Source organism: Vibrio sp. CB1-14 (assembly GCF_040412085.2).
Lineage (GTDB): Bacteria > Pseudomonadota > Gammaproteobacteria > Enterobacterales > Vibrionaceae > Vibrio > Vibrio chaetopteri.
This window is the reverse complement of record NZ_CP115921.1, coordinates 1,210,671-1,268,341: the sequence shown is the minus strand read 5'-3', so window position 1 is coordinate 1,268,341 and position 57,671 is coordinate 1,210,671. Positions and strand designations below refer to the sequence as shown.

Sequence of the window (57,671 nt, the reverse complement as noted above, 5' to 3'; positions counted from 1 at the left end):
GGTTTTCGCCCCGACACCAAAGAAGGCACCGATATCGTTGTAGAGCCTTAGCAGTGGGATCAATGACATCTGCAATGGCACCACGAGTAGGCCAACGACCAGCGCGATCAATAGATTGCGCCCCGGCATCTTCATCCACGACAAAGCGTAGGCCGCATAAGCCGCAATAAGGATCGGTATGATGGTGGCAGGAATGGTGACCGTCAGTGAATTAATAAACGAACGCCCTATCCCTTCTGCCGTTAATACCTCACGGTAGTTGTCTAAGCCAAACTTTGGCGGGACAACCGCAGTGTAGAAAATTCGTTTGCCACGTTTGCCAGTAAATGGCTCAGGCGAAGTCATCTTGTAGTGACCGTCTTCGCTAACCGTCAGTTTTCCGCCTTTCCGCATTTCTGCGACTTCGCTTGGTAAAAACTTAGTCGGCTCTCGAGATGAAAAACCAAATGCCATGATCTCTGTCTGTGTGTCGTTTACCAATAACTGCCCCGAAAGCACATAAACGTCACCTAACTTTACTTGCGTATCCGGGTTATCCGTACGAGCTACAAGGTTTTGCTTTGATGCCGTTAGAGAAGTCCACCAGCCTGATAAAGCTAACTGGTCTTTATCTCTAAAGGACGAAATAAGTAGACCCGCTGTTGGTAGCGTCCAGAGAATGACTATCAACAATACAGACAAATGCACCAGAATCGTTAACGGAGAGCGACGAAGTCGGCTGATACTAAACTTAGCGTTTTGTGGCTCTGACGATGAAGGAGTTGCAACTTTGGTCGTCATTATCGATCCTCCATCTGCGCACTGGCTTGACGCATGTTCCAAACCATAACTGGAATCACCGCGACCATGATGATAACGGCAATAGCCGCTCCACGCCCAAAGTCACCGCCGCCTCTAAACATCCAGTCAAACATCATGTTTGCAAGCACCTGAGTACTCCACTGACCATTTGTCATTGCTAGCACAATATCGAAAACCTTAAGTACCAAGATGGTGATCGTCGTCCATACCACGGCAATGGTTCCCCATATTTGCGGGATCAAAATCTTAAAGAAGATCTGCACACCATTTGCACCATCAAGAATGGCGGCTTCCACGGTTTCCTCCGGCACGCCGCGAAGTGCTGCGGCAAGGATTACCATTGCAAAGCCAGTTTGAATCCAAATCAGGATCACCATTAAAAAAAAGTTGTTCCAAAAAGGAATGGTTATCCAGGCCTGTGCCGTCCCACCAAACGCTTCGACAACGGCGTTTAGAATGCCAATCTGCTCTGAGCCTGGCGCACGATAGTCATAGACAAACTTCCAAATGATCGACGCACCAATAAAGGAGATTGCCATCGGCATGAAGACCAGACTCTTAGCAATGTTTCCCCAGCTCACCCTGTCAGTCAGAGCTGCTATAACTAATCCGAAAAACGTCGATGCGGCGGGTACCACAAGTAACCATAATAAGTTATTGAACAGAGACTCTCTAAACTCAGGATCCTTAAACAGCCAGGTGTAATTGCTCACACCAACGAATTTATCCCCGTTTCGGTCATGCAGCGATAGATACAAAGACTCAAAAACCGGGTAGATGAGGTAAAGCACTAAGAAGGCCAATGCTGGACCTAAGAACAACCACGGACGAATCGCCGCAGCCCGCCTCAGGTTCTTGGCCATGGTTTGGTTGGAGACATGTCTGGTTGGAAAAATAAGGGTAAGCAAGAAATTGCTGCCAACAAAATAGACAACGCAGCTCGCGACGCCCAACACCATGATAAATAGAGAGGAATAAAGCTGTTCCATCACTACCTCGCTCAATAAATGCCTAACAAAGGTGTGAAATGTGAACATCGATAGACGCTAAAAACGGCGTCTATCGACATCACGTTAAAGGGCCTTATTACTTAAGTGCATCCCATGTTTTCTGGATATCGCTAGCCACATCTTCGGCTGACTTACCGCCGCTGTAGTCAACCATTCCTGTCCAGAATGCACCTGCACCAATCTTACCAGGCATCAAATCAGAACCATCGAAGCGGAACGTCGTCGCATCGAGTAATATCTTGCCTTGCTTCTTGAGCGTGTCGTTACCATAAGCATCGATATTGACACCTTTATGCGGCGTTAAGAAACCCGATTGTGCCATCCAAATTTCGTGGGCTATTGGGGACTGTAGGAAAGACATAAACGCTCTCGCCGCTTTTGAGTCTTTAGTGATGCTCCACATGGTGCCCGCACCCAATACCGGTTTACCTAGATCTTTTGACTCATAAGCAGGGAAGTAGAAGAAATCAACATCGGCTCCCAGTTCCGTGCCTTCAGGGAAGAAGCTTGGAATGAATGATGCTTGACGATGCAGATAACACTTAGCGGGCGAAGTAAATAGGCCTTTTGGCGAGTCACGGAAATCCGTCGCCGCGACAGCGCGTGCACCACCATCTACAAACTTGTCGTTGCGAGCAAACCAACCAAATTCTTCAATCGCACCAACCACTTTCGGATCATTAAATTTAAGCTCGTTTGTTGTCCACTTATCATAATCAGATGGCGATTGAGTACGAAGCATCATATCTTCTACCCAGTCCGTCGCAGGCCAGCCCGTTGCACCGCCCGAACCGAGACCGACACACCAAGGTGTTTCGCCATCTTCCACGATTTGCTCGGTCAACGCTTTCAGCTCTTCCATCGTTTGTGGCACTTCGTAGCCCACATCTTCAAAGTTCTCTGGTACATACCAAACCAACGACTTCAAATCGACCTTATAGAAAAATCCATACAAGTGATCTTTACCATTTTTATCTGCAAACGTTCCTAGATCGACCCAAGATGAGCCAGCAGCATAGTTGTCGTTTACCCATTCACCCATCTTTGGATCCAGCGGAGTAAGAAAACCTTTTGAGGCTAAATCCGCTGCCAGCCCAGGTTGTGGGAAGATGGCTATGTTAGGGGCGCTCCCCGCTTGAACGTCAATGGCAATTTGCTGCTCAAAGGAATCTGAACCAGAGTAGTTCACTTTGGCACCCGTTGCGGCTTCAAAGTAAGCAATGACGCTTTCAACAAGCTCTTTGTCTTCAGTCAGCCAAGGATCAAAAATGGTGACGGTTTCACCTTTTAGATCCATGTTTTTCAGCGCTTCGTAGCTCTGCCAATTGAAACGGGCATCTTCGCCTGGTGCGAATTTGAGGTCAGCCGCAAAAGCGGCAGAGGTAGAAATGGTCACAGCGATTGCACTAGCAAGTAGGGAGGTTTTCATCAGCAAGACTCCATGTATTGGGATACTTTTTATTTGTCTTTATGTCCTTGGCTTTTCGGATTACTGCACATACAACTAAACAACTTAATCGGTTAAGCCAGTACTAACTACCTTAAAACCTTATTGACATTTCGACCACTTTCTAACCAGTTCTTGCGCCATCGATCATGTTTTATGAACTCAAGCTTTCAATAGGATGACGAAGATCAAACTATTTAGCGCGCCTAAAACACCCACACTTCCAATCCTTCTTAATCGTTTTAGAATTAGTAGAAATCATCCTTCACTATTGGTTAAAATCTTCGCCAAAAACAGAAGTTATTACCATAAATAAAAGATAAGTAGGGATTACTATGCAGCGCAAGAAGCCCACTCTCAAAACGGTAGCAGCGCATCTGGGTGTCTCAACGGCAACGGTCTCAAATGCCTTCAATCGTCCTAGTCAACTTTCCAAGGGGCTGAGAGAAAACATCCTGCTAGAGTGTGAAAAGCTTGGCTACACTGGCCCAAGCAGCACAGCACGTAGCCTGCGCACGGGAAAAACGGGCGTGATTGGCGTGTTGCTGGCGGATAACTTGGCGTACAACTTCACTGACCATGTGGCAACCGAGTTTTTGGCTGGCGTATCAAAAACGTTGGACGAAGCGCATGTCAATATGTTGCTGCTTCCTCCTAGCAAAGAGAACTATCAAAACACCCAAGTTGAGACGATTCCCGATAGCTTTATCGTCTATGGCAAGCCCGTAGATACCAGCATTGTTGATCTCATACTGAGGCAGCATAAGCCTGTCGTCGCAGTCGATTTTTCAATACCGGATACTCCGTCTATCAATATCGACAACCATAAGGCGAGTTACGATATTGCTAAACACGCCATTCACAACCCCAGCGACAATGTGTTGATTTTGGGGCTCAGGCTAGAACCGTCGACATCTCTTTCACTGGCGAACCTTGACAACCTTTACTCCAGCGAAGAATCGGTTTCACGCTGCCGCTTTGAAGGTTACAAACAAGCGTTAGAAGAAAACCACATTGCACTGTCGAATGAAAATATTTGGCAAATCCACGATCTAGAAGAAACCAGTCTAAAGACCATGCTACGAGGCACGCTAACAGCGCCAAAAAAAGTCGATGTTCTGCTTTGCATGAGTGACAAAATCGCCCTTGCCGCGCTCGCAGTATCACAAGAGCTTAATCTATCGATTCGAATTGTTGGCTTCGATGGCATTCCACAAGCCGCCGAATCCGGGCTAACTACTGTTCAACAACCTATTGCTAAAAAAGGCCAAATCGCTGCGCAGATGGCGCTTGGTCAACTACCCTACGAATCTATTCAGCTGGATACGGAGCTTATCATTCGCAGCAGCAGTTAGAATTTACTTCACTTGCTAAGGAGAACACTTCCATGAGTACGGAACAACTGGAGCAACGTTGGTGGCATGACGCCGTGGTTTATCAAATTTATCCGAGAAGTTTCAATGACGTCAATGGCGACGGTATCGGAGATATTCCTGGCATAATCGAAAAGCTAGATTATATCCAAGGACTAGGCGCCAATGTGATTTGGCTGAGTCCTGTTTACAAATCGCCCATGGATGACAACGGCTACGACATTTCTGGTTATCGAGAGATTGCCCCAGAGTTTGGAACCATGGCCGATATGGAAGTGCTTTTAAAAGAGGCTGATAGACGAGGCATTAAGATTGTCATGGATTTAGTCGTCAATCACACCTCTGATGAACACCCTTGGTTCATTGAATCCAAAAGCAGCAAAGACAATCCAAAACGCGATTGGTACATCTGGAAAGATCCTAAAGAGGATGGCAGTGAGCCCAACAATTGGGAGTCCTTCTTCAAACCTAAAGCATGGACTCTGGATGAAGCAACGGGTCAATATTACCTGCACCTGTTTAGTAACAAACAGCCAGACTTAAACTGGGCAAACCCAGAGGTCAGAGAAGCTATCTACGACATGATGCACTTCTGGCTTAAAAAGGGCTTGGGTGGCTTTCGAATGGACGTCATCAACATGATTGGCAAGCCATCTGATTTTCCAGATGCCACTATTTTTGACTCCGGTGTTGCCGGTTGGGAGCATTGGTCAAACAACCTATTGGCTCACCAATACCTTAGAGAAATGCATGAGAAGGTATTGAAACACTACGACGTGCTAACCGTTGGTGAAACGCCATTTACCACCACACTTGATGGCCGCTACTATTCACATCCCGCTCGTAATGAAATCAGCATGATCTTTCAGTTCGAACACGTGAGCATTGACCGTGAAGAGCATAACGCGGTTAAGAAAGACTTTGATTTGGTTCAGTACAAAGAGATCATGTCTCGCTGGCAAGAAGACTTGTATCAGAAAGGTTGGAATAGCCTCTACTGGAGCAATCACGACCAGCCTAGAACCGTGTCGCGCTATGGTTCAGACTCGCCTGAATACCGAGTGATCAGTGCCAAAATGCTCGGCACCGTTCTACATATGATGAGTGGTACTCCGTATATCTATCAGGGTGAAGAGATCGGAATGACAAACAAACACTTCAACAACATTGAAGAGTTTAACGACTTAATGGCGAAATTTCATTACCAAAAAATGTTGCAGCGCGGCATCTCCGATGAGGACGCTATCGCCTTTCTGAACGATTTTTCTCGCGACCATGCTCGAGTACCCGTTCAATGGGATAACAGCGAGCATGCTGGCTTCACCACCGGTACACCTTGGCTGCCCGTGAACCAGAACTACGCCGATATCAATGCTGAGCAAGCCATAAACGATGAATCGTCGATATATCATCATTACCGCCAACTGATCGCCCTGCGTAAAAGTGACGAGTTTGGCAAAGTGATTGTGTACGGCGACCACACTTTGCTCGACCCTCAAGATAGTGAAGTGTACGCCTACATTCGCTCAATCGATGGCAAATCGCTACTCACTATCGCGAACTTCAGCTCTCAAACCGTTCAGAGAACCTACCCATACAGTGTGAAGCAAATAGTGATCAACAATTACCCTGGTTCACTGAGCTCGATTCACAATATAGAACTCAAACCGTATCAAGCGCTTGTGATTGAGATTTAATCAATACACATCAGATAGTTGATTAAGCGAACCGCCAATGGTTCGCTTTTTTCATCAGTGCTAGCTCACCTTTTTAAATCACAAATTACGCCAACACCACAACAATATGTATTGCCCATCATAATTACCAGCAAAAAAACCTCTTCCAATAGCCATATTAAAAACCATCCTCTCAATAGACTTCCCACCAATTTCATACACTTTCCTCTGTTAATCACAAAAGAGGAAGTAACATGTCTGATTTTTATATCATTGATACACAGTACGATCACTTAACATCCACTATCGATAATAAGGACGCCTTATTACGTGAAGTCCACAATTATATTGAGACTACTGGTGATCGGGAAATATTTGAGTGCATTATCAATAAGAGAAGCGAGCAGATTGTAAATTCTCAGCTATCTTCTTGTTCTAGTGGTAATTTAGATAGCCAGTATCAATCTGAAAGCATGGCAATTTTGATAAATAACACTGAGCTATTTGGTGTGCCAAATTTCTATCGTTATATAGAGCAGCAGTCCCAGTCACTGTTTGGAGGGCTGTTGCCCTTTTGGGCCGAGTATCAACGCTTCGTACTCATGCTAGACGCTGACGCAGTTGAGAAAGCTATGCCTAGGATTAAGGAAACTATACCTTGTGAAGAATTACCTAGTGAAGAATTGAAAATCTTGGCCAAGGTTGAATTGGAAAATGGATTTCACGCTGAGCTTGTGCAGAACATCGAAGCAGATTGCAGGAAATTTCTGACGTACTTCTCCGACCAACCTCTAAGGCTCTCAAACGCCAATGCACTGATGAACTTGGAAACTTTCGTGAAGCAACAGCACTGGTATGAAATGCTATTCGAACTGGATTTATCCGCTCAAGGTGAACATTTTATCCTTTATCAATGCGATGAGCATGGCAGAAAGACCTTACTTTCGTCTGCGAAGATTCAGCGCTGGAACATAAAAGACGATTGGTTAGCGTTTGCACCATTTTTCCAATCGGATAGTTGGAAGGTCTCATTGAGTGATAGAAATATCAGAACGTTAGAGGCTTCTGGAATGTTTGATGGCTCTTTATCCAACCGCCTCAAGCTTTCAACACCGCAACATCTCGATCAGTCGTTTTCACAAAGCTTGGCACTTGGTGATGATTGCTGTGAGCTAATTAGGATGGCTGTAAGTGGTTCCACAAGTCGTTTGAATACAATTCTATACCTATCTATTAAACACATCGCTCTGTTCATGAAACTGGTAGGCATGAAAGGTGTGTATGTCATCACGGAACAGCCTGCTCTGTTGTACTTCTTTCAATCAGTCAACTTATATAGTGATGATCCAGATTGTTACGTTCCAATGACGTATCAGCAAATAACCCCGACAAAACCTTACACATATAAAGGATTAATTTTAAGTGTTCCAATGGTTAAAGCTATTGGAGAATGCAATTATAAGCAGTACTATAAGCAAGTGTTGTCAGCAAGGAAGAAGAGCACGACTCATTTTGCATCATGCCTGAAATTCTAAAATTAGCTTGCTCTGATACACCAGGACTTATCATGTTTATGATCGGTACTGGTGTATTGGTCTGGGCGATTTACATGTCATACAAGATGGTGAAGAACCAGTTTAAGGTAGATCAATCGATCTACCTTCCTTACTGTCTTTATGCATTTTTCATCGCATGTTGGATTTATACCAATGCTTATTTCCAATCGGATTTAATCACTTATTATGATCCTGATGTCGCCCTAGCAATGGCTATAGGGGCAAATATTTTCTGTGCTCTTGCTATTTTGTCGGCATATTGGTTTTCTTGTAAGCTTATCTCTAAAGCTAAAAATAGAAATATCTCTAGATTACAATCCATTATATTAATAGGATTGTCAGTTCATTCTCTGATCGTTAACTTAGTTCCTGACATGACGGTCATCGATGTTGAAGTGTATTCATCTGGTAAATTCCTAATTCTCTTTGGTGAGTACAACAAAATATTTTTCCTCACCGCTCCGTTTATCATCGCACTAACCTTTCTCAACTTTGTTCGCGCATGGAAAAGTGATCTCAGGCTAACACAGCTCAAGTCCGGCTATATGATGGCTGGTGTGATTGTCTTTATGGCATCCACCTTAGTTGTAATGATCGTCATTCCTTATTTCTTAAATGACTTTTCACTGGTATGGGTAGCGCCCACGCTATCGGTGCTTGAGCTGATGATAATCGGCTATGCTCTGCTATTTAACCGCTTTTACAGCGGGCGGTATATTGCTCTAGTAGGCATCAGCTCACTGACCAATATCGCTCTGTTCATCATTCCCGCCGTGCTTCTCGCATCCACCGGTAGCTATCAAAACATTACTTTACTTGGGTGGGTTGTCTTTACTGGCCTTTTCTATCAAAAATCTCTCAAAAAGGTCTATTGGTTCTTCAATCGTTTGTTGTACGGAAGCGCTGGTAACAGCATCGATCAGATCTGCAGTCTTGATTCAGAGTTTCGATTTTCATGTACTGAAGCGATAGAGCGACTCAACCACATATTAGGTGTCTCGAACGGTTATGTGCGCCAAACCATCGCCGAGAAAGATGCTCAGGTATTGGAATTTCTGCAAAAAGGCGAGCGCATTCTCGTGAAAGATGAGCTTATCTATATCCTCAATCATCATATTGACGCTAAAGAGAGCATGGGCGATATCATCGACTATATGGTCGCCAACAAGATATCACTTATCGTGCCTATTTTTGATAATAGAAAGCGAATATCCCACCTATACCTTGCCAACCAGTCAGAGCAGCATCCGCTAATCACCGCGGATCAAGTGGTTGGGCTGCTCTTACTGTTTAAAGAGGCCAGTCGTTGGATCATCGCCGAAGATAAAGTGCGAAAAAGCCAAATTCTGGCGGGCTCCATTGCCCATGAAATACGTAATCCGTTTAGCAAGCTCAAATATCAATTCGAGCAAATTGACACCAAAGTCTTGGGTAATGATCCCACAGATTTAGGCAACCACAACTCAGAAGAAATCAAACAGCTGCACCAAGCGTTGCATGAGAGTAAGCGTGCCGTTCAATCTGGCACACGGTTTATCGATGCTATGTTGTCGGAGTTAAGAGGTGAATCGCTCAAAACCGATCGCTTCTCATCCCATTCTGCTGGCGAGTTAACGTTGGCTGCTATCAATGACTTCAGCTTTAACAAACCTGAGGATCGTCAACGGGTCAATGTGAATATTGAAGACTTCGCATTCTGGGGTGACGATACCCTATTCAGCTTTGTTATTTACAACCTACTTAAAAATGCCACTTATTACTTTGAGCAATATTCACACAGTAAAATAGACATCGGTTTTCAGCGACGAGAGAACATCAATACGTTGTCATTTACCGATTTTAGCCCCGGCATCGCGGAGACCCACCTCGATCAAATCTTCGATGACTTGTTTACTCAAGGCAAAGGAACCGGCACCGGACTTGGACTTTCGTATTGTAAACGCGTCATGGCAGCGTTTGGTGGTGATATCCAATGTCGGTCGCAGCTAGGCAAATTCACAACGTTTGAGCTTACTTTTCCTGTCATCGATGAATCCGCATACGAAGCCAGACTGCATACTCAGCTAAAATCCATCTTAACAAACAAAAAGGCGTTGGTGATCGCCCCGCACACCTCACAGGCATGGCTACGACAATGTCTCGATGACGAGTTTGCACTTTCGGTTCATTATGTTTCTGCGCAGCAACAAGCACTGGGCTACTTGGCCAATACTGACGTTGATTTTGTGCTGGTTGCCGACCTCGAGCCTTCAGCGGCCAGTGAAACTGCAAATGCCATCCATGACGCCAATCAGCAAGGTACTATCCCGACACTTTTCTGTACCACTCGTACAGAAGAAGAATTGAGCTATGTTGATGCATTTCAAGCAACATTGCTGACGTTCAGTAAGTACAGCTTTTGGAGCACTTTCGTTAAAGCCGAACAAGCTGGCGCGTTGAAGAAAAAAGAATCCCTCATGGGTAAGAAAGTATTGGTTGTCGACGATACCCACGTTAATCGTCTACTGGTACAAAGTTATCTAGTGACAGAGGGGGTAAAAGTTGAGCAAGCGGCCTCCGGCATTGAAGCCATTGAAAAGGCGAAAAAGACAAAGTTCGACCTCATTTTCATGGATATCCGCATGCCCAACATGAATGGCTTTGAAGCATGCAAAGAAATTCGAAAATTCACTGCATCAACGCCAATTGTGTCACTATCAGGCGAATGCGGATCGGATGCTCGCCAGTCCATTGCGACGCTTATGGATGACTATATCCATAAGCCAGCGGATAAAGCCAAGCTCGTCGACATGCTGCAAAAGTGGTGCAATGGCAACAGCACCACACCGCATAGGGTAAAGCAGCTAGAAGCGTAATTTGGCAAGTGTCTTTATCACTCTAACCTTGTCTAGCTTTCTTGCTTCCAAGTGGATAACAGCGCAATATGCCTCGGTTCAATACCGCAGCAACCACCAATAATAGTCGCCCCTAATTCATGCCAACGTTTGGCAAAATCGAGATACTCTTCAGGAGAAAAGTGACGAACGGTTTGTATCGCTTCGTTGGCTTGATGTCCCGATTTAATCGGCGTAAAACTGTTGGCAAACACGCCAATTTCCAAGCTCTTGTTGTTACGCTTGGTGATGCTATTCACGACTTCAATCGCCTGGGCAATCACTTCTGGGATAGAGCAGTTGAAGAATAGCCCTTTCCCACCAGCCTCTAATAATTGCTCGACGGCCTCTTCCACTGTTTCTCCGGAACGAAGCAATGCAGGCTGGTCTAATTCATCTTGCAAGGTAAAGCAAAGGTAGGCGGTTTTTTGAGTTGCGTTAAACAGCTCTAGATACATTTTCGCTTCTGCAACACTGGCAACGGTTTCAGCTAGCCACAAATCAACATACTCATCTTGCGCTTGCATCAGCTCGGAAGTGATCGCTTTCGCTCGCTCATATTGAAACAGCTCTGGTCGATAGGAGCCAAATACCGGCGGCAGCGATCCTGCAACAAGCACGTTGTGCGTCGATTCAGAAACCGCTTCACGAGCCAGTTTTGCGGCTTTATTGGCAAGCGCTGCACCTTGCTGAGCGTATCCCTCATCGCCAAGGTGAAACGGCACGCAAGCGTAGCTATTCACTGTAATGATCTCGGAGCCCGCATCGATAAAAGCATGATGCGCCAGTTTAACCAACTGTGGCGACTCAATCAGCGCTTGGGCACTCCACAAAGGCTGAGAAAACGGCGCACCGATACGCTCTAGCTCTCGCCCCATACCACCATCTAAAATAGTTACTGCTTTCATATCTACCTACTGCTGTTAAAAGCGTGACTAAGAGACGCTATTAAACCACAAACGAGCCAAACATGAATGGGGGTTACACATAGTTATTTTCATCCGCTTATTTCAGGCTCCTCGACATACAAAAAGTGCATCAAGGCTTTCACCTGATGCACCTTGGTTAGGACTCTAGCTTATCGGTCTAATTAAGAGCAGACGATGCTACAAATGCAGTCTCAACGTAATTTGTTCAATTTCATCTCGCCATTGCTGCTGTAACGCTGGTTTCTGATGTTTTGGCTTACGTTGTACATCGGCCTCTAACAAGCTTTCGAGCTGAAATAGTTTATCCAGCAACCAATCTTCATCGATGATTTTTGAAGCTGCACAAAGAGTACTAGAATCTGAAGAACTCAATTGAGTTGAGTTGTCACTGGTACTCTCTGTTTCACCACTGTCAATCTCGTCATACAACCTCTGTAAGTCATGCCACTGTGTCAACGCCCCGTCTTTAATCAACCAATAGCGATTACAGCTTTTTTCAATCAGTTCCCTGTCATGGGTCACCAAAAGTACTGCACCATCGAATGTTCCAAGCGTTGAGGCCAACTCCTCTTTACCATCCAAATCCAAGTGGTTGGTCGGCTCATCAAGCATTAGGAGGTGGTAATTTGCCAGCGACAAACCAAGCATCAAGAGTCGGGAGCGCTCCCCTCCACTGAGCTCGTTTACACGTTGAGAATGACGGTTGAATGCAAAACCCGCACTAATCAGTGCCATTTTTCGCCGCTCTTCATTCTCATCGGTAAACACATCAAGTGCGTCGATTAAAGTCTCGTTGTCACTTAGCTGTTTAAGGCTCTGATCATAAAAGCCTAATCGACAGCGAGAGTGAAACTGAACACTGTCAGAAAGACTCATAGCTTGCGAGTATGTTTGCCAAAGCATCTTGAGCATCGAAGATTTACCGCTACCGTTGCAGCCAATAATGGCAATACGATCGCCACTTTTGACACTTTGCTCGTCCACGGAAAATAAAGTCTGTGCGTCATTCGTCGGTCTAACCGCCAAATTTGAGAGACCAAGTAAGCGATTCGCTTTCATCGCTTCTCCGTTTAGCATTAACCTCCAAGGCGTGCCTTCTGTTAGTTCCGTTTGCGCATCTTTGAGCTTTTCAGCTCGCTTTTCCATATGTTTGGCTTTTCTGGCAAGATCTTCATTGTCGTAAACCCGCCCCCAAACTGACAGTCGCTTAGCACTTTTCTCGATCCGATCAATTTCCTTTTGCTCTGCCTGATTTCGCAGCTTGGCCGTTTCATCGTCGGCTGCGAGTTCCACCAGCGCAGCGGAACACGGCAGTTGAAAGTAATGTAGAGATTTGTCTCTTAAAATCCAGGTGCAGTTCGTAACCTTATCCAGCAGGCGCTTATCGTGAGACACAAGAACAAAACTGCCCTTCCAGTTAATTAAGAACCGCTCAAGCCAAAGCAGTGTTGGCAAATCCAAGTGGTTACTCGGCTCATCAAGAAGCAACAAGTCCGGCTTATTAATGAGTGCTCTTGCTAACAGCAAGCGAGTATGTTGACCGCCGCTCAATGTGCCCGCCGTTAGCGTCCATTGCGCTGCCGTAAACCCCATATCGGACAAAATAAGTTCCGCGCGCCACAGCTCTTGTTGGCGATCATCCTTTGGTAGTTTGGCAACGACAGCATCAAGCATGGTAACGTGTTCAAGCTCATGTGGAAGATGCTGCTCTACCTGTTCCATGAGGCAATGATTCGCTAGCGTAACTTCCCCTGAACGCGGTTCTTTGTTTCCACAAAGCAGTTGAAGTAAGGTACTTTTTCCGCAACCGTTGTGGCCGACAAGGCCAATACGATCACCTTGCTTTAGGGTGAAAGAGATTGCTTCAAACAGCGGTGTTGAAGATGTATGAAAATGAATGGATTGTGCAGATAGTAATGTATTCATGGCTTACTCAAGTTTTTCAAGGCGCAAAGCACCTATTGTCAAAATGGGCTGACAATAACTCTGTAAGCTAGAGAGAAGAGATTCTCGTTAGTCTGTATAAATTGCGTCCTCGCTCAAGCTCAGTTATCGCAGCACGATACTGGTAAAACTTGAGCGAGCTTGAAAAGCAAAAACGTATGCAAAATATAATGCACACTGGTTCATGGGTTACCTCCTTGTCTTTTCGGTTGAATTTAGGTTGTCTATTTTATCAACTAAAGCAATGAAGTCTAGCGGATTATCTGACACGTTTTATAGATTAAATTAGGCAATTAACTGATTTTAAAGGCAGAAACTTTAATCCTCATCCAAAACAGGCTATACCTATACCCATATCGCATTCAGATACCAACTTCACAGCGGAAGACTCAATGACAGTCAAAGAAATACTTCAGATAAAAAACGTACGTTACTTTTTGATGTTTCGCAGCAGCTATTTTGCACGCTTCTACTACCCGGTTTTTACTCTACTTTATCTGGACTACGGCCTAACCCTCTCTCAATTTGCCATGCTTAATGTGGTTTGGGCAGCGACCATCGTCATTTCTGAAGTTCCTTCTGGCGCGTTCGCAGATACTTTGGGTCGCAAAAAACTCGTGGTGCTGTCATCGATCGTCATGTTTGTAGAGATCGCCATGATTGCCTTTGTTCCCACCGGGAACGCTAACTTGGTCTTCGCGGTATTTTTGGTCAATCGGGTGTTAAGTGGGTTAGCTATGTCGCTAGCCAGCGGCGCCGATGAAGCGCTCGCCTACGACACGCTAAAAGAACAGGGCAAGGAAGAAATTTGGCCGCAGGTTCTTCAAATACAGCTGCGCATCGCATCCAGTGTTGGCATCGTTGTCACCTTAGTTGGCGCTGCTATGTACGATGTGAACGTGATGGGTAGTATCGCTGAATGGTTTGGTCTCGCAAGACCAGAAAGCACCCAAGACATCATGCGTATTCCAGTCTACGCCACCTTACTCGTTGCGCTCGTTGCCATCTATGCCGCCACTAGCATGCAGGAAGAGCGTAAAGTCGCGCCACATGCCGATGGAAAAGTCGCATCGACGATGGCCAGCCTAAGGCTAACAATGGATACGGCTAAATGGGTAATATCAACACCTTACGTGATGTTCATCTTGCTCTATTACAGCTTATTTGAGCACACCTCACGCATGTTTTTGACCATGAACAGTCAATACTACCGCGCCATTGAGATCCCGATCATCTATATCGGTTTTATTGGCGCTGGCATTAGCCTATTCCAAATCTTATTGGCTGGACAAAGTCGCAGACTGGCCGAGCGCGTGGAACCTAAGTCCTTCATTACGCTAATGGGGCTTGCCGCCATGGCAACCTATTTCTGGATAAGTCGTGGCTGGCCAATTTATGGCGTGATTCCGGCTCTGTTATTGGTGTTCATTACCATGACGGTAAATATCTTCATTAGCTATCATCTCAATAGAAAGACCGAATCACACAACAGAGCCACCGCACTCAGCTTCAAAGGCTTAATGTTCAACCTTGGATACGGCATGATTGGTATGCTCTATGCGTACTACTACAAGATGGTTTCTCAACGTTATAGCGATCAAGAAATCGCGCAACACCTCGACTTTTTAGCGTCACTGTCATCGTTTTTCTATTACTTTACCGCGTTGTTTATCGGGCTCAGCGTGTTCTTTTACTTCAGCAACAAAAAGCGTCCCGTGTTCAACCAGTCATAAATGAGGTGTTCATGCAGTCTTTGTCTCTCAATCAAGCTCAAAAATTAGCGCTGCTGTCACAAGGCCTTCCTTCTCAGCCGGTTTCTGGAACAGCCTATCAGCAGTCAGTGCAAGCGATGAGAGGCTTGGGGTATGTTCAGATTGATACTATTTCGGTGGTGCAGCGTGCCCATCACCATACACTTTGGAGTCGAAACCACCGCTATTCACCCGATCATCTTGATCGCATGGTGCGAGATAAAGTGGCTTATGAATATTGGTCTCACGCGGCTTCATACCTCGATATGCAAAACTATCGCTTCTCTTTACCTCAAAAACATGCGCTCAAGTCGGGTAAGCAAAACCATTGGTTTAAGAAGAATCCCAAGCTGATGGCAGAAGTACTGAGTAAAATCACCATTGATGGCCCTTTGATGGCTAAAGACTTTGCTCAAGATGCGGTTAACGTCAATACCATAAAGAAGCAAGGCTGGGAAAATAAACCCACAAAGCAAGCTCTGGAAACACTGTACATGCAAGGTGATCTGATGATCACCGAGCGTCGAAAGTTTCACAAAGTGTATGATTTGACCGAGAGAGTCCTCGTAAATGGGGTAGATACACGGATGCCCACCGATGATGAATACGCTCAATTTTTGGTATTAAACACACTTAAAATCCATGGTATCGCCACCATATTGGAGATGAGTTATTTACGAAAAGGGACCAAACCGTTAGTAAAAAAAGCGCTGCTAGAACTAGAAGAGATGGGCAAAATCAAGCAAGTGACCGTCAACGGTGAAGCCTATTTTGTGCTTCCCGAATCCCTTGAACTGCTCGACAAGCGATTAAACCGTCGTCAAGCGAAGCTGCTTTCACCCTTCGATAGCTTCATCATCCAGCGCGATAGACTGCGGAAGTTTTTTAACTTCGATTACTTGCTCGAGTGTTACGTTCCGGCAGCCAAAAGACAGTTTGGCTATTTTGTGCTGCCGATTTTATGGGACGGTCGATTAGTCGCTCGAGTGGATTGCAAGACTCATCGAAATCGTGCTCATCTTCAAGTGTCCAAACTCTATATCGAGCCACAAGTATCGCGACATGATGAGTTCAAACATGCCCTAGCAAAAGAGCTGTCTTCCTTTGCCTCATTCAATCACTGCGATAGCTACAACATCGATAAGACGATCATTACTTAAGACCTTTTGGCTTGTTAAACATTCTTAGGTAACGTCGAGTAAGGCACAATTACGACTTTGGGGCATCGTCACCTTGGCAATGACTATTGACCAGCTGAGATTGCTCAGCTTTGATGCGCTTTACAATTCGTTCGTCGCGCGCTTCTATCTCTGTCAGATTCAGTTGTGAAATATCGGCGACTGCCTCATGCTTCATTGCCGTCATATCATGATGCAAATCCTCGCTCCATTCCTGTTTATCAAGCGTGTTAGCGGCGGCAAAAGCCGAAGACGTGATAGCGATTACACCAAGAGTAGATACGAGTAAGCTTTTCATAATATGCCCCTTTGGGATTGGTTATTGGTAAATGTGCAGACTACCTTACTTGCCCATTCCCTGTTGCACATGTGGTGCCAACTTTTAGATTAATAAAAATCAATAAGTTAAAGCATTGAGATTTTTAACACCTTCTCTGACATGGCGAATTTGACACAGAGAGTGTGAAATTCACCATCTACAATTTAGACATTTTGTGACCGGACCTTAGGTTATCGTTTACCTATAAGATAAGTATGAAAATACCGCCTAAAATAGACATCAAATAGCTTCTGAGTACACAGTTAAAACCTATGGAACTACCCATTACCCTCGCATCATCAAACGAACTTTCACCAATTGGGGTCTATCACCTAAAGCGACTCTGGTCATCAACGTTCGCTAAGCGGTACCAACAAACCCAGTCTTTCCCTCAAGATGTACACCTTGATCGATTAGTCTTAGATGCTCTTGGCATTGGGCTGAATCAAGCTTATCAGTTTCTATACGCTCAAAAGCCCTCACTCGATGAATTTGAAGATTGGGTTGTCGCAACGGCAGGCAAACCAAGCAAAAGTCGCATTGAGCGACTTAACGCCGATATAGCAGGTTCAGCATACAGTAGAGAGACTCACGATTGGCTGAGTGCGATTGACAACGCTCCACCTGTATTGTCACAGCAAGATCTCGCATTTTGGCAGAGAAATGGCTATGTAATTATCAGAAACGCTGTGGATTTGAATGCCTGCCAAGAGGCTGAGAAGGTGATTTACAAAGCGGTTGGCGCAAAGTCTGATGACCACTGTTCTTGGTATCAAAAGACAGCATCCGGGATCATGGTAGAACTGATACAAAGCGAAGCGCTAGAAGCCAATCGCCGTTCTTTGCGAATTCATAAAGCCTTCTCTCAGCTCTGGGATACGCCCGCTCTTTGGGTGACAGCAGATCGATGCGGATTCCATGCCCCGCAGCGAGAAAGTCACCCATTTCCGGGGCCAGATCTACACTGGGATGTCGACTTTGATCAGCCACTCGATTTCGCGACACAGGGAATACTCTACCTCACCGATACCCCACCAGAACAAGGTGCCCTGACCCTAATTCCGGGGTTTCATCATAAACTGTCAAACTGGTTACAAAGCTTGCCCACAGATACCGATCCTAACCAACAAGACCTACACGCTTTAGGTTCAGTCCCAATTGGCGCCAACGCTGGAGATATGATTATCTGGCACCATCATCTCCCTCACGGCAGCCGTCCCAATTTAGGAGTGCGCCCAAGAATCGTTCAATACATCAATATGTACCCAGGACGAAGGCATCTTGCTTGATTCAAAGGTTAACCCTTAACTTTCTCAGAGACGCCAAAAAACCGCTCTGGCGCTTTCTCTTCGCCGTTTTCAATCACAAACTCAAGTTCATCAGCCAGTTGCGATTTGAGTGCACGCAGCTTGGTGAGGTCGTCATTGGCAAGTGATGGATTCCCCATTTGCACATGAAGTACACCTCGGTACATGTATGGCTCAGGGAGCGACGGTGCGATAGAAATCGCTTTGTTGTAATGAAATAGCGCAGTGTTGTAATGATCTGCCCCCTGTTTACGTAGGGTATAAGCGAGGTTGTTGTGTGCTTGCGCCCAGTTTTTATCTCGTTTGAGGGCAGCTCGAAACTTTTTCTCAGCATCGAGAAATTGTTTGTCTTTCATAAGTTCCACGCCTTGATTGTAAGTGCGCTCGGCTTTGTTCAACGAGTTATAACTAGAGCTGGAACCCGCGGACCACGCTCCAAACGAAGACAAAGCGAACACAAATAGTAAAGTTGGTAGACGCATGATGTTCTCCTTTTCAGTCACTTGCTCTGTTATCTACGCAATAAGAGCCATTCTGTTCACCCACAGCCTGCTTTATCATTGCTGTGAGACCAACAAGAACCCCCCTTTGCTTAACATGCACCAAAACCGATCTTGTTATCAATCTGATACGAATGGTTTTTATCTCTAACAACAACACTTCCAAAGGAGAAAAATCTCGACAAATATAGTAATGCCAACAAGTTTCAACCTATCATTCTGAAACCATAAAAATCCACCAGTAGATAGTTGCACGCTTTGTGACCTACTACTCTCATCCTTGAGTCTCATCCCCTTCTCTTCAATCAAAAGGATGAGCTGCTTAGATATTGCGCACATTAAATTGGTGATGCCCTAACCAAAAATAAAAAAGGACAACCCATGACATCAATAAAATCTGCTCTGTCTATGGCAGTGATGAGTGCACTTATGTTTGGCTGTGCGTCAGATCCAGCGACTTCTTCAGCGAATGAGACGGCAACCGCAACAACGGCGGCAGTAGCTGCAGCTCCAGCAGGTGTTGACACAGCCATGATGGCTGCCTGTGACAACCCGACAGTTTCGGAAGCAGGCCCTGTACGTAAAAAGCTTTATGTCGTTGGCACCTTTCCTGGTGCAAGCTGGAAACACATCGACGCTCGCGCATTTGAACACAAAGGCGATGGCCTATATCAAGCCGTAGTCGAAGAGCAACCAGGTAAATACTCAATGCAGTATGCAGCAGCTGACTGGAAACCGCAGTTCACCGCAGACGGTCGAGTCCTTAACGTTGGCGAAACGAAAGTACTGAAATGGGGTGGCTACGGGAAAGATACCAAGTCAACCATTGAAGCAACTGGCAAATACGTTTGGTCTGTGAAATTTGACGAAAAAGCGAACCCTATTGCTGTTAGTCTTAACCAATGCCAATAAATCTCTAGTGCTGAGCGAGCACTGCTCGCTTGGCATCCAGCCTTTGTTCTAAAACGTCGATCTCATCCCGCGAATACGTTTGCCAACTTAGCCCCTTCATCGCTATCATTAACCTTATCTGTTGCAACTGTTGCCCTCCTCAATGAAAAAGCACGAACAGCTGGTTCAAGATCTAATCAGCAAAATCTGCCAAGGCGTGATCACCCAAAAACTCCCTTCAGAAAGGGAGCTAGCCGACAAGTATCAGTTGTCGAGGTTCTCAATTAGAAAGGCACTAGCAAAACTCGAAGCGATTGGTGTGGTAAAGCCTAAAACAGGATCCGGTTATTACGTTAATACTGCTATTATTGGCACGCCATTAATTTATAACTCCATCACAGAAAACAGTTTTGAGCATATTTCTTATAAGAAAGTTCAGCTCAATAAACGTGTACCCACTCATCATGAGATGCAAGTATTTTCTATCGGAGAAGATGATTATCTTTGGCACATCAAACGCTTAAGGCTAGTGCAAGATAAAATCACCCAAATTGAAGAGACTATTTTACCCGTGCATTTATTCCCAAAGATGAACGATACCCTGGTGGAAAGCTCGCTGCAAAAGTTAGCGCTTTCGCTTGGGTTAGGAATAGACAGCTACCTGACTAGTTACAAGGCGGTTAGCGTATCATCAGAAGATGCAAAAATATTACAGTGCAAGCGTTCAACCTCTGCAATGAATATTACCAACCGAGGTTTTTTAACCTCTGGTGAAGCGTTTATTGTCAGCGACATTATCGATATTAACTACCAGTGCACTTATCACACCAAATTTAATAACGAAAGTTTACAGTACCGAGATCAAAACGACCGCTAAATTAGCGGTCGTTTTGATTTATTTCTTATTTGCCAACTATTAAGGCGTATGAATTGAACCGTCCGGCAGTCGGCTTTGTGTCCATTCATGAGCGCGATACTCCACCGGGAAGTCCGCTGCTGCCTCAACATCCATTTCCACGCCGATACCCGGCTTTTCGCTGGCATACAAGAAACCTTGTCGCGGCTCTGCTGCATTCGGGAATACGCGGCGAGTATTCTCTTTGTAATGCACGTGCTCTTGAATAGCGGCATTATGCAGATGCACATTCAGGTGCGTGTTCACCGCTGCGCCAATCGGTGTCATATCTGGTGGACAGTGCCACGCAATGCGCACGCCAAAGCTTTCACATAAGTGACCCAGCTTAAGTGCTGGTGTAATACCACCGATTTGCGAGACGTGACAACGGATGAAGTCAATCTGGCGATTAATGATCACCGACTTCCACTCTTCTGGATTATTGAACAGCTCACCAAGTGCCAGCGACACAGATGTTTGGCTGCGCAGGTTCGTCAACCATTCCGTTTGATTGGGTGGCAGAATATCTTCGATGAAGTACGGATAGTACTGCTCAACTTGCTTGGCAAACTGCAACGCTTGATTTGGAAACAGTCGTTCATGCACATCGTGAAGAATGTGGAACTGATTACCGTACTTCTCGCGAAGCTTTTTAAACATATCGATGGTGTTCGCCATGTACTGGTCTTGATCGTAATACGATCCTGCCGTTGGCTGTTCAGTCGTGTGCATGTTTTCTGGAACGCCACCATAGAATCCTAACTGACAGCGAATATGCTTGTAGCCTTGCTCCAAGAACTCTTCGACTTGCTGGTATAAACCTTCCATTGTGTCGCTGGTCGCGTGAGTGTAAACCTGAATAGCATCGCGAGATTTACCGCCAAACAATTGATGCAGAGGCATATTTGCAAGCTTAGCTTTAATATCCCAAAGTGCCATATCAACACCAGAGATTGCATTATTAATAACCGGGCCATTGCGCCAATATGAATTCACCATCATCATTTGCCACAGATCTTCAATATTATTTGCATTTCGACCAACAACTAAAGGCTTAATATATTCATCAACCATAGTTTTTACAGCAAGTGGACGCTGCTGAAAGGTTGCACAGCCATAGCCAGTAACGCCTGATTCTGTTTCAACGATAACAGTAATAAGATTATGTCTGTCCGGTTTCGTAATGATGCACTGGACATTTGTAATGATGTTTTCTTTCACGATATGGGCTCTTAGTATGAAATCTCATTCTATCTAACAGCGAAAAATAATGAAATTCAAGCGCTAATTTATGTCCAATTTTAACTGGTTCGTTATCGATGTGATTTTTTAAAGAAAAACGAACCAATCGCCAAAAATAGCTTAAAATTAGTAAATTCACGCATTTAATGTGATGAATCTCTCTGTTTTTTCGATTGGGACAAATCTTATCGCTGGATATGATAGCCCCATCGAATAACGGTAGAAGATAGGAAATCCTACTATGCAACTAACCGAAACGCTAAACGACGTGAACTCAAAAACTAATACCAATAGCGAGCAAAGCCGTTTCAACGACAGCCTACAGTCGCTTGTCGCTGCGCTGGGTGGGGATGACAATATCATCAACATCACGCACTGTATGACTCGCCTTCGCTTTAAGCTTGCCGATGAATCTCTAGCCAACAAGGACGTACTAGAAGCCATCCCAGGTGTCAAAGGTGTGGTGCTTGCTCAAGGTCAAACTCAAATCGTCATCGGTGTCGATGTCGAGAAGTGGTACAACGCTCTTTCCGGCGTAAGCACGACCACTGACGAGCCTATTTCAGAAGCAGAGAAAGGCAAACTGTTCCAAAATGCCATGCGAGTCGTCGCGGGTATCTTTGGCCCTGTCGTTCCAGCGATTGCAGGCGCAGGTATGTTGATGGGCCTGCTTTCAGGCCTTATTGCAACCAATGTAATTTCAGAGTCGTCGGACACGGTATTCTTCTTCCGCTCGATTTCAGTCGCGGTGTTCTTCTTCCTTCCTATGTTGGTGTCTTTCTCGGCCGCTAAAGTATTTAAAGTGAACGAGTACATTGCTCTTGCGGTTTCATCTGCGATGCTGGCTCCAAAGCTTGTTGATAAAGCGGCAATGTTAAAAGAAGTGGGCAGCGCTCCTGAGCTTACCGTATTGGGCTTCGTGCCTATCGAACTGCTCAACTATGGCGGTGCTATCGTGCCAGCAATCCTAGCGGTTTGGGTATTGTCTAAAGTGACACCGTTCGTTGACCGTTTTGTGCCATCTTCTGCGAAGCCTGTATTTACCCCCCTACTGGCCTTCACAGTGACGTCGACCATTGTACTGTCATTGGTTGCTCCAGCAGGTATGTGGCTAAGTAATGGCGCAGGTTGGGTAGTGAGCTCACTACTAGAGATTTCACCAACGCTTACTGGTTTTGTGTTCGGTATCACTCGTCCTATTACGATTGTGTTTGGTATCCACCACAGCATGACACCAATCAGCCTAAACAACTTTGCGTTGTACGGAAAAGATTTACTGATGCCAATTATGTGTCTAGGTAACCTAGCAATTGCTGGTGCAACCATGGCGGTATGGTACAAACAACGCAGCCGCGTTTCAAAGGAGCAATCTTCAGTAACAGTAGGTTCAGGTATCACCGCTATCCTTGGTATCACAGAGCCAGCGCTATTTGGCGTACTGACTAAGTACACAAAAGCTCTGTTTATGGCGAGCCTAGCAGCAGGTATCGTAGGTGCGATTTCAGTGACCATTGATACTCACCTAACCAGCTACATTCTGTCTTCTGTGTTCAGCCTTCCAGCGTACTTGGCGAGCGGTACTCAGAACTTCATTCAAGCAGTACTGGGCGTTGTCGGTGTATTTGCACTGGCCTTCACGCTAACCATGATGTTTGTGAACGTTGACGACAAATAAGCGAAGCGGCTAAATATCCAAAACACGATATAAAATAAAGGCTCATAACCACTAGGTTATGAGCCTTTTTCTGTTTACGGCTTTTGTTAGCGTCTAATACAAGACGTACATCCCCGGCATGCAGAGCGTGTTGCTGGATCGAGACGGCCTCGCTGGATTTTGCAATACGCGTTACGCAAAACTCGCCTCGCAGCGAACCAATCATCTGGTTTTTGCATTAACAGATAACCATTAAAGCGCTTGAGAAGTGGCAGACGATATTCATCGAGAAACTTGCGGTCATAGTCGACTTCAAAATAGTCGAAGACCTGCTCAAGAGCAGAGAAAGTGGCCAGTTTGTCTTGGATATCGGTAAAGCTCATTGCAGCCGAAAAGAGAAGTGAAGGTACGAAGAGTGTATTAGAGATAACAAGAAAGAGGAAGCCCGAGACGCCATTCCCATAAATAGGATGCCCCCTCGCCTCGAGCCTAATCTTGTTAATTTGCGTTAGATAGTCAATTACGCCTGGTATTCCGGGTAGTCTAAAAGACCAACCTCGTTGCCACCGAACAGAGTCTCTGGGTTGTGCGGTGCTAGCGGGTAACCGTGCTGAATACGACTCGGCAGATCTGGGTTTGCGATAAATGGACGACCGAAGCCTACCATGTCCGCAAGACCGCCAAGGATCGCTTGCTCAGCTTTCTCTTGGTTGTAGCGACCAGCATAAATAATGGTACCTTGGTACGCTTCACGCACTGCTGTTTTAAACTCAGCAGGTGTGTCTGGCGCATCATCCCAATCCACTTCAGCGATATGCATGTAAACCACATTGTGTTTGTCCAGTACGCGTGCAGCTGCAGTGTACGTCTCTACTGGTGTTTTATCGACTGTCCCGTTAAGTGAAGTAAATGGGGCTAGACGCACACCCACTTTGTCCGCACCAATCGCGTCAACAACTGCCGCAACCACTTCATCTAGGAAGCGAAGACGGTTTTCGATTGAACCACCATACTCATCATCACGGTTGTTCGCTTCTGAGTCGATAAACTGGTTAATGAGGTAACCGTTTGCACCGTGCAATTCGATTCCATCAAAGCCCGCTTCAACAGCGTTTAAAGCCGCTTGACGGTATTGACCAATCACTTCTTCAATATCTTGTTTGGTCATTGCACGTGGCTCTACAACGTCAACAAAACCTGGCTCATTGCTACCATTATCAACAAACACTTTCACGTTTTCTGCTTTGAGCGCAGACGATGAAATTGGCTGTTCACCACCGATGTTATCTGGGTGAGTAACACGGCCTACATGCCATAGCTGAGCGAAAATTGCGCCGTCTTTAGCGTGTACCGCATCTGTTACTTTTTTCCAGCCCGCAATCTGCTCTTGCGAGTAGATGCCTGGTGTCCAAGCATAACCTTGACCCATTGGAGAAATCTGAGTGCCTTCTGCAACAATAAGACCTGCTTGAGCGCGCTGTGCATAATACTCGGCCATCATGTCGTTGGCTACGTTGCCTGGCTGCGATGCACGAGAGCGAGTCATCGGCGGCATCACGATACGGTTTTTTAGAGTAAGCGAACCAAGTTGAATTGGTTGAAACATTGAATCTGTCATAATCATTTACCTCTATCTGTTCTCTATTATTTGCTCGATTGAATTAGCTCAATAGAGTAACCATCAGGATCTTTCACAAACGCGATGTGAGTTACGCCGCCTTTCATTGGACCCGGCGCGCGAGTGATGTTGCCACCAAGCTGTTCAATACGCTCACATGCTGCATAAATGTCCTCACAACCGATCGCAATATGTCCCCAAGCATTGCCTTGGTCGTACTGGTCTGTGTCCCAGTTATAAGTCAGCTCGATGGTAGAGCCTGCATCTTGACCCTCGTAGCCAACAAAAACGAGTGAATAGCGATACTCTTCATTCTCGAAACGGTCTAACACCTTCATACCAAGAACTTCTGAGTAGAATTTAATGGACTTATCTAAGTCCACTACGCGAATCATTGTGTGCAAAACTTTCATATTTACCCTCGCCTGAATCTTATGCGGACGCTCACCAGCATAGGAGCGTCGACGACATAAGCGAAATGGTGATTTCCAACTGGCGCTAGGTTACGACAAAAGGGAAAGTACGTGAAATTATCATATATTATGATTTTCATAACGTTTTGGAATGATAGAAAAGAAATGATGCAGACAGGCCACTAAAAAGCCGACTGTGAAGTAGGCTCTTGTCAGAAGACAGTAGAGTTTGTCACTTTTCCTCTGTCAGTTCACTTGGTAGACGTTGTGTGAACCGGCTATAGCAAACACGACTTTTCCCCTTTCTGTGTCAATAACCCAAATCCAAATCCGGTCATTCCTTCGAAGGCAGGAATCTACTGGCCGCGCCCACTGAATCATATCGTCAACTCCCCAAACTGAGTAACGAGGATAGCTTATTTTTGCCCCGTTTTGTGCTTCAAGCCATCTTCAAAATTGCCGTCATTCCCTTGAAAAAGGGAATCTCATTCAGCGCGTCGAAAAGCTAAATTACGTGACTTAGTCGAATTTTTTTAATTGGTTACACGTGGTTGGAGATCCTCACTTTCGTGAGGACGACGGCTATATGAGGTACGTTAGAAGCAAAACAAACTAGATTGTTTATGTCCAAAAGCGTTTCAAAAACTGCTCAATCTATTTTGTCATCTCTTATAGCGTTGCTGCTAGCAAAGCGCCTAAAAAGGGTCAGACTTTAATGTCCATACCGTTATTAGGAGCTTGAAAGAAGCTCCTTTCATAACAATCTATATTGCCCTCCGACGGCCCTATCGTTGACCAACAACCTTACTGTTTTTACGCTTGAACAATGAACATGTGGTAGCCAAACTCGTCAGCAAATTGAGTGCAGATCTCTACCTCATGCTTAATGTCTTTCCATGCTGCTTTTTCAGACATATCTGGTTCAAGCTCTTTGACACGTTCACCAAGCGGTCCATAGTAGTTCATCCAAGCTTCACGGCTCATCGGAAAGTGGTCAACAACGAGGTAACCCGCCTTTTTCATCTGCTCAAGACGAGTTTCTACCTGCTGGATATCTGGATATTCTTGATTCCAAAACTCAACAGACGCTTCACTTGGTGTCGGTGTCTTCCAAACCATGTCACTCAACATGATATATCCGTTGTCGGCTAAAAGAGGCTTCCATTGTGTTAGGGCTTTCTCAACACCCATGATGTAGGCACTGCCTTCTGCCCAGATAAGGTCGAAGCTTTTCTGTTCAAACGGTAGATCTGTCATGCTTGCAGCGACAGTAATTAGCCTTTTGGATAAGCCAAGCGCTTCGAAGCGCTCATTAAGTCGATCCAGCGCAGACTGCTCATTATCGATTGCAGTGATGTTTGCATTGCTGTTTTCTGCTAGTACTTTGGTTGCCAAGCCTTTACCACAGCCAACTTCAAGAAGCTGTTTCGGCGCTTTTGGTACTGCGTTGAGTGCTTTTCGTGTTTCCTGCTCACTTCCCGGCCCCCAACGCTCAAGCGTTTCAAAAACCGTCATAAAGTCAGCCATGTAAATTTCGTGTTCGTTCATATTTTTTGATAACCATTTCAGTCGCAGGGCATCTTTTTCACTAAAGCCCTGCTTAATCAACCAATCTAAATGAGCATCGGGTGCGAGTTTATCCAATCCTTCGTGCCACGCTTTTAGGTCTCCCTCACCCAGCATTGCCGCCAATAAATCGCGCGACTTCTGCTTGTGCTCAATCTCTTGTTCAAGCGTATGCAAACGGCTTTGCAGCAGCGCTCTATCGACTTTAGCTTCTAGACATGCTTTGCATTCTCTTAGTGTTAATCCACCCGCTTGCAATTGCTGTATCAATCGGACTCGTTGTAAATCTTTATCGCTGTAGACTCGGTAGCCGTTAGCCAACCTTTTGCCACAAATTAGCTTCTGTTTCTCGTAGTAAAGCAGCGCCGTTCGTGACAACCCAACTTCGGCTGCCAGCTCAGATATTCGATACACACTATCGCCCTCGGTGATTGATGGTTATGAACTTTAAACTATAAAGCTATAGACAGGTCAGCGAGAAATTACAAAAAAACACCGCGGCCAAAGTGGCCGCGGCATCCTAACTACTAAAGCTTGAACTACGACTTCATTATTCAGTGCATATCAGCCGCTAGTGTTCATACCCCGAGTACTTCACGCCAGACAAATGTGCCATATCACGATCCCAAGTCGTTAAATCGTTACGGTTGAACTGACTCAAATCATGATGCCCACATGCTCTTGCCATCACTTGCATGAGTGTAACCGAGGCTTCAAAAAAGTTCTTAAGTTGGTTTGACGCTTTGTCTACATTCAATCTTTGGCGCAAGTCGGCTTTTTGAGTGGCGATCCCGGCTGGGCAATTATTGGTATTACACATTCTCGCCGCTACACAGCCTATTGATTGCATGGCACTATTTGATATTGCGACCCCATCGGCACCCAGCGCCATCGCTTTCACAAAATCCATTGGGACGCGCAGCCCACCAGTTATGATGAGCGTCACTTTGCCACTCATCCCTTGCTCATCTAGATATCGCCGCGCTCTCGCTAGAGCAGGAATGGTTGGCACACTGATGTGATCACGAAACATTTCTGGTGCAGCACCAGTACCGCCGCCTCGCCCATCTAAAATGATGTAATCCGCGCTGGCATCTAGGGCGAACTGAATGTCTTCTTCAATATGGTTCGCACTCAGTTTAAAACCGATTGGTATGCCTCCTGTGACTTCTCGTACTCGGTCTGCAAATGCTTTGAAGTCTTCAGCGCTATTGAGATCTTTAAAGGTCGGGGGCGAGATGGCTGGCTCGCCTTCGGGGATGCCGCGAACTTGAGATATTTTGCCTATATTCTTGTTACCTGGAAGATGCCCGCCAGTACCCGTTTTCGCACCCTGCCCACCTTTGAAGTGAAAAGCTTGCACTGATTTGAGCTTGTCCTCATCGTAACCAAAGCCAGCACTGGCAAGCTCGTAAAAGTAGCGCGAGTTGGCAGCTTGCTCTTCAGGAAGCATGCCTCCCTCCCCTGAACAAATACCCGTTCCTGCTAGCTCAGCACCCGTTGCCAACGAAACCTTTGCTTCCTCAGATAGCGCGCCAAAGCTCATGTCAGATACGAATAAGGGAATATTAAGCTTAAGCGGCTTTTTGGCTTGCGGACCAATCACAAGCTCTGTACCCACCACCGCATCTTCCAACAAGGGTTTTGTCGCCATTTGAGCCACCATGACTTGCAGATCATCCCAATGAGGTAATAGATGTCGTGGTACACCCATCGAGGTCATGGGGCCATGATGCCCAAGCTTTGATAGTCCTTCGCGCGCGAGCTGATGAATAAACTCAACGGTAGGCTCCTCTTTAGTTTGGGTAGCGACTGGGGCGTCATTTGCTTTAGCGGTGACACCCGGCCCTTCAGTACCTACTTGTTCGTTTGAAAACTGTTTGTGGCTGCCATCGCAATAAGGAGGATTGGCGGTGTGTTTGCATCGACATAAAAAGGCATCTCCGTCTTTGTAGACAGAAAAGCTTTTTGGTTTGAAGTCTGTTCCTGCATGGGAGCCGTCACAAAAGGGTTGGTTTTTCGAGCGTCCACAGGTACAAAAATAATAGTCTTGCCCTGTTTTCACTTCGACCTTGATAGGTGTGTTGCCAGCGATTATGGGTTTGCTCATCGTGCTTTCCTTATATTCAACGCTTTCTAATGAAGGTTGTCAGGATAAGCATAGGTCAAAAATCAACCGCTCATGCGCTCTTATCTAGCTGTGATTCAAAACGTTACAGCTGCGTTTCGCTCTTGACGTAAGTTGTTGAGAACTCGAACGTGTCGCAAGTGTGCTTAGCGACGGAGTATTCAAAAATTTGGCCGTTATCCAAGTAAGCATTCTGAGCGACACTCACTATATTGTCTCCAACAGGCAGACTGAGGTGCTCCGCCTCCGCTATGGTCGCATTAGCGATGGTGATTTTAAGATTAGCGCTATGTATCGTAAGGCCGAGCTTACCAGTGATATAACCATAGATGGATGCTTTAACATCCTCGATCGCTAAACGAGGAATGATGTTAGCGGACAAGTAGATGTACTCAATAATAGTTGGCACACCATCAAGCACACGGACACGAGTAATGTCGTAGACTGGTTCACCTATCTGGCATTTCAGTTTATCGGCGATAGCCTTATCGGCATTCACTTTGACAAACTTAACCACGCGCGTTTTGACCGACTTACCTTTCTCTTCTGCTCTTTTTTTGGTGCCCAGTAGATGTGAATCAGATACTGGACTTGAAGGCTGCTTAACAAACGAACCCGCCCCACGCTTACGCACGACTAAACCTTCTTTAACCAAGTAGTCTAGGGCTTTCTTAAGCGTTATCTCACTACACTGAAATTCATTCGCCAACGATTTTCCATCGGGAAGCTTACCCGATGGTGAATATTCGCCCGCTAAAATCCTGGCCTTCATTTCGTTGTAAATGCCCTGATATTTCACCATTCTCGCCTGATCCCTTTACTACGCCAACTCTCATTTGATGTGAGATTACTGTCTAATGATTCAACGCACAAGGCAAACCATTAAACAATATGGTTTAGTGTCCTAAAAACCAACAACATCACCACCAAAGCAGATCAACCTCTCATTTATAATCAATTTAACTTTTAAAACCATATGGTTTTAATAATATCGAACGCAGAAAACAAATACATGAAAAAGGGTTAATCGGAGTAGCTATGGCATTTCAAGAGAACTTCTTATGGGGCAGCGCATCCGCAGCCTATCAAATCGAAGGCGCAGCAAATCTAGATGGTAAAGGCGATTCGATTTGGGATGTGTACTCACGTGTTCCGGGCAATACGTTTAAAGATACAACAGGTGAAGTGGCGATCGACTTCTACCATAAATATGAAGAAGACATCGAACTGATGCGAGAGATGGGACTAAAGGCCTATCGCTTCTCTGTCGCTTGGACTCGAATCATGCCAGATGGCCGCACGGTAAACCCGAAAGGCGTAGAGTTCTACCATAACGTTATCAATAAACTGATCGAATGTGGTATCACACCGATCCTAACTATCTACCACTGGGATCTTCCACAAGCACTGCAAGACGAATATCAAGGCTGGGAAAGTCGTGAAATTCTGACGGACTTTACCCGTTATTGCGAAGTCTTATTCAGCGAGTATGGTGACAAAGTGCCGTACTGGGTTTGCATGAATGAGCAGAATATTTTCACAAGCCTAGGGTACGTTCAAAAGATCCATCCACCAAAAGTTTCTGATTACCAACGCTTTATCAATGCCAACCATATCGCAAGCCTAGCTAATGCAAATGCTGTGAAGCGATTCAAAGAGATGGGTATCAAGGGTCAAATTGGGGCGAGCTTTGCGTACAGCCCGACATACGCAAAAACCGCCTCTCCTGAGGATGTGATTGCCGCTGAAAACGCACAAGAAATACAAGATCTGCTCTGGATGGATGTCTACGCAAAAGGCGCCTATCCAAAGATTGGTCTAAAACTGCTAGAGCGTCTAGGCATCCACATCGATTTCCAAGAAGGCGATAAAGAACTGCTTAAAGCCGGTATCTGCGATTTCATGGGTCTAAACTATTATCAGTCTGCCACGTTTGTCGCACCTGAAAACCGCGAACAAACAGCACAAACCGGAAATGCCGCGCAAGTATCTGTCGTCTCTGATGTCGCTCGCATCCCTACCGATGATTACTATGTTCGCGCTGATAACGAGCACCTAAAAATGACGGATTGGAACTGGGCGATCGATCCTGAAGGCCTGCGCGTCGCACTTCGCCGCATCACGTCTCGCTACAACCTACCGATCCTTATCAGTGAAAATGGTTTAGGCGCGTACGACACATTGACTGAAGATGGTCGAGTGCACGATGACTATCGTATCTCATTCTTAAAAGCGCACGTTGAAGCGATTAACGATGCTATCGAAGATGGCTGTGAAGTGATCGGCTACTGCACTTGGTCTTATCAAGATCTATTCAGTTGGCTAAATGGTTATGCGAAACGTTATGGCTTCGTTTACGTTGACCGCGATGAAGAAAGCGAAAAAGACCTCAAACGTTACAAGAAAGATAGCTTCTATTGGTATCAAAGAGTCATAGAAACTAACGGTGAGAACCTCGATTAACCATCTTAAAAGGTCCAGTTTATCTGGACCTTTTCTTTTTGATGCAAGCAGTCTTTAACCAAAAACAGTGCTTGGAAGGTTTCCTTCATGACGCGTTCAAGCTAGACTCTGCCTCCCTACTTTTTCGTGAGATTTCACTATGACCGCACCCGCCACTTCCGCTATCGTACTCGACTTTGAGACTACGGGCTTATCACCGAACCAAGGCGATCGCGCTATCGAAATTGGTGCCGTGAAACTGGAAAATGGCCAAGTGGTTGATCGCTTTCAATCATTGATGAATCCAGGTTTTCGAGTCAGCAGCTTCATCGAGGGCTACACAGGCATCACCAACAATATGCTTAGCCACGCACCAAGCTGTGACGAAGTGATGAGTGAGTTCGTCGATTTTATTGGCGATGCCAATCTAGTGGCTCACAACGCTTCTTTCGATAAGCGTTTTCTAGATGCAGAACTGGATCTAATTGGTAAAGGTTATGGTGGAGAGTTTGCTTGTTCACTTTTGGTTTCTCGCCGATTAAACCAAGAAGCAAATTCACACAAATTGGGTGATCTGGTGGCTTACCATAACATTGCTAACGATGGTGTATTTCACCGCGCATTAGCTGACGCCGAAGTGACAGCGTCACTCTGGTTGCTTCTTGTGAACTCTCTTACCGAGAATCACGCAATTGCACAACCAAGTTTTGAGTTGATGCAAAAGCTCGCCAAGCAACCAAAAGCATCAGTTGGGAAATTCTTAACCAAACACAAATAGCACGACTTCAACCTATTAAAGAGACGACTATGACCACAACTTTTGACTCCATCGTCCCTGTCGGCGTTCGCTACATGGTGTTATCAGCGCTTGGCTTTGCGCTGATGTCGGCCTGTGTGAAATACGTGAGCACTTATGGTATTCCCGTATTTGAAATCGTAGCAGCGCGTGCATTGGTTTCACTGGTGCTAAGCTACCTAGATGTCAAAAGGAAAGGTATTTCTGTGTGGGGGCACAATAGGCCTTTGCTGCTATTGCGCGGTATCGTCGGCTCACTGGCTTTGATTTGTGTGTACTACGCAGTGACAACGCTACCTCTAGCCGAAGCAACAATACTCCAGTATATCCACCCTATTTTCACCGCCCTACTTGCGTTCTGGTTTCTAAAAGAAAGTATTCAGAAGTCGACCATCATTTGTATCGTGCTGAGTATTTTCGGCTTAACGTTTATGGTGGGGCCAACATTAGGCAGCAATACCGCGGAGTCACTGCCGTTATTTAGTGTGGGTATTGCGCTCCTTGGCGCATTTGGCAGCTCTATCGCTTACGTTATCGTTAGAAAGCTAAGCCAAACTGAAGACAGCTCAGTGATCATTTTCTATTTCCCATTGGTCGCATTGCCAGTCTCAATTCTATTAATTGGCGACGATTTCGTGATGCCAGATTGGTATCTCACTATGATGTTGGTGCTGGTGGGCGTCTTCACACAAATAGGTCAACTAGGTTTAACCAAAGCAATGCAAACCCAAGCAGCGGGTAAAGCTTCGGCATACTCCTATGTCCAGATTGTGTTCTCTATTTTGCTAGGTTTGGCGTTGTTCAATGAAGTCCCCACTGTTTGGACCTACATTGGTGGCTCACTCATTGTGATAGGGGCTCTCGTCAATACCTTCGGTAAACGAGTCGCTTCTAAATAAAACGCATCAATAACAGCGGGTACACGTAGCTACTGAGCCGCTTGTACTTGCTGCATTCGTTTGGCGCGCTCTTCTTCTTGCTCTACCAAGATTTTCTCATGAGTTCTGAAGAAAGGCAGATAGATAAAGTAAGAATTCACCATAGCAAACACCACCATTAGAGCGTTCATGTAGCTACCATTGGCAGCCCACGCAGCACCTATTGGGGCGGGCACCGACCATGGAATCATTAATACCACGCGATCCAATATCTCCGCCGACGTTAAGAACCATGCAATCGTAGCATTGAGCATTGGGACAAAAATAAACGGCACAAGAAAAAGCGGGTTCATAATAATTGGGAAGCCGAACAATATTGGCTCGTTAATATTAAATATCGCGGGAATAGCGCCAACCTTACCCACCGACTTCAACTGTTTTGAACGGCTTTTAATCGCAAGATAGACCAAAGGCAATGTTGAACCTACCCCGCCGATAAGGACAAAAAAGTCCCAAAAAGCAGGTAGGTAGATATGAGGGAGTACCTGACCGCCAGCTTCCAACGCAGTTTGGTTCTCGAGTAGGTTAGACATCCAGAATGGATTCATAATTCCGGTAATGATCAGTGCACCATGAATCCCCATAAACCAAAGAAGCTGACAAATCAGTATCGAAATCAAAACCGCAGCGAGACTGTCTGAGGCCAGTACCAACGGACGAAACAGCTCTTCTATCAATTGAGGGAAATGCACTCCGAACTGAGCATCAAGAAAAACATTGAATGTCGAAATACTGATCATCACAGCAAAGATCGGCACGATGAGCTTAAAACTTTGAATCGTTAAGATAGGCACGTCTTCTGGCATCTTGATGTACCAGCCCATACGGATAAAGAACCTAACGACTTCTATTGAATACAGACTCGCGATAAGCGCAGTAAACAGACCGGCACCACCTAAGTAGCGAGCATCTTCTTGCCCATCGATATAGAATCCGGCCAGCATGAGAAACGCCATACACCCCGTCAATCCAGACAGTCGCTCTGGCAACTGATAGCTCTTCGCGAGGCTGGCCGAAACGCCAAAAGAAACGATAAGCCCTACGACGCCCAGTGTCAGTTGATAAGTTGGCAGCAAGATGGGTCTTAACGCCAGAGATAAGTCCATCCAAGCCATCGACATCCAAGACTCGGAATCGGCAAACGGAGGAAAGATAATCGGGACAAACATACAGCCGACAAAAATGAAAGGCATTGCCAACTGGAAACCATCACGCATAGCCATAAGGTGCTGACTGCGCATCAGCAATTTTGCTACAGGATTCATGAACTGCTCTACCTGATTGGCACACAGTCTCATAATGGATTGGTTCATTTACTCTACCGGCTATATGGATCCGCGTCAGGATACCCGAATACACTGACTCTCGGAAACCGATTATCCAAATCTGCCGTCTCCACCACGTTTTTTACCCCATCACTCGCTAAATTCCGAATTTAGATCACGATTCACCTACTACTCAGCCATTTCTAATGCTGAATTTAAGGTCATCAGCGCCATTTGCAGCGCTGGGTTTCCCAGGTCAAGATCATTCGTTAACTGTGTCACGAATTTTTCGCCATAACTCTGGTTTCCAGTGATCGTTTTCACACTTAAACGGAAATAATTTGGAAACCGGTTTCCAAATTATTTCCTTAAGGGCATATTGATTAGGAATTCGAGATTCTGGAGAAGAAAAAATGAAAAAAATTATGCTTTGCTGCTCTGCTGGTATGTCTACCTCTCTACTGGTTAAGAAAATGGAAGCGTCTGCGCAAGAACGCGGTATCGAGGCTCAAATCAAAGCATTTGGCGCAAGTGAGTTCGACGTTCAAGTAGGTAACTACGAGGTTGTTCTTCTTGGTCCTCAAGTGAAATACATGCAAGCGGATTTCCAAAAGAAAGCAGATGCTCACGGCATCAAAGTTGAGCCAATCAACATGATGGATTACGGCATGCAGAAAGGCGATAAAGTGCTTGATTTTGCACTAGAACTTATCGGCTAACCTGTTTTTGCTCGGCGTCCCCCCTTAGTCAATTTTCGACGCCGAGCGTTTCTTAACTTTTATCTTAACGAGAGTAACGACATGGGCGCTATGTACGACAAAATGGTCAATGTTATCGAGCAAAAGGTCACCCCTATTGCTGGTAAAATTGGTCAACAAAAATACATCACTTCTATACGTGACGGCTTCATTGCTGCACTACCTTTTATGATTGTTGGTTCTTTCATGCTGGTGTTTATCTTCCCTCCGTTTTCTGCGGAAACAACTTGGGGATTTGCACGCGCATGGCTAGATTTTTCTGAGACATATCGTGAGCAGCTTATACTGCCATTCAACTTGAGTATGGGGATCATGACCATATTCATATCGGTGGGGATAGCGTCAAGCTTGGCTCGCCATCACGATCTTGATCCTGTTACGACAGGTTTGCTATCACTAATGAGCTTCTTGCTTGTTGCAGCGCCAGTTCAAGACGGCATGCTGTCAATGCAATACTTCTCTGGTCAGGGTATCTTCACGGCGATCATGACGGCGTTGTACTCTACTGAAGTTTACGCATTCCTGAAGCGCAACAACATCACTATTAAACTTCCACCTGAAGTACCAACAGGTGTTGCGCGTTCATTTGAAATCCTGATCCCTGTGCTGGCAATCATCATCACGCTTCACCCTCTGAACCTGTTCATCGAAGCGCAAACTGGCATGATCATCCCAGAAGCAATCATGGCTCTCGTTCAGCCGCTTGTTTCTGCCTCTGACACCCTACCAGCAGTTCTACTAGCGGTACTCGTTTGTCAGATTCTTTGGTTTGCTGGTATCCATGGCGCACTAATCGTGACAGGTATCATGAACCCATTCTGGATGGCGAACCTATCAGTTAACCAAGCAGCAATGGCAGCAGGTGAAGCCATTCCGCACATCTTCGTTCAAGGTTTCTGGGATCACTACCTACTTATTGGTGGCGTAGGTTCAACACTTCCACTTGCGTTCCTACTACTTCGTAGTAAAGCCGTTCACCTGCGTACCATTGGTAAGATGGGTACCGTACCAGGCCTATTTAACATCAACGAGCCAATTCTATTTGGTGCGCCAATCATCATGAACCCTGTGTTCTTCCTGCCATTCATCTTGGTACCAATGGTGAACGCGACTCTAGGTTGGTTTGCTCTTGACTGGGGTCTAGTTGAGCGTGTGGTTTCTCTAACGCCTTGGACAACACCAGGACCTATCGGTGCATCGTGGGCAGCTAACTGGGCATTCAGTCCTGTCATCATGTGCTTCATCTGTATGGCTATGTCAGCAATGATGTACCTACCATTCCTAAAAGCTTATGAGAAACAACTTCTTGAGCAAGAAGCAGCGGACGAGAAAAAGCAACAGGAAGCGGCAGGTCAGCCAGTAACAGCATAATCATCCAGTTCTGAGCTATCAGACACTGTTGAAACAAATAATAAAAAAGTCGCCCCCTAGTCTTAATTGGGGTTGAGCGTGGGGCGACACTGTCTACCTTTCGGTAGGCTCCATTTAAGAATTTAAGAGGTAAGCAAAATGGAAACTATGGATCTAGAAGAACAAGTGATGGGCATCATCATCAATGCGGGTCAGTCTCGCAGCCTGTGTTATGAAGCACTTCGCCATGCTAAAAACGGCGAGTTTGAAGAGGCTGAAGGCTTGATGAAAGAAGCGCAAGAGTTTGCAAACCAAGCTCACTTAGTTCAGACCCAGCTTATTGAAGCCGACGAAGGCACGGGCAAAATGAAGATGACGCTAGTGATGGTTCACGCACAAGATCACCTAATGACTTCCATGCTTGCGAAAGAGTTAGTCGCGGAAATGATTGAACTACACAAGCGTACCGCTAAGTAATTCGGTCTCACTTTACTTTTTTCAGTTTTTTCGACCATTCACGGGGCGAGTCAGGCATGAAAGCGTCTTATAGGAGCGTTTTCAATATCTTTGGTCGTAGCAGCTTAGTCGTAAAAGCCCAGTCGTGCTCCTTACGCTGAGCTGCTTTTTTTCTCACCTTATATCCTCTCATCAGACTTGGATCACTACCTCTGAAAGAGTACAATAACGGAAATCTTGGGAAACGGTTTCCCAGTTCTAGAAACTCTATGAATCTATTAAGGTTGTTGTCATGGCTACTATCACCGATGTCTCTCTGCTAGCAAACGTATCGAAAGCGACCGTTTCTCGCGTGATGAGCGGCAGCCGTGGTGTTAAGCCAGAGAGTCGTGAGGCTGTATTACGCGCCGCCGAAGAACTTAACTACCGCCCAAATGCCGCTGCACAAACACTGGCAAATCAACGCTCCGATTATATTGGCGTTATCCTTTCCTCTAGCGACGCTGGACAAGTGTCTACTTACCTACCTCTGCTTGCAAAATCACTGAAAGCGAAAGGCAAACACATGCTGGTTCAATTTGCAGAAACCGCAGACGAGCAAGTTCGTATGGTGGAAGAACTTAATCAAAGACACTGTGACGCCATCATCTCACTCGGTGGCACGATTCAATCCTTAGCTAACGACAACGTCATTGCCATCGATAGTTTAGCGAGCGCTGAGCATGCTATCGGATACGATTACAAATTTGCAGCAGAGAGTGCGTGCCGCTTCTTATCGAGCAAAGGTCACGCAAGCATAGCCATTGTAGTAGACGATGAAAGTTACGCATCGACACAAGTGCTCGAAGGCTATAAAACATCGCTACAAAACTCGGCAATGCCAGTCAACAGACAGCTTATCGTGACAGCAAATGGCAACAATGAGCAAGCAATTATGTCGCTATTAAACAGCTACCACCCGTTTACGGCCTTAGTAGTGATGCGTGACAGCCAAGCTGCTGTAGCAATGAACCTGTTCAGAGATTTCAATTTGGCGACACCTCAAGAAGTTTCGATCGTGTCACTGGAAGATTCACAATTGGCAAGCCAGCTCAATCCTCCCCTCACCTGCATCAGCTACCCTTCACAGCAGATCGTCGATATGGCTATGGAGAAGTTAGACGCAATTCTGGAAGACAAACCGATGTCGCACAAGCCTCTAATTACTGGCCGACTCGTCACTCGTGAATCGGTTATCAATCGTCGTTAGCATAGCTAGAATGGTGTTGGACAACGGGCTTTAATGCTCGTCTTACAACGATGAGAAGCCACCAAATGACGCCAAAGGCCAATAGCATTCTTAACGTATAGGTCGCCGTTCTCAGCAATACTGCACTGCGTGATACCGATACCTTTAACTCATAAGGGTATTGTGGCGATACAACACGATGGCTAAGAACAAAAGTAGACCAAAAACTGTTATCGATATTGACGTGTTCACTTGAATAACGCGGCAGTGACTCTCCCAATAAATACACCTGATAAAAGTAATCGCGAAGCGGGCTCTCTAACCAGTGTCCCAACATTCTGCGCGGATTTATATAAGCAAAATACTCGGTTTCTCCTACCTGCTGAGCAACAACAAACGATGGCTCCGGGAAGTATGTCGTAAGCAGAGACCAACCAATAAACACACCTTGTTCACTGGTATTGCCAGCCCAATAGCTTTTGTTTGATGACACTTCTCCAAACAAGCTGCACGCATACCAGCCCGTTGTGTGGTTTCTTACATAGCCGAGCGCTCGAACTTCCTCTTCGATATACGCCTTTCGATTGTAGAATCGGCGATGTTCTGATTCGCACCCTTCATGCTTGGGTAGAGACACCACCAAATTCAGCGTCGATTCAATCCTACTATCGATGCTTGTCAAACTGGCCTCAAGTTCGTTGGCGATGTCTTGTTTAATGGTGGCGGTTGCAAAGATATAACTCAAAACACTGAGCAGTACCGTTAGCAACAGTGAATAGATGACAACTCTCATTTTTGCTCCTGCACCTTCTCAGGCTGCACCTGCTTTTTACGAAAGCCAATCATTGCAATGGCACCCACTACCATTCCGAACACCACCAACAACCTTACGATAAAGGTGACGATTCCTTGCCTGTATAGAGCAGTATCTTTATAGAGTGAAATCGAAATAGGAAACAATAGCGACTCTTTGGTGGCTTTGTAATCCCCAAATGAAGCGCTATTTTTCTGCAAAAGTGGCGTTTCGTCGTTTGAGAAGTGAAGGATCCGATGAGTTTCCTGAGGCGCTTCTTGTACCCACCATCCCAATATCGCCGTGGGGTTAATCGTTGCAATAGCGACGTTATCATCTCGATAAAGTGCTAGCGCGTAAGAAGTATTACCGTCATGAGTGGGTGAGCGCAACTTGGCAAAGCCAATATCCCCTTTTCGAGCTTCATTCCAAAACGAATTATCCAGCGGCTGATTCGTAGGTCCTAGGTTGCTGCAAAATTGATAAAGATCTGGTTGCTTGGTACCAACAAAAAGGCCGCGCATTGAAACGCTGCGAAAAACCGTATGACCAAGCTCTGTCTGCATCGATTTATCGCACTCTGCTAAAGGAAACAGATAGTTAGACAATACATGCAGCTCTGACTGGATTTGGGTAAGCTGACGCTCGACACCACTTAGCACTTGCTGTGCTTCTTGATGAGCCTGTTCGCGAAACGTAAAGAACTGATACACACAGCCAATCAGCAGCGTGTAGAGAAAAATATAGAAAATATTGGTGAAGGACTGTTTTAATTGCATTGAATAAATTTGCGCTGAATTTCCTCACTGTTATACAGCATCAAATTTATACGAACCTTATCCCACCTCAAATTTCTAAACATTGTTTATATATATTGCGAGACGTCATTCAAAATTAAAATGAAATAAAAACCACATATACACTGTATAAATATTACGTAAAACAACCATCACGGAATATTCTCATTTAGTCTAAGTATTTATACGACATGGCACTCGCTATTTTTCAACCACTTGAAGAAGAGAGCCTTTAAGCAGCCGATAACTGATCCAAACCAAACCCACTATACACATCACGCGCAACCAATAAATCCCACTACGTTTCAACACATCGACAAACGAAGCCGTCGCTTGAATGGAATAAGGATGGTGCTTAGAATGCGCCGTTTGTAGCAACATGCTTTGCATTCTCAAAGGTGAACGTGTGTAAAAAGGCACGCAGTCCGAGTCCAACGTCAGGCTGTAATTTGCATAATGAAGGCTTGGTTCAATCCAGTAACCAAGCACTCTTCTTGGATTGACGTAAGCGAAGGCTTTCTGCTTCCCTTTATCTTTGGATACAACAAACGAAGTTTCTGGGAAGTGTACTGTCAACAATGAGTGTCCAATAAACACCCCCTCTTTTTTGCTGCCTTGCCAGTAATTAAGCTTAGAAAGTTGGCGCCCGAGCATGCTACAAACATGCCATTGTTCGCCCGTGTCATAGATATAACCCACCGCACGAATACGCTCGTTTTCATGTGCAATATTGGCGTACTCTCGCTTCACTTCATCACCACAATTGGGATCGCTTGGCAGCATGTCGATAACATTGAGAATACTCTTTATCTCCCTATCCACCCTTGCTGTTGCGCCGATCGCACTCGTCTCCAATTCATGTGTAATTCTGAAATAGGCACCAACTAGGCTCACCAATGCCGATAGCGACATCACCACCAGCCACTTAATCATGACTCACCTCAAAGTCTTGCTCAGGGTTTTCTCTGCGTGTGCTACGACGATAAACGTCAAACAGCAACAGGCTACCAAATACCAATACTCCGCCGAGCGTTAGCCGCTCGATAAAGGTTAAAAGCTTACCCCAAAGCACAGTAATAGGTTGCGTCACACGAATCTGTATTGGGTAGCGCTCGGAATCGGTCGTCATTTCAATGCCATCACCATCGGCAATATCGATACCACGAGACAACAACGCTTCACCATTACTAAAAGACAGGACAGCCTTGGTCTCCGGGAAAAATGGTTCAATCCACCAGCCAAGAATAATGCGCGGGTTAATAGCACCGAGGACAATGGTATTGTCTTTGATAATCGCTAAGGCATAGGAGGGATCGCGTCGATACTCAATCTGCTTGATTTTGGCAAACGCCACATCTCGGCTGTATCTAGCATCCCAAAATGTCGACGTAACCGCAGCTTTGTGCTGACCAAAATTACTACAAGCGATAAAAGATTCCTCATCGCCGCTTTGCACTGTTCCAACCGCGAGTCCACGTAAGCCTATGCTTCGAAACACATGATGAGCCAGAACCTTTTGCGCTTCAGTGCTGCAATCCGTCGGTTGATAAACGGCTCTCAACTCTCTTTCGATCTTTGATAGTTGAAACTCAACTTTGCTAAGAATTTGCTCAGCGCTGCTGCTCAGCTCCTGACGAAACGTGAGTACTTGATAAACACAACCAATAAGCAGCGTATAGAGAAAGATGAAGATCAGATTTTGCCAAGTGCGCTTGGGGAACATGCAATAAAACTACTCACAACCATAGAACTGGCGAATAATAATCACCACTTCGAAGCTATGTCTTTAATCTAACTCAACCTTTTGAGAGAGCTGTCTCAGTGAGTGAGAATTCAGTAGCATTAAGCTATAGCTGAGTCGCTTATAGCAGCGCAACAGAATATCTTGCAGTGTCAAATATCCCAATCACACTGAGTCACCAGGAATTACCCTACAACAACTTATTCTTATACTGCTCCGGCGTTTGCCCAGAATATTTCTTAAACATCGAGATAAATGGACTTGCTTGGTTATAACCGAGCGTAAACGCAACTTCTTTTACTGAATGGCCACTTCGTAATAGATCCATTGAAAACAAGTACCGTACTCGCAAGCGCCACTCGGTAAAACTCATGCCGAGTTCGCTTTGGCAGTAACGTGCAAGCGTGCGCTCGGTCGTATGAACTTTTGATGCCCACTCCTTAAGACTAATGTCGTTAGTTGGCTCTTCTTCAATGGCTGCCAGAATGGGGGCGAGGTATTTGTTATTACTAGAAGGTAGGAAGTGATGCTGCTCTTGCTGATCGCTCAGCTGGTCTAGGAGCACTTGGATCAGGCGCTGATCTTTTTCAGATTCGGCCACGTTAACGTTACGGTGACGAAAATCCTCAATGATCGAGGAGACGATCGGTGTCACTTTGATTAAGCTGGTTTTATCTGGAAACCCGTCAGTAAACTCGTGAGCAATATTAAGAGAGCAGTATTCGAGCGGTTTTCGGTTGTAGCTGCAATGCATCACGCCCGCCGGAACCCAAATGGCGAGGTGTGGCGGTGCTAGAAAACGCGTATCCTGCGCTTCCATTTCCAATATCCCACCGCTAATCAGCTGAACTTGTCCCCATGGGTGGCAATGAACGCGGGTTTCGGTGTTCGACAAAAACGCATCGAAGTTCATGAAAACATTGGAGGGCATCTTGTCTATAGACAAAGAGGGGTGCAAATTTCTAGTGTGTTTTTTCAACTTGTCTTCCTATCGCGCGCAATGTCGTTTTAAAGATACATGCAATTATACCGACCTGTCACACTATGTATCAACTTACAAAACGCGATGAGGTTCACAGTGGTCTATCTTCTTCCCTTCTTTACTGTGTTGATATGGGGCGGCAACGCCATTGTGAACAAGATGTCCGCCTCTATGATCGAACCGAGCGCGATGAGTTTCTATCGCTGGGCGCTTGCGATCTTGGTAATGACGCCATTCTGCTTGCCGAAAGTGAAGCGCCATTGGCCAGAGATCCGCAAAAACAGCGCCAAACTCGCGTTTCTTGCATTGCTGGGCATGGTACTTAACCAATCGTTGGGCTACTACGCGGCGGCAACCACTACAGCCTCTAATATGGCGCTGATAACCTCACTAGTCCCCCTGCTCGCGGTGTTCATTTCCGTGCCGTTACTTGGCAAACGTATCTCTAAGCTGAGCATCGTTGGCGGCGTGATCTCGCTAGCTGGCCTTGCGTTTATGCTAGGACAAGGCGACCTCAGCTTCTTTTTGCATCAAGACATTTCTCAAGGGGACGGCCTGATGGTACTCGCAGCGATTGTGTATGCGACGTACTGTGTGCTGCTAAAACGCTGGAAAATGCAGCTGTCTAGCTGGATGCTGATTTACACCCAAGGCGTATTTGCCGTCATCATGTTATTTCCACTATTACTGACTAGCGAGCAAATCTTGCCAAGCAGCTCTGCCCTGCCGCTTATTGCCTACGCGGGATTGCTCGGCTCCTTTGTCGCGCCTCTGCTTTGGGTAAAAGCGATCGACTTAATTGGCGCAGATGGCAGTGCCATGTTCATGAACTTGTTGCCAGTCATCGCGGTCGCTCTCGCTGCAGTACTGCTTGGCGAGTCAATTACCCAGTTCCACCTTATTGGCGGGCTCATGGTCATTTCCGGCGTTATCTTGTCGCAAATTAAGACCAAAAAGCTCCAGCCTGCGCCAGAAGCGGTGGCACCTAAACTCACTATCGATAAACAATAGCGAACAGCAAAAAACTCGCACACTCAAACTCATAGCGTGTTGTTAACAAGTTTGTCATAATCAAGCCACTTAGCAGCTCAGATAAAGGAATAAAAATAATGAGTAGTGGCAGAAGAGAGACCACCCTGCGTTTTCTAGCCGAGCCAGGCGATGTTAACTTTGGCGGCAAAGTGCATGGCGGCGCAGTAATGAAATGGATTGACTTAGCGGCGTACGCTTGCAGCGCGGCATGGAGTGGCAAGTATTGTATCACCGCTTACGCTGGTGGCATTCGCTTTGTTGAGCCAATCCACGTTGGCAACTTAGTAGAAGTGAGTGCCAAAGTGATATACACCGGCAGAAGCTCAATGCACATTGCCATCGATGTGCAAGCTAGTGATCCCAAAGAGCTGAAAAATCGTCTCACAACACACTGTATCGTTATCATGGTGGCGGTGGATGAAAATGGCAAACCAACCGAGGTGCCAGAATGGGTACCGCAAACCGAAGACGATATTAAACTTCGTGAATCGGCAATCAAGCTGATGAACATGCGCAAACAGATTGGCGAAGAGATGGAAGCGCACGTCAAATATCTCAAGTAACTCCCTCTCGTTACTTGTTAATCAAGCCCTAAAGTTCATGCAGACTGAATCCTCGGTCTGCATTTGTTATACAGATCTCATCTACGCCCTAAATCATCCTCCAAAAGGAGGAGTTTTCATCTTTTCCCTTCAACTACACTAGATTGACGTGATAGATTTTTTCTATATCCAAAATTGAACTCCTACAACATCAGTTTGGTGAGATTTTATGCCCAACCCTTCCATTTCTAAACCTGAGCAAAAGGTTCATCTGTACCAAATTTTCACCCGCCTATTTGGCAATACTAACTCGACCAACCAGCCTTGGGGCACCATAGAACAAAATGGTGTCGGCAAGTTCAGTGACATCAGTGACACCGCGCTAGCATCCATTCGAGAGCTCGGCATGACCCATATTTGGTATACCGGCGTGCCGCACCATGCGGTGATCCGTGATTACAGCGAGTATGGCATACGCAATGATCACCCCGCCGTTGTCAAAGGCCGCGCTGGGTCACCTTATGCGGTGAAGGACTATTACTCGGTAAACCCAGATTTAGCCGACGAACCAGCCCAGAGAAATCAAGAGTTTAAACAGCTTATTGAGCGCACGCACAAAGCGGGACTGAAAGTGGTGATTGATATCGTGCCAAACCACGTGGCTCGCCAATATCAAGGCTTGAATAACCCTGAAGGTGTAACCGATTTTGGTGCGGAAGATGACACCAGCCTTGAGTACTCGCGTGAAAACAGCTTTTACTACATTCCAGAGCAAGCGTTCGAACTGCCCGATGTACCAACGCATCTCGCACCGCTCGGTGGAGAGGATCATCCACGACTCAAGCAGCCTTATCATGAGTACCCAGCAAAGTGGACAGGCAACGGCGCTAGAGCCGCCAAGCCAAGCGCTGACGACTGGTATGAAACGGTTAAAGTCAATTACGGTGTAAGACCGGATGGCAGCAAAGACTTTCCTGAATTACCGGAATGTTATCGACACAAAAACTATGCGGAACACGCTAAATTCTGGGATGGCAAAGATGTACCGAGCTCATGGCGCAAGTTTCGCGACATCGCCATGTACTGGCTCGAGCAAGGTGTCGACGGCTTTCGTTATGACATGGCAGAAATGGTGCCGGTGGAGTTCTGGAGCTTTCTCAACGCATCAATCAAACTCAACAATCCCGATGCTTTATTAGTGGCCGAAGTGTACCAGCCACACCTCTACCGAGATTACATTCAGTTTGGCAAAATGGATGCGCTCTACGACAAGGTTGATCTTTACGATACGCTCAAGGCGATTATCCAAGGCCGCGAAGGCACAGAGTCCATCTCTCGCATCCAAACAGAGTTTAGTGACATCGAGCCGCACATGCTGCACTTTCTCGATAACCATGACGAGCAGCGAATCCCTTGCGCTGAGTTTGCCGGCAGCGCCGAAGCTGCCCTACCTGCAATGGTTGTTTCGGCGACCATCAGTAACGCGCCTACCATGCTTTACTTTGGCCAAGAACTAGGAGAAACAGGCGAAGAACACGCAGGCTTTGGTCAGCCAACACGCACCTCGATTTTTGACTATATCGGTGTTCCAAGCCACCAACGCTGGATGAATAATGGCGCATTCGATGGCGGTCAATCCACCGAACAAGAGTTAACTCTGCGTCGTTTTTACCAAAACTTAATGCGCTTTGTGCAACGTAGCCCTGCTATGTCAGGCTCTCGACTGTTACTGGATATTCAGCGTGATGAACGCCATGGTGAGCTTCGCCATAAACTTTATGGATACTGGCGCGAGAACAGAGGCGATGCTGCGTTAGTCTTGGTTAACTTTGATGCACACCAAGCCAGCAGTGAACCGATTACCATTCCAGCCGAGGCGATCAAAGCCTTAGGACTAATCGATGGTACCTACTCGCTATCCTGCGCGCTAAATCCAAAAGTAACCACAGAGCTTAGTGTCGAAAATGGCTCTGGCAAAGTTGATATTGCCCTCAACCCACTGGCTTCACATATTTTTCAACTCATGGCTACCGAGCGTTAACCTCCCGACTTTATCGAAGCCCAATGCTATCAAGCACCAGCGTAAAAACTGGGGCTTTTATTGACTCATTCAGATCACACCTAGCGCAAGTGAAATAGTAAAAATCTATACCACTTTACAAAAAGGCTATTTTTACACCTCATCGCATCCGATTATTCTTATCCCAATGCACATGGACAGGATAGTCACAATGAAAACACTAAAAACATCCTTAACCGCTTTGGCACTAGCAACGTTAACGGCAGCTCCAGCAATGGCGGTCACAGAAGGTGAACTGCTTATTTGGATCAACAGTGATAAAGGTTACGAAGGGCTAGCAGAGGTCGGCCGACAGTTTGAAACCGATACTGGTATTAAAGTCAGCGTTCAGTTTCCAGAGTCATTAGAAGCACGCTTTCAGCAAGTCGCTGCGACTGGCGATGGTCCAGACATCATTTTCTGGGCGCACGACCGCTTTGGTGGCTATGCCGAATCTGGCCTGCTGCGAGAAGTAAAACCGAGTAAAGAATTCCAAGAGAAACTGGTCGACTTTAGTTGGGATGCGGTGAACTACAAAGGTAAGCCCATTGGCTACCCACTTGCTATTGAAGCCATTTCACTGATTTACAATAAAGACTTGCTGCCAAAACCACCTAAGTCATGGGAAGAGCTACCAGCTATTCACGCTAAGATGAAAGCACAAGGCAAAGACACCATTATGTGGGATGTGAAAAACGCCTACTTCACTTGGCCAATTGTCTCTGCCGGCACCTATTCTTTCGCGAAAACCCCACAAGGTCATAATGCTAATGATACAGGGATTAACAATCAACGCGCTCAGGACAACCTAGCGTTCTTGCTGAACATGAAGCAAGAAGGCATTGTGGATCCAGGAATGGATTATGCTAATGCCGAGTCCTCCTTTGCCAAAGGCGAAGTGGCGATGACGATCAACGGCCCTTGGTCATGGGGTAACTTAGACAAAGCAGGCATCAACTACGGCGTTGCCACCTTCCCTACGCTGGGTGGCGAAAAATCGAACCCATTCGTTGGTATCTTGAGTGCCGGTATCAGCTCAGCAAGTCCAAATGAAGATTTGGCGGTAGAGTTTATTGAAAACTATCTGTTTACCGACGAAGCGCTCACCACTATCAACAACGACAAGCCGCTTGGTGCCGTGACTCTGAAGTCTTTCCAACAGACCTTAGAATCTGATCAGCGTATTCGCTCAACCATGATTAACGCTGAAAACGGCGAAATCATGCCAGCGATTCCAAAGATGATGACGTTTTGGATGTCTGAAGGCGCTGCCATCGAAAACACGCTACTAGGTCGCCAGACTGTTTCCGAGGCACTTGCTACTGCGGAAAAACAATTGGCGCGTTAATGCGAACCAATCGCCAAGTGCGCAAAAACCGCGCTTGGCGAGTAAATCAATCGAAGTTTTGTTGTTTCTTGTCAGCTCGTGACCCTCTCTTAAAGTCGCAATGTAACGCTTTGAATCGCTCTGCAACAGATCCCCTTCTTCATCACATTCTCACTCAAGATCTTAAACAGCCGATTGAATTTGTCACTATCGCTATCTATACCCTTTAACTATGCTCGCAGTTCCTCTGTTGTTCGAGCACGTACGACACCACACGATCACGCTTGTTAGAAGGTGATGGGTGGTGACAAAGTGATGAAAACAAACGAGATTAAAGCGAAACAAGGAGATTACGATGGACAGAATTTGCCCAATGTGCCAAACGCCAATGATAGAGAGAAACAACGTACATGTTTGCCCAAGAAATGAAATTGGTGACTGCGCTTATGATCCCTACCTACATGAACTTGAGCCTGCACAAGAGCGCGAAATGGAGCAAGATCGTCCTTATTAGAATCACAAGGCGATAATCGTCACAAAGGCGACCTCACAATACGTGGTCGCCTTTTTGATCAATGCAGTAAGCTACACGCTGCCCTATCTGAAATAAAATCTCAAATAGAATCCACGCCTGTCTCGACAACATACCACCACGTGAGTACGAAATAAGATACTCCACAAGCTATAGCCATCAACAGCATCCATAGTAGTCTTAAACCCACTCTAGTTTTGGCAACTGATTTGTAAGCCAGAACCATCGAGAAGCAAAACAGTAAAGCTTGAAGAGTAAACCACACTACTTCGGGAAAACCTAAACCGCTGTTACTCCCCAACCCACGTAACAAAAAGCTTATTGCTAGAATAGCAACAAGCCCACTCAGCCAAGACACTAGTGAAAATAAGTACATTTTTTTATTCATATCAATTCAGCGTTGGCCTCGGTTTGACTGGACATTGCGCTTCAAAATACGTCTTTGGAATAACTTTGTCGTGTGAAACATCCCAGCCATTCATATTGGTATCTACATTCCCACCGGAATGCCTAATCAATGACTGAACAAAACTATTACTGTTGTACCCCAGCCCCATAAAAGGATAGGGAATTGGTGAATAGCCTGGTTTAATCTAAAGTTTGTTGCTAACTGCATGACTCTTCGTTTAGCTTCAGCGTCAGGAACAGTGCCATAATCCACTAGCCTTAGTTGAGAAGAAAAGTCAGGTTTAAATATAGATGTATTGGCTGCACCAAAGTACTCTCTGGTCGCCAAAAGGTCACCCTTCTCTGCTATCTCTACAACAAGGCTGCCTCTATTCTGCGCACCAATAACAACACCATAATGACCATCTCCTAAATATTTAGTGTGATACACCATACCGCTTGTATGGATTGGAAACTGGGGCTCACTAAAATGGAGAACAATGAACTGGTGTGTACCTAAAGGAACACCGCTAAGATCCCTAGCTCCTATGTATACTGACATAATTTCTCGTCCACCTCGTTAACATATCACTTTGTTAGCAATAAACACTGATGGCGACAACATATGAGAGTATCCTTGGCACTAGAAGACTTTAAACAACAGAACTCGGTAGAACTCAAATTTCTATGCAAACATGAACCTAGAGCCAATAGGCAAATGGGGTAGGCGTCCAACTCTATGCATAGAAAGGTTGTTCTTTACAAAATTGACAAATAGATACTCACAAAAAAGGCGACTTCTCAACATAAAGCCGCCTTTTAATTCGATCTTAAGGACAAATTTAAGTTAACACCAACTCGCGCCTTGGCCCGTATGCGGTTTTAAAAGCTCTTTCACATTCGCTTCTATGACTCGATAGCCGACGTTGCCAAACAAGGTTTGTCGCCCGCCATCAATAATATAAGTTGGACTACCTTTGATCTGTTGAGCCTCACGTAGCAGTTGGTCACTCCACAGTGCCGCATAAGCAGAGCCATCCATAAGGTACGGCTGAAGTGCTTCAATGTTTATTCCCTGAGAGGCAAGAACATCCGTAATAACTTCAACATTGCCGATATCTCTCCCTTGTTCAAAGAAAGCCTGTCTTAACGCCTTAGCGAGTTGCAACACCTCATTTTGACTGCTGCCAGCAAGCTCTGCGGCTTTTAAGTGAAGATGTGCAGGCATGGAACTAGTTGGTTGAGTGCTGCGCCATACAGAAGGGCTCAGTGTTAATTCAGGGAACTTAGCTGCCACCTCTTCGGTGTGCTTTGCGAATCCATCAAAACCGCCTTTGTCGCTCCATCCCTTGCCGATGCGAGTTTGCGCATCACCAAACAAGTTAATGAACTTAGGTGCTAGTTCAATTTGGCCATCAAAGTTAGCTAACAAGGCATCGTTTCGAGCCTCCGCTGCCCACGCCCACACACAAAGTACATCGCTGACATAGTCGATTTTTAACATGATGCATTCTCCCGTTTGGTTATGACTTCTTCTGAGGATCAAGAACGATTATTGTGAAATATAGTCGCTAGCCGCTGATAACGTACCGGCATTAACGATATTTCGATAGCCCATGGATTCAAGAATTTGAACCGCCTGAGTCGCTCTCATACCGGATGCGCAATAGACAATAAGGCTGTCTTGAGGCTGAATATCACTATTGGCAACCGCGAAAATCGTTTGTAACGGAACATTCAAAGAACCTGGGATATGGCCTGAGGCAAACTCTTGTGGCGAACGCACATCGATCAAATATTGCTTAGCCGCCACAGATTTAGACGTGTTAGGAATGGCACTCGTATTTGAGGTCGTGGTTGCTTCAACAGTAGAATTCATAACAACAGCTCCAGCTAATTAAGTTAAATCTAATGTATATACCCTAACCGGAACTGTCAATTATTTATTTTAGACAAAGCTAAAATAAGCGCATCTCAAGATGCGCTTGGCAGCATGAATATAGCCTCTATTCACTAAGCTTGATCATAAAGGCATCGTAAGGTTTAAGCTCTAACTTATTGAAATCAAACGTAGTTCTCCCAGAGTTTGATAACAGCGCTTCAGCCGAACTTTGGCTGAACTCACTCAAATCGACCGTTAATGACTCGCCACTGAAATTCGCGACAACCATTAAACGTGTCTCTCCTTCGGTTCTGAGATAAGCAAAGACTTTGTCATGCTGCTCAAGTACTGGGATAAAATCGCCGTGCACGATCGCACGATAGCGCTTACGAAGTGCAATTAAAGACTGATAATAACGATACACAGAATCACTACTCGCCTGATCATCTTCAACGTTTACTTCGGTGTAGTTTGGATTCACTTCAATCCAAGGCGTACCCTGTGTAAAACCAGCTTGCGGAGCTGCTGACCATTGCATCGGTGTTCTGGCGTTATCACGACCATTTTCACCCAACGCATGCATCATCTCTTCATGGCTTACGCCCGCTTGTGTTCTCACTTTATAGAAGTTAAGCGACTCAATGTCTTTGTATTGCTCTAAGCGCTCAAACTTCACATTGGTCATCGCGATCTCTTCACCCTGATAAATGTAAGGCGTGCCCTTAAGTCCATGCAGTACAGTGGCTAACATTTTGGCTGACTTGGTGCGATACACACCATCATCACCATACTTGGAAACCGCGCGAGGCAGGTCGTGGTTATTCCAAAACAGTGAGTTCCAACCTTGATCGGCGAGTTCTAACTGCCACTTGGTCAGCACCCTCTTAAACTCAGGCAAGTCGAGTGCGATCGGCTGCCATTTATCACCGTCTTTCCAAGTGAGCGTAATGTGTTCAAACTGGAACACCATCGACAGCTCATCACGTTCGGGGGCGCTATATAGCTTGGCTATCTCCGGTGTCGCCCCCCAAGTTTCCCCAACCGTCAGAAGGTCTTTACCGCCAAAGGTGGCCTGATTCATCTGTTTCAGAAGTGGGTGCAATCTTTCGCCATTCCCCGTGATGCCTTTGTCGATCTCTTTACCAATCAGATCAATAACATCAAGCCTAAAGCCGCCGATACCCTTGTCTATCCACCAGTTCATCATACGGTGGACTTCATCATGCACCTTCGGGTTTTCCCAGTTAAGATCAGGCTGTTTTTTTGAAAACAGGTGTATATAATATTGCTGAGTCGGCTCATGCCACTGCCATGCACTGCCGCCAAAGATCGAATCAAGGTCGTTAGGTGCACTACCATCTGGCTTCGCATCACGCCAAACGTAGTAGTCACGATATGGAGAATCTTTTGATTCGCACGCTTGCTGAAACCAAGAATGTTCATCCGAGGTATGGTTAACCACCAAGTCCATCACGATACGAATACCGCGCTGTTTTGCTTCGGCGATCAGCGCTTCCATATCTTGCATGGTGCCAAACTCAGGCGCGATAGCCTGGTAGCTGGAGATATCGTAGCCATTATCATCCATAGGAGACTGATACACGGGCGATAACCAAATCACATCTACACCTAATTCTTGTAAATAATCGAGCTTGGAGCGAATACCATTTAAATCTCCAATGCCATCTCCATTCGAATCACAAAAGCTGCGCGGGTAAATCTGATATACCACCGCATCGTGCCACCATTTTTGTTCCATGAGTCTGTCCTAGCTTATCGTTAAATTACCCCCACTTTACGAAGTTATCGCTGGGATTAAAAATAGATTCTCCGTATAATCATATAGATTTTTTATATACCAAAGACAGGCACACCAAAAGGCAATGTATGGCGCTGAACAAATCCATTAAGTACTTCTTGGCAGTAGCAAAACACGGCAACATTAAACGAGCTTCTGATGAGCTATTTATTAGTCAGCCGTCTCTCACCTCTGCAATCAAAAAGCTTGAGGTGGAGATGGGTGCGCCCTTGTTTAATCGTCTATCTAAGGGCGTGGAATTGACGCCTTATGGCAATAAATTTCGTAAGTTTGCACAAGAGCAACAAGAACAGTACTTTGCCCTTAAGCACCAGTTTAACGACATGCAGCAGCGCCAATTCGGTAAAGTAAAAATCGGTACGGGAGAAGTATGGTGGGAGGGCTTTGTGCGCCAATCGGTGGCAGATTACCAAGCGTCAAATCCAGCCAGCTCGTTTCACCTTGAATTCGGGAATAACTTGTCTCTGCTACACCATCTCGTTCAAGGTGATATAGATTTATTCATAGGTCATGAAGTTTTAGACCTGTCAGAGTCGTGCCGTGTTGTGTTCCAGCCACTGTTTCAAGATTATGAAGCCATCTACGTTTCTAAGAGCCACCCACTTGCAACTGGGATAAGCGAGCCAAGCACCTTGCACCGCTACCCGCTTCTAAGGGTGACCCCAAACCATCCAAGGCATCAATCGGTGCTAGCGAACGGCCTTCCTCATGACACTCAGTTTGATGAGCGCATCACCTACGACGTGGATTCAGTAATGGCCAGTATGGATATGCTGCATATGACGCAAGCGATCATGCCCTACAGCCACAAAGCCAGTGATTGGCTTGAAAAACATGACATCGTCATCGCGTATCTAGATAAAGAAAAGGTCGGCAATATCGGTATTTACACCAAACAAGGTGAAAACAAATCGAGCGTGGAAGCCCTTGTTCAGCTTCTCACCAGTAATGTCAATTCCAAGTAAGGTCACCAAACTGTCATTTTTCTTTCATTAAACTTTGATGTAATCGCCCAGCGTTAAAATAGTCTGAGAGAGGAGCTCGACTTGACCCTGAGCGATATTACCCTAAGTCAATCCACGTTAACTGATTTAAAATCGGTGGAATATCAATGGATACGTACCATGTACGTTGAAGGGTATCAGCGGGATGAAATCAATCATTACATCCAGACCTGCTTTGGCGGTGATGAGGTGTTTGCCGACTTGTTCCAGCGTGTAGCACTGGAGCAAGAAAGTTTGTATGTCTTGCTCCAGTATCTTGGCTGCGCGCCTTCTAGCCGTGAGCTAACTTAGGCGTGCTTTCTGAAGTGGGTGAACGTTGTAAAATGACATCCACTTCTGTGACGGTATATGGCTTATCCACCTTCGTTCTTAGATCTTCCACAAATCGTTCATAACTCTTAAATGTCATGGATTCGCGCTTCGGATCGACATAGACAGAGACCCAGGTTTTACGGCCAAGCTTGGCGATAAAAATATCCACAATCTCAATCTCATATTCCTGAGCGAGTCCCTTTAAGCTGCGATAGATAGGCTTAGTGTGCTCAATTGGAGGCGTCGCCATCGTCAACTCTCGCATACCATTTTTGACAAGCTTTATCGGATCGCTGATAAACGCTAGGCTGAACAGCACCACTAAGATCTGGTCGATGTAACGTCCAACCCACCCAAATGATGTCTCTTGGATAGCAATCACCAACACCAATGCCACACCAATCGCACCAGAAATCACACCGTTGATGAACCAAGCGTTTTTCTCTGCCTTTAGAATGTCGGAATGAGACTGTTTGTGACCCACATGACACACCCAGTACAAAAGGGCGCACAGAGCGACGGCTGGGAACACATACACAGCCATCAGCCCTAACGCAGGCTCCCGCCCCCCAGCTAGAATCACCGGGATATTACTGCCTACTGCAAAGGCGATGAGAATAAGTATGGTAATGCCTTTAATCACCACGATCAGCGGCTCAAAGGCAAAAAATCCAATTGGGTAATGACGAGTTCGGCCAGTTTGGGTTAGCTTCGCTATCCATAGAGAAGCGTACGACACCGCCGCAGACAAGAGGTTGAAAGAGGCATCCAGTAGTATGGCGCTAGATTCAGAAATCAGCGCCATTATGCCGCCCCAGAGCGACAATACCGCGGCACCCACGGCAGAATAAATTAGTGCTTTTGATTCGGTAATTTTTGTCATTTGGCCATCCTTTCCAAACGCGATTATTGCTCGGACTTTCATCCTTATAACACAGGAATATGACCTTTCCTATGGCACCTAGCCCTGTTTGTTCAAAGTTAGCGCAAAGATATCAGCATCTTATGCTATTCCTACATGAGTTGGTCAATATATCAATTCGTTTTACCGATAGCAGACATAGTGAGTCTAAACCAACTAGTGACAAAAGAGACAACTGACAAGAAAAGAAGAAGCCCGAGCGAATGCTCGGGCGTCGGTTACAAGAACTGTTAGTCGTGATAGTAAGGAATCCTGATAACAGCCAGCTATACGTAACACCAGTGTTGCTTGTTCAACTTGTCGGCGGCCAAACCAAATAATGTTAAACAATACAAATAAAATGGGTGACCTTGCGGTCACCCTTATCGTTTTTATCCTTTTACACCGCCGGCGGTCAAACCACCAACCAGCCAACGCTGTGCGAGTAGGAATACGACTGTGATAGGTAATGCTGATAGTACAGCCGCTGCCGCGAAGTCACCCCATAGGTAGTTCTGAGGATACAAGTACTGCTGCATACCAACCGCTAGTGTGTACGAGTTTACATCAGAAAGTAGTAGTGATGCTACCGGTACTTCACCAACAACCATGATGAACGACAGAATAAACACAACCGCTAGGATTGGCACTGACAGTGGCAGAAGAACGAGACGGAATGCTTGCCATGGCGTAGCACCGTCAAGTGCTGCTGCTTCTTCTAGAGAGCCATCAATCGTTTCGAAGTAACCTTTGATTGTCCATACGTGAAGTGCGATACCACCCAAGTAAGAGAAAATCAGACCACCGTGTGTGTTCAAGCCTAGGAACGGAATGTACTGACCTAGTTTATCGAACAATGCGTAAATCGCCACCAATGCTAGTACTGCTGGGAACATCTGGAAAATCATCATCGCTTTTAGGATGGTTGACTTGCCTTTAAAGCGCATACGAGCAAATGCGTAAGCAGACGTTGTTGATAGACATACAATCAAGATTGATGAAATACCCGCAACCTTAATCGAGTTCCACAACCAAGTGAGTACAGGGAACGGAGGTGGTGTTACTGAGCCGTCTGCGTTCGTTACCGAGAAGCCTAGTGCTAGTTTCCAGTGCTCTAGCGATGGGTGCTCTGGGATTAGGCTACCCGTTGCGAAGTTACCTTCACGGAACGAGATAGCGATAATCATCAGTAGTGGGAAAATAATTAGCGATAGGAAAGCCCACATAGCGATGTGTGTTGCCCAAACGCGGTATTTTAATGACTTACCTTGTACCATTGCCATTTTAGGTCTCCTTAGTCTTGAGCTACTTTCGTGACGCGTAGGTTAAGTAGTGCTAGTGCACCAACTAGTAGGAAGATCAGTGTCGCGATTGCACTCGCTAGACCGAAGTCTTGACCACCAGAACCTTCAAACGCGATACGGTACGTGTAGTTAACCAATAGGTCGGTGTAACCCGCTGGCTCAGAAGTACCAATCATGTTAGGACCACCGTTCGTTAGAAGGGCAATCAGTACAAAGTTGTTGAAGTTAAACGCGAAACTTGCAATCAGTAGCGGAGTTAGCGGCTTAATCATCAGTGGCATTGTGATCTGGGTGAAGTTCGAAACAAAGTTTGAACCATCAATTGCTGACGCTTCATACAGGTCATCAGGAATCGCTTTTAGCATACCCATACATAGAATCATCATGTAAGGGAAACCTAGCCATGTGTTAACAATGAGAATCATTGCTTTCGCTAGCATTGGGTCTGAGAACCAGTTTGGACTAATGCCAAACAGACCTTCAAGGAGCATGTTCACTTCACCAAAGCTTTGGTTGAACAAGCCTTTAAAGATAAGAATCGAGATAAACGCTGGTACTGCATACGGAAGGATCAGCAGCACGCGATAAATAGCACGGCCACGTAGTGCTTCCCACTGAACCACACTTGCCAGTACAAGACCAATAAGAACCGTTAGCGCAACACTCACTGCTGAGAAAACAATCGTCCAGATAAAGATACTGATGAACGGCTCTTTAATACCATCGTCTTTCCATACACGTTCAAAGTTGTGTGTACCAATACCAACAATAAAACCTGGTGATACTGTGTTACCAACAAACTCGCCACTATCGTTAACTGGCTGGTAGAAACCCTCGTCCATATTAGGGCGCAGTAGCTCACCAGTCTTGTTGTTACGCATGTCGTTTGTACCTTCCACCATAGTGTATAGCGGTTGTACAGAAGCAAATTTACGTAGACCACTCATACGGATGTCAGAGCCATCTGGCATATGAAGGTCAACCGTGTTGAGTTTCGCACGATTTTGAATAATCGCTTTGATCTTCTCTTTCTCACCTACTGGCACATCTGCCGCGTTAAGATCGTAGTCTGCAGAAGGGCTGCTGATATCAAAATCAGGCGTAGCAAGCAGCTGTTCACCGTCTTTTACATAGATGCGGTGACCGTTGTCTGTCTTATAAAGCTCAAACGAATAGCTATCACCACTTTGGAAAGTACGCTGCATCAATACGCTTTGCGTTCTATCCAGGGAAAGTTGGTTTTTCGCGCTGTAGTTCGTGAAGGCCAAGCCAACCGTGTACGCCAAAGGGAAAAGAATGAAAAGGATCATACCCGCAATACCTGGGTAGATATAACGGTGCGCGTACGTTTTCTTACTGCCGAAAATATAGAGTGCCAGAGCGGTAAGAATCACAGTAAGCAATGCGAATGCAAGCTCACCGCGGGAATACATTAGAATAGTCGCATAACCATTGATAAGTCCCACTGAGCCAAGAAGTCCCCACTTGATGAATACTTTTTTACTGCTTGGAACTGTATTAGTTTCTGCTGACATGGCATCTGTACCTTGAACTGACTGCATAAAAGGACCTGCTAGCGATAATACAAAAAAATAGAAAAGAAGGAGGGGTTACCCCCTCCTTAAAAGGGTTGTTCTAGAAACTTACTTCGTCATTTGCTTTTCAGCGTCAGCAACTGCTGCTTCTACTGATTGACGACCGTCTACCACGTTGATGATTGTGTTCTTAGCAGAAGCCCAGAATGCACTCATTTGTGGAACGTTAGGCATGATTTCGCCGTTCATCGCGTTGTCCATTGTCGCTGCGATACGTGCATCAGAACCTAGCTCGTCTTGGAATGAAGTTAGAGCAACAGCACCTAGAGGTTTGTCGTTGTTCACTTCACGAAGACCATCGTTAGTTAGTAGGTAGTTCTCTAGGAACTCAACTGCTAGGTCACGGTTAGGTGACGCA

The 57,671-nt window shown here is 45.7% G+C and carries 52 protein-coding genes (2 of these 52 cut by a window edge); 24 read left to right on the top strand and 28 right to left on the bottom strand.

What is annotated here, in order from left to right:
- The 3 genes from PG915_RS21525 to PG915_RS21515 all read right to left on the bottom strand — a co-directional run.
- Positions 1 to 780: the 5' portion of a carbohydrate ABC transporter permease gene (locus PG915_RS21525; protein ID WP_353499038.1), read on the bottom strand. 420 nt of this gene lie to the left of the window's left edge; the window shows 780 of its 1,200 coding nt (coding positions 1-780); it begins with the start codon at positions 778 to 780; its stop codon lies beyond the left edge, outside the window.
- Complete coding sequence (locus tag PG915_RS21520; RefSeq protein WP_353499037.1) at positions 780 to 1,790, bottom strand: carbohydrate ABC transporter permease; 1,011 nt, start codon at positions 1,788 to 1,790, stop codon at positions 780 to 782. The genes PG915_RS21525 and PG915_RS21520 overlap by 1 nt, the downstream gene beginning before the upstream one ends.
- Positions 1,791 to 1,887: 97 nt before the next feature.
- The gene (locus PG915_RS21515) at positions 1,888 to 3,240 is read right to left on the bottom strand and encodes an ABC transporter substrate-binding protein (protein ID WP_353499036.1); all 1,353 of its coding nucleotides are present in this window, start codon (positions 3,238 to 3,240) and stop codon (positions 1,888 to 1,890) included.
- 353 nt (positions 3,241 to 3,593) lie between these two features.
- On the opposite strand from PG915_RS21515, the gene PG915_RS21510 reads away from it, so the two are divergent.
- The 4 genes from PG915_RS21510 (at position 3,594) to PG915_RS21495 (ending at position 10,718) form a co-directional block, all read left to right on the top strand.
- Positions 3,594 to 4,613 carry a LacI family DNA-binding transcriptional regulator gene (locus PG915_RS21510; protein WP_353499035.1) on the top strand — a complete coding sequence of 340 codons (1,020 nt, stop codon included), beginning with the start codon at positions 3,594 to 3,596 and terminating at the stop codon, positions 4,611 to 4,613.
- A gap of 32 nt (positions 4,614 to 4,645) precedes the next feature.
- Complete coding sequence (locus PG915_RS21505; RefSeq protein ID WP_353499034.1) at positions 4,646 to 6,328, top strand: glycoside hydrolase family 13 protein; 1,683 nt, start codon at positions 4,646 to 4,648, stop codon at positions 6,326 to 6,328.
- A 233-nt stretch (positions 6,329 to 6,561) separates the two neighbouring features.
- Positions 6,562 to 7,842, top strand: coding sequence for an acyl-homoserine-lactone synthase (locus PG915_RS21500; RefSeq protein WP_353499033.1), 1,281 nt, complete (start codon positions 6,562 to 6,564; stop codon positions 7,840 to 7,842).
- Between the two features lie 32 nt (positions 7,843 to 7,874).
- The gene (locus PG915_RS21495) at positions 7,875 to 10,718 is read left to right on the top strand and encodes a response regulator (RefSeq protein WP_353499032.1); all 2,844 of its coding nucleotides are present in this window, start codon (positions 7,875 to 7,877) and stop codon (positions 10,716 to 10,718) included.
- Between the two features lie 32 nt (positions 10,719 to 10,750).
- Here PG915_RS21495 and PG915_RS21490 read toward each other — a convergent pair whose 3' ends face one another.
- Both PG915_RS21490 and PG915_RS21485 read right to left on the bottom strand, forming a co-directional pair.
- A complete protein-coding gene (locus PG915_RS21490) occupies positions 10,751 to 11,644 on the bottom strand; it encodes a homocysteine S-methyltransferase family protein (RefSeq protein WP_353499031.1) in 894 nt (297 codons plus the stop codon).
- Positions 11,645 to 11,842: 198 nt separating this feature from the next.
- Positions 11,843 to 13,591, bottom strand: coding sequence for an ABC-F family ATP-binding cassette domain-containing protein (locus tag PG915_RS21485; RefSeq protein WP_353499030.1), 1,749 nt, complete (start codon positions 13,589 to 13,591; stop codon positions 11,843 to 11,845).
- 410 nt (positions 13,592 to 14,001) lie between these two features.
- On the opposite strand from PG915_RS21485, the gene PG915_RS21480 reads away from it, so the two are divergent.
- Positions 14,002 to 15,342, top strand: a complete 1,341-nt coding sequence (locus PG915_RS21480) for an MFS transporter (RefSeq protein WP_353499029.1) — start codon at positions 14,002 to 14,004, stop codon at positions 15,340 to 15,342.
- An 11-nt stretch (positions 15,343 to 15,353) separates the two neighbouring features.
- Positions 15,354 to 16,520: a winged helix-turn-helix domain-containing protein gene (locus PG915_RS21475; protein ID WP_353499028.1), complete on the top strand. Its 1,167-nt coding sequence runs from the start codon at positions 15,354 to 15,356 to the stop codon at positions 16,518 to 16,520.
- 49 nt (positions 16,521 to 16,569) lie between these two features.
- Here the strand turns inward: PG915_RS21475 and PG915_RS21470 are convergent, their stop codons facing one another.
- Positions 16,570 to 16,836, bottom strand: a complete 267-nt coding sequence (locus PG915_RS21470) for a hypothetical protein (RefSeq protein ID WP_353499027.1) — start codon at positions 16,834 to 16,836, stop codon at positions 16,570 to 16,572.
- Positions 16,837 to 17,129: 293 nt separating this feature from the next.
- Here PG915_RS21470 and PG915_RS21465 point away from each other — a divergent pair, with 293 nt between their 5' ends.
- The gene (locus tag PG915_RS21465) at positions 17,130 to 18,146 is read left to right on the top strand and encodes a phytanoyl-CoA dioxygenase family protein (protein WP_353499026.1); all 1,017 of its coding nucleotides are present in this window, start codon (positions 17,130 to 17,132) and stop codon (positions 18,144 to 18,146) included.
- Positions 18,147 to 18,154: 8 nt separating this feature from the next.
- On the opposite strand, the gene PG915_RS21460 is transcribed toward PG915_RS21465, so the two are convergent.
- Complete coding sequence (locus PG915_RS21460; RefSeq protein ID WP_353499025.1) at positions 18,155 to 18,646, bottom strand: tetratricopeptide repeat protein; 492 nt, start codon at positions 18,644 to 18,646, stop codon at positions 18,155 to 18,157.
- Between the two features lie 399 nt (positions 18,647 to 19,045).
- Here PG915_RS21460 and PG915_RS21455 point away from each other — a divergent pair, with 399 nt between their 5' ends.
- Both PG915_RS21455 and PG915_RS21450 read left to right on the top strand, forming a co-directional pair.
- Positions 19,046 to 19,576 carry a glycosidase gene (locus PG915_RS21455; RefSeq protein WP_353499024.1) on the top strand — a complete coding sequence of 177 codons (531 nt, stop codon included), beginning with the start codon at positions 19,046 to 19,048 and terminating at the stop codon, positions 19,574 to 19,576.
- 142 nt (positions 19,577 to 19,718) lie between these two features.
- The gene (locus PG915_RS21450) at positions 19,719 to 20,432 is read left to right on the top strand and encodes a GntR family transcriptional regulator (protein WP_353499023.1); all 714 of its coding nucleotides are present in this window, start codon (positions 19,719 to 19,721) and stop codon (positions 20,430 to 20,432) included.
- 39 nt (positions 20,433 to 20,471) lie between these two features.
- On the opposite strand, the gene PG915_RS21445 is transcribed toward PG915_RS21450, so the two are convergent.
- A complete protein-coding gene (locus tag PG915_RS21445; RefSeq protein ID WP_353499022.1) occupies positions 20,472 to 21,671 on the bottom strand; it encodes an enolase C-terminal domain-like protein in 1,200 nt (399 codons plus the stop codon).
- 262 nt (positions 21,672 to 21,933) lie between these two features.
- Here PG915_RS21445 and PG915_RS21440 point away from each other — a divergent pair, with 262 nt between their 5' ends.
- Positions 21,934 to 23,367: a PTS transporter subunit EIIC gene (locus PG915_RS21440; protein ID WP_353499021.1), complete on the top strand. Its 1,434-nt coding sequence runs from the start codon at positions 21,934 to 21,936 to the stop codon at positions 23,365 to 23,367.
- 86 nt (positions 23,368 to 23,453) lie between these two features.
- Here the strand turns inward: PG915_RS21440 and PG915_RS21435 are convergent, their stop codons facing one another.
- The 6 genes from PG915_RS21435 to PG915_RS21410 all read right to left on the bottom strand — a co-directional run bounded on the left by PG915_RS21435 (position 23,454) and on the right by PG915_RS21410 (position 29,873).
- Complete coding sequence (locus PG915_RS21435; RefSeq protein WP_353499020.1) at positions 23,454 to 23,729, bottom strand: nitrogenase-stabilizing/protective protein NifW; 276 nt, start codon at positions 23,727 to 23,729, stop codon at positions 23,454 to 23,456.
- 137 nt (positions 23,730 to 23,866) lie between these two features.
- Complete coding sequence (locus tag PG915_RS21430) at positions 23,867 to 24,964, bottom strand: alkene reductase (protein ID WP_353499019.1); 1,098 nt, start codon at positions 24,962 to 24,964, stop codon at positions 23,867 to 23,869.
- Positions 24,965 to 24,990: 26 nt separating this feature from the next.
- Entirely contained in the window at positions 24,991 to 25,377 is a 387-nt protein-coding gene (gene gloA / locus PG915_RS21425) for a lactoylglutathione lyase (protein ID WP_353499018.1), read from the bottom strand.
- A gap of 813 nt (positions 25,378 to 26,190) precedes the next feature.
- On the bottom strand, positions 26,191 to 27,357 hold the full coding sequence (locus tag PG915_RS21420; protein ID WP_353499017.1) for a MerR family transcriptional regulator: 1,167 nt from the start codon (positions 27,355 to 27,357) through the stop codon (positions 26,191 to 26,193).
- Positions 27,358 to 27,514: 157 nt separating this feature from the next.
- Positions 27,515 to 29,053 carry a glutamate synthase-related protein gene (locus PG915_RS21415; RefSeq protein WP_353499016.1) on the bottom strand — a complete coding sequence of 513 codons (1,539 nt, stop codon included), beginning with the start codon at positions 29,051 to 29,053 and terminating at the stop codon, positions 27,515 to 27,517.
- 103 nt (positions 29,054 to 29,156) lie between these two features.
- On the bottom strand, positions 29,157 to 29,873 hold the full coding sequence (locus PG915_RS21410) for a GntR family transcriptional regulator (protein WP_353499015.1): 717 nt from the start codon (positions 29,871 to 29,873) through the stop codon (positions 29,157 to 29,159).
- A gap of 236 nt (positions 29,874 to 30,109) precedes the next feature.
- Here PG915_RS21410 and PG915_RS21405 point away from each other — a divergent pair, with 236 nt between their 5' ends.
- The 3 genes from PG915_RS21405 to PG915_RS21395 all read left to right on the top strand — a co-directional run bounded on the left by PG915_RS21405 (position 30,110) and on the right by PG915_RS21395 (position 33,208).
- A complete protein-coding gene (locus PG915_RS21405) occupies positions 30,110 to 31,534 on the top strand; it encodes a glycoside hydrolase family 1 protein (protein ID WP_353499014.1) in 1,425 nt (474 codons plus the stop codon).
- Between the two features lie 139 nt (positions 31,535 to 31,673).
- On the top strand, positions 31,674 to 32,291 hold the full coding sequence (locus tag PG915_RS21400) for a PolC-type DNA polymerase III (RefSeq protein WP_353499013.1): 618 nt from the start codon (positions 31,674 to 31,676) through the stop codon (positions 32,289 to 32,291).
- 29 nt (positions 32,292 to 32,320) lie between these two features.
- On the top strand, positions 32,321 to 33,208 hold the full coding sequence (locus tag PG915_RS21395; RefSeq protein WP_353499012.1) for a DMT family transporter: 888 nt from the start codon (positions 32,321 to 32,323) through the stop codon (positions 33,206 to 33,208).
- Between the two features lie 29 nt (positions 33,209 to 33,237).
- On the opposite strand, the gene PG915_RS21390 is transcribed toward PG915_RS21395, so the two are convergent.
- Entirely contained in the window at positions 33,238 to 34,560 is a 1,323-nt protein-coding gene (locus PG915_RS21390; protein ID WP_353499011.1) for a PTS sugar transporter subunit IIC, read from the bottom strand.
- A gap of 365 nt (positions 34,561 to 34,925) precedes the next feature.
- On the opposite strand from PG915_RS21390, the gene PG915_RS21385 reads away from it, so the two are divergent.
- The 4 genes from PG915_RS21385 (at position 34,926) to PG915_RS21370 (ending at position 38,325) form a co-directional block, all read left to right on the top strand.
- Positions 34,926 to 35,231, top strand: a complete 306-nt coding sequence (locus PG915_RS21385) for a PTS sugar transporter subunit IIB (protein ID WP_353499010.1) — start codon at positions 34,926 to 34,928, stop codon at positions 35,229 to 35,231.
- A gap of 81 nt (positions 35,232 to 35,312) precedes the next feature.
- Positions 35,313 to 36,641, top strand: coding sequence for a PTS sugar transporter subunit IIC (locus tag PG915_RS21380; protein ID WP_353499009.1), 1,329 nt, complete (start codon positions 35,313 to 35,315; stop codon positions 36,639 to 36,641).
- A gap of 147 nt (positions 36,642 to 36,788) precedes the next feature.
- Positions 36,789 to 37,097, top strand: a complete 309-nt coding sequence (chbA, locus tag PG915_RS21375) for a PTS N,N'-diacetylchitobiose transporter subunit IIA (protein WP_031496580.1) — start codon at positions 36,789 to 36,791, stop codon at positions 37,095 to 37,097.
- Between the two features lie 271 nt (positions 37,098 to 37,368).
- Positions 37,369 to 38,325, top strand: coding sequence for a LacI family DNA-binding transcriptional regulator (locus PG915_RS21370; protein ID WP_353499008.1), 957 nt, complete (start codon positions 37,369 to 37,371; stop codon positions 38,323 to 38,325).
- Here the strand turns inward: PG915_RS21370 and PG915_RS21365 are convergent.
- From PG915_RS21365 to PG915_RS21345, 5 genes are all read right to left on the bottom strand, one after another.
- Entirely contained in the window at positions 38,312 to 39,097 is a 786-nt protein-coding gene (locus PG915_RS21365; RefSeq protein ID WP_353499007.1) for a hypothetical protein, read from the bottom strand. The genes PG915_RS21370 and PG915_RS21365 overlap by 14 nt on opposite strands.
- Positions 39,094 to 39,876, bottom strand: coding sequence for a hypothetical protein (locus PG915_RS21360; RefSeq protein WP_353499006.1), 783 nt, complete (start codon positions 39,874 to 39,876; stop codon positions 39,094 to 39,096). The genes PG915_RS21365 and PG915_RS21360 overlap by 4 nt, the downstream gene beginning before the upstream one ends.
- A 219-nt stretch (positions 39,877 to 40,095) precedes the next feature.
- Positions 40,096 to 40,827 carry a hypothetical protein gene (locus PG915_RS21355; protein WP_353499005.1) on the bottom strand — a complete coding sequence of 244 codons (732 nt, stop codon included), beginning with the start codon at positions 40,825 to 40,827 and terminating at the stop codon, positions 40,096 to 40,098.
- A complete protein-coding gene (locus PG915_RS21350) occupies positions 40,820 to 41,617 on the bottom strand; it encodes a hypothetical protein (protein WP_353499004.1) in 798 nt (265 codons plus the stop codon). Before PG915_RS21350 ends, PG915_RS21355 begins: the two co-directional genes overlap by 8 nt.
- Before the next feature lie 208 nt (positions 41,618 to 41,825).
- Entirely contained in the window at positions 41,826 to 42,614 is a 789-nt protein-coding gene (locus PG915_RS21345) for an AraC family transcriptional regulator (RefSeq protein WP_353499003.1), read from the bottom strand.
- 99 nt (positions 42,615 to 42,713) lie between these two features.
- Between PG915_RS21345 and PG915_RS21340 the strand changes: the two genes are divergently transcribed.
- The 5 genes from PG915_RS21340 to PG915_RS21320 all read left to right on the top strand — a co-directional run bounded on the left by PG915_RS21340 (position 42,714) and on the right by PG915_RS21320 (position 48,091).
- The gene (locus tag PG915_RS21340) at positions 42,714 to 43,628 is read left to right on the top strand and encodes a DMT family transporter (protein WP_353500184.1); all 915 of its coding nucleotides are present in this window, start codon (positions 42,714 to 42,716) and stop codon (positions 43,626 to 43,628) included.
- Between the two features lie 98 nt (positions 43,629 to 43,726).
- Positions 43,727 to 44,212, top strand: coding sequence for an acyl-CoA thioesterase (locus tag PG915_RS21335; RefSeq protein WP_338166025.1), 486 nt, complete (start codon positions 43,727 to 43,729; stop codon positions 44,210 to 44,212).
- Between the two features lie 208 nt (positions 44,213 to 44,420).
- Entirely contained in the window at positions 44,421 to 46,232 is a 1,812-nt protein-coding gene (locus tag PG915_RS21330; protein ID WP_353499002.1) for an alpha-amylase family protein, read from the top strand.
- Between the two features lie 190 nt (positions 46,233 to 46,422).
- The gene (gene malE, locus PG915_RS21325; protein ID WP_353499001.1) at positions 46,423 to 47,598 is read left to right on the top strand and encodes a maltose/maltodextrin ABC transporter substrate-binding protein MalE; all 1,176 of its coding nucleotides are present in this window, start codon (positions 46,423 to 46,425) and stop codon (positions 47,596 to 47,598) included.
- Between the two features lie 334 nt (positions 47,599 to 47,932).
- Positions 47,933 to 48,091: a hypothetical protein gene (locus PG915_RS21320; RefSeq protein ID WP_353499000.1), complete on the top strand. Its 159-nt coding sequence runs from the start codon at positions 47,933 to 47,935 to the stop codon at positions 48,089 to 48,091.
- Between the two features lie 532 nt (positions 48,092 to 48,623).
- On the opposite strand, the gene PG915_RS21315 is transcribed toward PG915_RS21320, so the two are convergent.
- The 4 genes from PG915_RS21315 to PG915_RS21300 form a co-directional block, all read right to left on the bottom strand.
- Positions 48,624 to 49,058 carry a hypothetical protein gene (locus tag PG915_RS21315; protein WP_353498999.1) on the bottom strand — a complete coding sequence of 145 codons (435 nt, stop codon included), beginning with the start codon at positions 49,056 to 49,058 and terminating at the stop codon, positions 48,624 to 48,626.
- Between the two features lie 285 nt (positions 49,059 to 49,343).
- Positions 49,344 to 50,000, bottom strand: a complete 657-nt coding sequence (locus tag PG915_RS21310) for a DsbA family oxidoreductase (protein WP_353498998.1) — start codon at positions 49,998 to 50,000, stop codon at positions 49,344 to 49,346.
- 48 nt (positions 50,001 to 50,048) lie between these two features.
- Positions 50,049 to 50,375, bottom strand: a complete 327-nt coding sequence (locus PG915_RS21305) for a rhodanese-like domain-containing protein (RefSeq protein WP_353498997.1) — start codon at positions 50,373 to 50,375, stop codon at positions 50,049 to 50,051.
- A 127-nt stretch (positions 50,376 to 50,502) separates the two neighbouring features.
- Positions 50,503 to 52,137, bottom strand: coding sequence for a glycoside hydrolase family 13 protein (locus PG915_RS21300; RefSeq protein ID WP_353498996.1), 1,635 nt, complete (start codon positions 52,135 to 52,137; stop codon positions 50,503 to 50,505).
- Between the two features lie 134 nt (positions 52,138 to 52,271).
- Here PG915_RS21300 and PG915_RS21295 point away from each other — a divergent pair, with 134 nt between their 5' ends.
- Together PG915_RS21295 and PG915_RS21290 are read left to right on the top strand one after the other, a co-directional pair.
- A complete protein-coding gene (locus PG915_RS21295; RefSeq protein ID WP_420884637.1) occupies positions 52,272 to 53,162 on the top strand; it encodes a LysR family transcriptional regulator in 891 nt (296 codons plus the stop codon).
- Between the two features lie 81 nt (positions 53,163 to 53,243).
- Positions 53,244 to 53,492: a hypothetical protein gene (locus PG915_RS21290; RefSeq protein WP_353498994.1), complete on the top strand. Its 249-nt coding sequence runs from the start codon at positions 53,244 to 53,246 to the stop codon at positions 53,490 to 53,492.
- Here the strand turns inward: PG915_RS21290 and PG915_RS21285 are convergent.
- The 4 genes from PG915_RS21285 to malE (PG915_RS21270) all read right to left on the bottom strand — a co-directional run.
- Positions 53,473 to 54,396, bottom strand: coding sequence for a cation transporter (locus tag PG915_RS21285; protein WP_353498993.1), 924 nt, complete (start codon positions 54,394 to 54,396; stop codon positions 53,473 to 53,475). The genes PG915_RS21290 and PG915_RS21285 overlap by 20 nt on opposite strands.
- A 410-nt stretch (positions 54,397 to 54,806) precedes the next feature.
- Positions 54,807 to 55,697, bottom strand: coding sequence for a maltose ABC transporter permease MalG (malG, locus tag PG915_RS21280; RefSeq protein ID WP_353498992.1), 891 nt, complete (start codon positions 55,695 to 55,697; stop codon positions 54,807 to 54,809).
- Between the two features lie 11 nt (positions 55,698 to 55,708).
- On the bottom strand, positions 55,709 to 57,280 hold the full coding sequence (malF, locus tag PG915_RS21275) for a maltose ABC transporter permease MalF (protein ID WP_353498991.1): 1,572 nt from the start codon (positions 57,278 to 57,280) through the stop codon (positions 55,709 to 55,711).
- Between the two features lie 81 nt (positions 57,281 to 57,361).
- Positions 57,362 to 57,671 carry the final stretch of a maltose/maltodextrin ABC transporter substrate-binding protein MalE gene (gene malE / locus PG915_RS21270; RefSeq protein WP_353498990.1) on the bottom strand. Its footprint extends 872 nt past the window's final position, so 310 of the gene's 1,182 nt are visible here — the last part of the coding sequence; the start codon falls outside the window, past its right edge; its stop codon occupies positions 57,362 to 57,364.

What these genes read in the sequence shown, in the direction of transcription:
- PG915_RS21520 (WP_353499037.1), bottom strand. Translation starts at nt 1,790, where the DNA reads ATGGAACAGCTTTATTCCTCTCTATTTATCATGGTGTTGGGCGTCGCG.
- PG915_RS21515 (WP_353499036.1), bottom strand. Translation starts at nt 3,240, where the DNA reads ATGAAAACCTCCCTACTTGCTAGTGCAATCGCTGTGACCATTTCTACC.
- PG915_RS21510 (WP_353499035.1), top strand. Translation starts at nt 3,594, where the DNA reads ATGCAGCGCAAGAAGCCCACTCTCAAAACGGTAGCAGCGCATCTGGGT.
- PG915_RS21505 (WP_353499034.1), top strand. Translation starts at nt 4,646, where the DNA reads ATGAGTACGGAACAACTGGAGCAACGTTGGTGGCATGACGCCGTGGTT.
- PG915_RS21500 (WP_353499033.1), top strand. Translation starts at nt 6,562, where the DNA reads ATGTCTGATTTTTATATCATTGATACACAGTACGATCACTTAACATCC.
- PG915_RS21495 (WP_353499032.1), top strand. Translation starts at nt 7,875, where the DNA reads ATGTTTATGATCGGTACTGGTGTATTGGTCTGGGCGATTTACATGTCA.
- PG915_RS21490 (WP_353499031.1), bottom strand. Translation starts at nt 11,644, where the DNA reads ATGAAAGCAGTAACTATTTTAGATGGTGGTATGGGGCGAGAGCTAGAG.
- PG915_RS21485 (WP_353499030.1), bottom strand. Translation starts at nt 13,591, where the DNA reads ATGAATACATTACTATCTGCACAATCCATTCATTTTCATACATCTTCA.
- PG915_RS21480 (WP_353499029.1), top strand. Translation starts at nt 14,002, where the DNA reads ATGACAGTCAAAGAAATACTTCAGATAAAAAACGTACGTTACTTTTTG.
- PG915_RS21475 (WP_353499028.1), top strand. Translation starts at nt 15,354, where the DNA reads ATGCAGTCTTTGTCTCTCAATCAAGCTCAAAAATTAGCGCTGCTGTCA.
- PG915_RS21470 (WP_353499027.1), bottom strand. Translation starts at nt 16,836, where the DNA reads ATGAAAAGCTTACTCGTATCTACTCTTGGTGTAATCGCTATCACGTCT.
- PG915_RS21465 (WP_353499026.1), top strand. Translation starts at nt 17,130, where the DNA reads ATGGAACTACCCATTACCCTCGCATCATCAAACGAACTTTCACCAATT.
- PG915_RS21460 (WP_353499025.1), bottom strand. Translation starts at nt 18,646, where the DNA reads ATGCGTCTACCAACTTTACTATTTGTGTTCGCTTTGTCTTCGTTTGGA.
- PG915_RS21455 (WP_353499024.1), top strand. Translation starts at nt 19,046, where the DNA reads ATGACATCAATAAAATCTGCTCTGTCTATGGCAGTGATGAGTGCACTT.
- PG915_RS21450 (WP_353499023.1), top strand. Translation starts at nt 19,719, where the DNA reads ATGAAAAAGCACGAACAGCTGGTTCAAGATCTAATCAGCAAAATCTGC.
- PG915_RS21440 (WP_353499021.1), top strand. Translation starts at nt 21,934, where the DNA reads ATGCAACTAACCGAAACGCTAAACGACGTGAACTCAAAAACTAATACC.
- PG915_RS21435 (WP_353499020.1), bottom strand. Translation starts at nt 23,729, where the DNA reads ATGAGCTTTACCGATATCCAAGACAAACTGGCCACTTTCTCTGCTCTT.
- PG915_RS21430 (WP_353499019.1), bottom strand. Translation starts at nt 24,964, where the DNA reads ATGACAGATTCAATGTTTCAACCAATTCAACTTGGTTCGCTTACTCTA.
- gloA (WP_353499018.1), bottom strand. Translation starts at nt 25,377, where the DNA reads ATGAAAGTTTTGCACACAATGATTCGCGTAGTGGACTTAGATAAGTCC.
- PG915_RS21415 (WP_353499016.1), bottom strand. Translation starts at nt 29,053, where the DNA reads ATGAGCAAACCCATAATCGCTGGCAACACACCTATCAAGGTCGAAGTG.
- PG915_RS21410 (WP_353499015.1), bottom strand. Translation starts at nt 29,873, where the DNA reads ATGGTGAAATATCAGGGCATTTACAACGAAATGAAGGCCAGGATTTTA.
- PG915_RS21405 (WP_353499014.1), top strand. Translation starts at nt 30,110, where the DNA reads ATGGCATTTCAAGAGAACTTCTTATGGGGCAGCGCATCCGCAGCCTAT.
- PG915_RS21400 (WP_353499013.1), top strand. Translation starts at nt 31,674, where the DNA reads ATGACCGCACCCGCCACTTCCGCTATCGTACTCGACTTTGAGACTACG.
- PG915_RS21395 (WP_353499012.1), top strand. Translation starts at nt 32,321, where the DNA reads ATGACCACAACTTTTGACTCCATCGTCCCTGTCGGCGTTCGCTACATG.
- PG915_RS21390 (WP_353499011.1), bottom strand. Translation starts at nt 34,560, where the DNA reads ATGAACCAATCCATTATGAGACTGTGTGCCAATCAGGTAGAGCAGTTC.
- PG915_RS21385 (WP_353499010.1), top strand. Translation starts at nt 34,926, where the DNA reads ATGAAAAAAATTATGCTTTGCTGCTCTGCTGGTATGTCTACCTCTCTA.
- PG915_RS21380 (WP_353499009.1), top strand. Translation starts at nt 35,313, where the DNA reads ATGGGCGCTATGTACGACAAAATGGTCAATGTTATCGAGCAAAAGGTC.
- chbA (WP_031496580.1), top strand. Translation starts at nt 36,789, where the DNA reads ATGGATCTAGAAGAACAAGTGATGGGCATCATCATCAATGCGGGTCAG.
- PG915_RS21370 (WP_353499008.1), top strand. Translation starts at nt 37,369, where the DNA reads ATGGCTACTATCACCGATGTCTCTCTGCTAGCAAACGTATCGAAAGCG.
- PG915_RS21365 (WP_353499007.1), bottom strand. Translation starts at nt 39,097, where the DNA reads ATGAGAGTTGTCATCTATTCACTGTTGCTAACGGTACTGCTCAGTGTT.
- PG915_RS21360 (WP_353499006.1), bottom strand. Translation starts at nt 39,876, where the DNA reads ATGCAATTAAAACAGTCCTTCACCAATATTTTCTATATTTTTCTCTAC.
- PG915_RS21355 (WP_353499005.1), bottom strand. Translation starts at nt 40,827, where the DNA reads ATGATTAAGTGGCTGGTGGTGATGTCGCTATCGGCATTGGTGAGCCTA.
- PG915_RS21350 (WP_353499004.1), bottom strand. Translation starts at nt 41,617, where the DNA reads ATGTTCCCCAAGCGCACTTGGCAAAATCTGATCTTCATCTTTCTCTAT.
- PG915_RS21335 (WP_338166025.1), top strand. Translation starts at nt 43,727, where the DNA reads ATGAGTAGTGGCAGAAGAGAGACCACCCTGCGTTTTCTAGCCGAGCCA.
- PG915_RS21330 (WP_353499002.1), top strand. Translation starts at nt 44,421, where the DNA reads ATGCCCAACCCTTCCATTTCTAAACCTGAGCAAAAGGTTCATCTGTAC.
- malE (WP_353499001.1), top strand. Translation starts at nt 46,423, where the DNA reads ATGAAAACACTAAAAACATCCTTAACCGCTTTGGCACTAGCAACGTTA.
- PG915_RS21320 (WP_353499000.1), top strand. Translation starts at nt 47,933, where the DNA reads ATGGACAGAATTTGCCCAATGTGCCAAACGCCAATGATAGAGAGAAAC.
- PG915_RS21315 (WP_353498999.1), bottom strand. Translation starts at nt 49,058, where the DNA reads ATGTCAGTATACATAGGAGCTAGGGATCTTAGCGGTGTTCCTTTAGGT.
- PG915_RS21310 (WP_353498998.1), bottom strand. Translation starts at nt 50,000, where the DNA reads ATGTTAAAAATCGACTATGTCAGCGATGTACTTTGTGTGTGGGCGTGG.
- PG915_RS21305 (WP_353498997.1), bottom strand. Translation starts at nt 50,375, where the DNA reads ATGAATTCTACTGTTGAAGCAACCACGACCTCAAATACGAGTGCCATT.
- PG915_RS21300 (WP_353498996.1), bottom strand. Translation starts at nt 52,137, where the DNA reads ATGGAACAAAAATGGTGGCACGATGCGGTGGTATATCAGATTTACCCG.
- PG915_RS21285 (WP_353498993.1), bottom strand. Translation starts at nt 54,396, where the DNA reads ATGACAAAAATTACCGAATCAAAAGCACTAATTTATTCTGCCGTGGGT.
- malG (WP_353498992.1), bottom strand. Translation starts at nt 55,697, where the DNA reads ATGGCAATGGTACAAGGTAAGTCATTAAAATACCGCGTTTGGGCAACA.
- malF (WP_353498991.1), bottom strand. Translation starts at nt 57,280, where the DNA reads ATGCAGTCAGTTCAAGGTACAGATGCCATGTCAGCAGAAACTAATACA.